The following is a 57,671-nucleotide window of genomic DNA, read 5'->3' on the forward strand; positions in this document are numbered from 1 at the left end:
CTCAGTTGCTATTGCCAATCTACAACTATCATCATCTGGAAATGATTTTATGAAGGCTAAAATATTCTCACCCCTAAAAATATTGTTCATATATTCGATTTTGATACTAATATACGTGTTTATTAAGTAAGTAACTCGATTTAATTATATAGCAATCTTTAGATAGTCGTTACGCTCTATAAACTCTCTACGTGGGGCAACTTCATCGCCCGTAAGCATAGAGAAAATATTTTTTTTCATCAGTTATCGTCAGCACATTTATGTTAAAATGAGTTAAAGCCAAAAGAAGATGTAGAAATTTAAAAATTATCGAATTACATTGCGAAAATGAAACTTAACAACTTTTATATCACGACCTTACTTGTTTTTATTTTTTGCTTTCAATCGGTTGCCCAAGAAAAAATAAATGGTGGCTTCGAAAAAACAGATAGCGTTGGCAATGCAATTGGTTGGGATTTTACCCTCAATAATCGAAATACTTATCTAATAGGCTTAGATAGTGTTACAAAAAGAACCGGCAAGTATTCTTTATGTATTGACGCTGGAAATAAACCTATTTATGCCAATGTAGTAAAATGTAATATTGCCGATAAATTAAACGGAGACATACTTTCTTTAGTCGGAACCATTAAAACAGAAAACGTAAAAGATGGATTTGCGGGATTATGGATTAGGGTTGACAACGGGAGAGACCAATTGGCACTTGAAACCATGGAAAACCAAAATTTGAACGGAACACATGATTGGAAAGAGTATGCGGTTCAAATCCCTTATGATAAAACAAATGCAACTAGCATAAAATTTGGCACGCTGCTTACGGGAAAAGGTAAAGCATGGTTCGATGATTTAAAACTTTACGTTGATGGAGTTCCTATAGATCAAGTAAAGCCAACGCCAATTGAATTGATAGCAGATACTTTGTTTGATCAATCCTCTAAAATTGACACCATATTAAATACTTCCAGAAACATAAATTATTTAGCTATTACCGGAAAGCTGTGGAGTTTCTTAAAATACTATCATCCTGCTGTAACTGCCGGAAATTTTAATTGGGATCAAAAATTGTTTGAATTAATTCCTAGCATATTAAAATTAGAGAATGACGAATCTTATAAAGTGCTGATTGAAAACTGGGTAAAGTCTTTGGGTAATGTTCAGTATTCTTCGAAACCTAATAAAGATAAAGGGGAGTTTTTCTTGGAGGCTGATTACGGAGACTTATTTACCACCGAATTATTTCCAAAAAACTTAAAGGAAAGACTTAAGTTCATCTCTAAAAACACCTCAAATAAAAGAAGTCACTATGTGAGCCTTACACCTAATGTTGGAAATCCGCATTTCGATAATGAAAAGTTATACGCGAAAAAATCTTATCCTGATGCGGGAATTCGTTTATTGGCGCTTTATCGATATTGGGCAATAATTAACTATTTTTCCCCCAATCGTAATTTGATTGATACAGATTGGAATAAGGTGTTGGAAGCATTTATTCCGGAAATTATTGGCGCAAAAGACAAGTACGAATATCATAAAACGCTTGCAAAGCTAATAAGCCTTACCAAAGATGGACATGCATTTTTAGTTAGCGATGTGCTTCAAGATTATGTTGGTAAATATATTCTTCCATTAAACGCAAGGTATATTGAGGATAAATTGGTGGTCAGTGGGTTTTACAAACACGATGTGAAATTAGAGAATCAATTTAAAAAAGGTGACATAATTGAACGTATTAACGGAGCATTAGTTACTGATCTGATTAAAAAATATTTGCCTCTAACATCGGCCTCTAACTTTTCATCTGCCATGCGAGATATGCCAGAAGTTTATTTTCTTAGATCACAAAAGGAAACGTACAAGTTGGACATCATTAGAAACAATATACCTTTGACCATTTTTGCAGAAGGATGCGAAAACAAAAGTTTGAGATACAGTAGATTTTTTGGTAAGCCAGAAGACAAGGCCTTTTATCTGTTGAATAAAGATATTGGATATGTACTCGGCAGCAAATTTAAGAGAACGAGTTTAGATAGCATTGTCAAGGAATTTACGTCGACAAAGGGAATTATTTTAGATATGAGGGGTTATCCCACAGAGGACATTGCTGGAACGATAGGGCGCTATCTCGTCCAGAATAAAGCAACTCCATTTGTAAAAACTACCCAAACATCGACCACAGTACCTGGGAGATTTATAGTTGACGAAGAAATAAAAACCCAGGAATCTCTCAAATATCATTATTTCGGTAAGGTTGTGGTTCTAGTTAATGAGCTTACTCAAAGTAATGCGGAGTTTGTTACAATGGCGCTCCAAACTTCGCCAAACGTAATGGTAATAGGCAGTACCACCGCTGGTGCAGATGGAAATATTTCGGATATTTTCCTTCCGGGAGGTTTTAAAACGGAAATTTCTGGTATTGGAATACTTTATCCAGACGGAACTAACGCCCAGCAAAAGGGCGTAAAGTTAGATGAGTTTGTTAAGCCGACTATTAACGGTATCAAGAATGGAATTGATGAGGTATTGGAAAGAGCAAAGGAAATTATTCTACAACGATGGCGCTAAGTTGTTATTTTACGTTCATAGGTAATTTTTGAAAATGGTTGGTGACTGAATGAAATAATTAGGGTAATCTGAAAATTTTAACCCATTATTATTCTTTATTTATCGGTGCGCTTGGCAGCATGAGCAGAAAGGGTATAGATTTCTGAAAATCTAGTTTTTGGTAAAACATCCCCTTTCTTGCAAGATTGTTATAATACTCATTTAATTTTGGTAATAGTATTTTTCTGACTGGATAAACCATGTGCTGCCTCCAAGTTTCTCGGCTAAAAACCATTTTTCAAACAGTCTTCCAATTCTACCGTTGCCATCGCTAAATGGCTACAAAAACCAAATGGAGATTACTTGTGTTTCACATAGCTGTGCAATTCCATTTGCTAACCCTCAATTTTAGAATAAGACATTACAGAAATAGAGGTGTAAAAAGTAAAACTTTGCGGTTCTAACACCATTTGTTTAACCTTTCCAAGCGATTTCTCCATATCAAAATCAAGAAACGATTTTCAGGTATCAAACCATTAATCTGTTATTAACTCTTTCATTTTTACTAATTAAAAACAAACCCAAAAAAGCCCCATTTTTCAATGAGGCTTTTAAGTACTATTTATTTGCTCCAATTACGCATCAATCTTTGCATAAATAGCATTACGTTCTATAAACTCTCTACGTGGTGCAACTTCATCGCCCATTAACATAGAAAAAGTATGATCGCACTCTGCGGCGTTTTCTATGGTTGCTTGCAATAAAGTACGCGTTGCAGGATTTAAGGTCGTATCCCAAAGTTGTTCTGCGTTCATTTCTCCCAAACCTTTATACCGCTGAATGTGCACACTTTCTTCTTTACCTGCGCCCTTTAATCTTTGTACCGCAGCATCACGTTCCTTGTCATTCCAGCAATATTCGAAATCCTTACCTTTTTTTACTTGGTACAATGGCGGAGACGCAATATACACGTATCCAGCTTCTATTAGCGCACGCATGTAGCGATAGAAAAATGTTAAAATAAGCGTGGTAATGTGCGAACCATCAATATCCGCATCCGTCATGATTACGATTTTATGATAGCGTAGTTTTGCAATGTTCAAGCCTTTGGCATCCTCGTCTGTACCTATGCTTACACCTAAAGCTGTGAACATATTCTTTATCTCGTCATTTTCATAAATTTTATGCTCCATGGCTTTTTCCACATTCAGGATTTTACCCTTCAAAGGTAAAATGGCTTGAATGTTTCTATCTCGTCCTTGTTTAGCTGTTCCACCAATAACAACTTTTCCGTAAACAAAATTTAGTTGTAATATGCTTTGTTGGTTAACTGACAATGTGTATCCGTCTGCCTCAATGCCAATAAAATTATTCTGCAGAGTCACATCTACTGAATAGTCTTTTATCTGCCCACCTTCGCCAATATTAAATCCAATGTTATAGTAAAAACCTGAGATGACATTTCCTTTTCCTGTTGCTCCAATCTTAACATTTGAAGAATTTTTAACCGAGATGCCCCTCCAGGAAAACCTCTTTTCAATTTGGTTATAGCCCAATGAGTTTTGAATGTAGAAGCCATAAATTTCAACATCCTTCACTTTGTCCAGTGCAAATCCATAAATCGTTTTTTGGAAACAAAATTGGGTCAATATTTTGATTTTTGCTGAACTTATCCCAAAATGTACACCCGGTTGAGTACTCGCATCAATAATTAAATTTGATGAAATATCAGGCAGCTGCGTAAGTAAATCAATTGTACGTCCATTTTCAGTTAAATCAGGTATATCAAAGTGAATAACGTCTTGTTCTACAATTCCATTAGCCGACGCGAAAATCAGCGCTTCTCTCAAGGTTCCGGGACCAGAATCTTTGTTGCTGGTTACCGTAAACAGCGCGGCATAGCTGGTAAGGAATACAAATTGTAGGGCGAGGGCGAAGATTAACTTATTGATAGTAGTTAGTTGAATAGAGCGTATTAATTAGAATTCAAATATAGAAAAATATTGTAAAAAATTGTCGCCTAGTAGCATGTAATTCCCTCTCCTCGGTTCTTGTCCTCACGAACCGAGGAGGGCGAATTGCTTTGCCTGAACAATAACAGGAATTAAGTTCACAACGATTTATCCAATCTGAATGACAGTAACCAAAAAGGCAACTAACTGTTAACAGTTAGTTGCCTTTCTAAATTGTGGAGCCGAAGGGAGTCGAACCCTTGTCCAGTTGTGAGATAAACTAAATCCTCTACATGCTTATTTTTCAATTTATTTTCGAGTAAGTACCGGGCTGAAAACCGACCTTGGTAAAAACCTTAGCTGCTTTTTCTCATTTTGCACCACAGCTTTGCAAAACCAGCACTGTTATTTCGATGCCCCAGTTTCTAACCTAACGATGCAGCAGTTAGAGGGACAAAAGCAATCTAATTCTAAATTAGGCTGCTAAGGCGTAGTTATTCTCGCCAATTATTGTTGTGAACGTTCTCTTTTAAGTGCTCTCCGTACAACGCACTGCATGCTAACGTAATTTTCGCCACCCTGTCAAATCCAAGAACGGCCCCAGTTAGGTAATGGGTACCAGGTGATAGGTATTAGGTTTTGGCATAACACCTCTAAACCATAACCGCTAACCGCTAACCATCAACTGCAAATATACAAATTCCCATCCAACTTACACCGTTTTTCCAGGATACTGATTCAATGCAATTTCCAAACAATCCATTGCCTCGTTTAACTCATTAATGTTTAGTACATAAGCCATACGCACTTCGTTTTTACCAGATCCGGCACTAGAGTAAAATCCTGTGGCCGGAGCCATCATCACTGTTTTTCCATCATGTGCAAAATCTTCTAACATCCATTTGCAAAATTTATCGGCATCATCTATCGGCAGTTTTGCCACCACATAAAAAGCACCACCCGGGTTGGGACAGTATACGCCTTCCATATCATTCAAACGCTTTACCAAGGTATCTCTCCTCAGCGTATATTCTTTGTTTACCTGCTCAAAATACGCATCTGGAGTATCAACGGCCGCTGCGCCCGCAATTTGCTCTACCATCCCTGGACTTAATCTGGCCTGCGCAAACTTTAATCCAGCAGCAATTACTTCTTTGTTTTTAGTGATAAGACAACCTAAACGTGCCCCGCAAGCGCTATACCTCTTAGAAACGGTATCCATGATGACGACATTTTGATCTAAACCCTCCAAATGCATTGGCGATATAAAAGTTCTGCCATCATAGCAAAATTCTCGGTAAGCTTCGTCTGAAAAAAGAAAGAGATCGTATTTCAAACAAAGTTGTTTCAACGCGTTCAACTCTTCCTCAGAGTATAAGTAGCCTGTCGGATTATTTGGGTTACAAATAATTATAGCTTTGGTTTTATCGGTAATCAACTTTTCGAATTCGGCAATAGGAGGCAAGGCAAAACTATTCTCTATGTAAGATAAAATTGGTTTTACCACCACATTGCTTATACACGCAAATCCATTGTAGTTGGCGTAAAAAGGTTCTGGAATGATAATTTCGTCTCCCTCGTTTACACAGCTTTGCATGGCGATGGTAATCGCTTCAGAGCCGCCAACAGTTACCAGAATGTCTTCTGGGGTAATGTTGTAGCCTAACTTGTTATAATATTCTGTGAGTTTTTTTCGATAAGTTAGCGTTCCTTCTGATGGTGTATAAGCCCAAACGTCGAAATCTATATTTTTAACGGCATCCAGCATTCCCTTAGGTGTGGCAATATCTGGCTGGCCAATGTTTAAATGATAAACTTGCACACCTTTATCTTTAGCCTTGTCGGCGTAAGGTGTTAATTTTCTGATGGGCGACGCAGGCATCTGCACTCCTTTTTCTGAAATTTTTGGCATACGGCAAAAATAAAAAAAAGTCCCGACGTAAATCGAGACTTTAAATACTGTTAGTTAAATTTATTACTTTGTATCTTCTTTGGTTAATTCTTTTACTGTTTCTCCCTTAATGTACAAAACCTTTACGGGCGTACTAGAATTTGAAGAAATGGTAATTGTTTTAGAGAAAGAAGAAGGAGCACCGGCAGCACTGTAAGTTACCGAAATAACACCTGTTTCTCCTTGTTTAATGGGCGTGCTAGTATATTTTGGCACTGTGCAACCACAACTCGCCTCTGCCTTGGTTATAATAAGCGGTTGTTCGCCAACATTCTCGTATTTAAAATCGTAGGTAACAGGCTTATTTGCCAAGATTTTCCCAAAATTATGCGTTTCTGAGTCGAATTTAAACTTAGGCGCTTTATTGTCTGTTTGTGCTTGTGCAGCGATAGAAAAACTTACAAAAAGCGTCAAGGCTACTATAATCTTTTTCATTTTTTTGTGTGTTATTGGTTTATAATATTGACTAAAACAAATTTAGTTTTAATATACTTGAAACAAAAACTATTCCAAGTTTATTTTCGTTTCTATACACTATTTTTACCTTGAGGGATAAAACCAAAACGTTAAAATTGATTATATTTGCCATAATCACAGCCAAATCTACATGCAAAAAGCAAACTCGAAAAATACGCTAGCGCCAACTCCAGAACTTAGCTTCCACGATTTTAGAAGCATCGTGTTAGCGGATTATAAGATTGCATTTGAGAGTAGGCAGGCTAGTATTTTGGGTAGGAGAGAGGTGCTTACGGGAAAAGCAAAATTTGGTATTTTCGGCGACGGGAAAGAGGTGCCACAGTTAGCTATGGCCAAGGCTTTTAAGGCGGGCGATTGGCGCTCTGGATATTATAGAGATCAAACATTTGCATTTGCAACCGGTATTTCTACCATAAAGCAGTTTTTTGCACAACTGTATGCAGATCAAACAGACAATGCAGATCCGTTTTCTGGAGGCAGACAAATGAACGCCCACTTTGCAACTAAATCTGTAAACAAAGATGGCTCTTGGAACGATTTAACTAAGATTAAAAATTGTTCTTCTGATATTTCTCCAACTGGTGGTCAAATGGCTCGACTTGTGGGTTTGGCTTATGCATCTAAACTTTATAGAAATAACAAAGATTTTTCAGGAGAAAATAAGTTTTCTGTTAACGGGAACGAGGTGGCTTTTGGCACCATCGGAAATGCAAGCACCTCTGAAGGTGTTTTTTTCGAAGCCATAAATGCTGCTGGAGTTTTACAGATTCCAATGGCTATTTCCATTTGGGATGATAATTACGGAATTTCTGTTCCTGCAAAATATCAAACCACAAAAGAAGATATTTCCGAAGTATTGAAAGGTTTTCAGCGAGATAAAGAAAATTCTGGATATGAAATATTTAAGGTAAAGGGTTGGGATTATCCGGCACTTTGCGAAGTATACGAAGAAGCCATAGCGATATGTAGAGACGAGCATGTGCCTGTAATGATACACGTTACAGAATTAACGCAGCCGCAAGGGCACTCTACATCTGGCTCGCACGAAAGGTATAAAACTAAAAAAAGACTGGCTTGGGAAAAAGAACACGACTGCATTTTAAAGATGCGAGAGTGGATGATCAGCTCGGCCATTACAACAGAAGAAGAATTAATCGCTTTAGAGGAAACCGCAAAAACCTTTGTCCGAAGCCAACAAAGAGAAGCTTGGAACGAGTTTTTAGCAGCCATAAAGCCCGAACAGGAAGAGGCTGAAGAATTAATTTCTGCCGTGGCTGAGCATACACCTGCTATTGGTTCTATTGCAAAACAGCTAGGCTCCTTAACAGATGCACAACGCAGGGAAATTTATCAGTTGGTTAGGAAAGCGATCCATTTGTCGGTAAATGATAATTCTCCTGCACGTGCGAATCTATTGGCTTGGTATCAAGAAAGATCAGCATACATTACCGAGCGATATTCCAACAAGCTGCATACCCGAGGAAAAGAAAGCCCCGAGAATTTAAAGGTTATTCCTGCCATTTACAACAATCAATCAAAAATGATCGATGGCCGCGAGGTGTTAAATGCCTGCTTCGACGCAAATTTTAGTCGTGATAAGCGATTGGTTGCCTTTGGCGAAGATTTGGGGCAAATAGGAGATGTAAATCAAGGTTTTGCGGGTTTGCAAGAGAAATTTGGCGAACTTAGAATTACAGACACGGGCATTAGAGAAATGACGATTGTTGGTCAAGGCATTGGGTTGGCACTACGTGGTTTGCGGCCGATAGCAGAAATTCAATATTTAGATTATGTAATTTTTACCTTAAATGTGTTGAGTGATGACCTTGCAACACTTTCATACAGAACAAATGGCGTGCAAAAGGCGCCTGTTATTATAAGAACCCGAGGACACCGACTAGAAGGTATTTGGCATTCAGGCTCACCGATGAGCATGTTATTAGGGTCATTAAGAGGCTTGCATCTTTGTGTACCGAGAAACATGACGCAGGCCTCGGGCATGTACAACACCTTGTTTAGAACAGATGAGCCAGCTTTGGTTATTGAATGCCTGAACGGTTACAGGTTGAAAGAAAAACTTCCTGCTAATGTTGGCGAGTTTACCGTGCCTTTAGGCTTGGCGGAAGTATTAGAAGAGGGAACCGACCTAACCATCGTATCCTACGGTGCTTGTTTACGTTTGGCGCAAGAGGCCGCAGAAGAGCTGGCCGGTTTTGATATTTCTGTCGAAATTGTTGATCTTCAAACCCTGCTTCCATTTGATAAAACACATGTGTGTGCCACTTCTTTGGCAAAAACGAACAAATTGTTAATTTTAGATGAAGATGTACCGGGTGGAGCTTCTGCCTATATTTTGCAGCATATTTTAGAAAAGCAAGAGGGCTACTATTCTTTAGATGTGCAACCGAGAACATTAACAGCAAAAGCACATCGGCCACCGTTTGGGTCAGACGGCGATTATTTCTCTAAACCTTCTGTAGAAGATATTTTTGAGACGGTGTACGATATGATGCATCGCTTTAAACCAAGCAAGTTTCCTAAGTTGTTTTAGGTTTTTGTAAAGACTGAGATTGAACTCAAGACTAAGGTTGAGGTTGAGACTAAGGCGAATAGCTATAATTGAGCTACTAATGGAAAAATTTCTTAGTGAGAGATTTCTACAGAAAGCGTGAAAATTAGTGCGAGATTGAATTCTTTGTAATTTATGTACTAACAATAAGCAAATGGGAGAGGTACGCCAAGAGATAAATAATGCAGTGATGGCGCTTCACTATTCCGAAGTAGAAATTAAAAAGCTGGATTCTAAAGAAGGTAAACGGGTTTTTGAAGAACTTCTAAATCATTTTGTGAAATCGGGCGACAGGCGCTGGTGGTGGGAAGATTTTGACCAAGATTCATTTGATTTTGTTGATTACGAAAAACCATTTAATCATTTAGTTGACATTATACCAACTTTGACTGAGAATGTTTGGCTAATGGTCGAGGACGACCAAGAAGACTATTATCCCATTTATGACTGTAAGGCGTCCATCATCGGAAATATTATAAGTGAGTGTTTTGGCTTTGAATACTATGTTATTGACAAAAGCAAAGAATGGTTGATTTGTGAGAATCATCATAAGAGATTAATTGGGATTGGAGAAAAATTGAAAGAGAGGAATGTTGAAAGAATAAAACGAAACACGAAAGCACAACATTAAAATAGTGGCACGAAACTGAACAAAGTTAAGTCCGCCGATAAATTAAATATAAACTTTGCTTTTATTACAGATACTTTAAAAAAAGCAGATGAATTTGCTTAGTTTTAGATTCGACTTATAAAAGCTATTCAGACATTCAAGTTGGAACTTACGAAGAGTTATTTGAGATAGTTGGTGTTACCAATCAAATCAAAATGAGCCTGAAGGACATAAATCAGTGGAACAAAAAAATATGGGACTTCGGATATCAATATGACTGCAAATTAGATGGCTGGTATGTTTTCCCTTAGCTCAAATAACAAATATCATTAATAGTTTTGACTAGTCTTCTACCTGCAACAACAGGTTTAAGAAATTGCGGGCGGAATGTTTCTATTTTCTTCACTTCTTTTCACTAAATTTAGTGCTGGCTGACTAGGATTTTGTACGTAATAATTCAAATTGTTAACCTAGTAGTTTCCTGTAACTCTATAACCAAGTACGGATCAAAAATTTTCTAACTATAAAAAAAACCAGATTAATGGAGAACCCAGCGGGCGAAAAAGCATTAACTCCGACATTAAAACCACGAAATGCTTTCATAGCTTTTTTTCTGTCGCTTATATTGCCTGGACTTGGACAAGTTTATAATGGACAACCAAAAAAAGCAATTTTATTTTTCGGGCTGTTAATGCTTATTCCGTTGTTATTCGGTTTGACAAATAACGTAACATTTTTTTACGGACTTGTAACACTGGTTTTAGTGGAAGTTTTTTTTAGAATCTTTGTTATAGTTGACGCGGTGAGAAATGCGAAATGCCAAAATCAATACAACCTGAAAACTTACAACACTTGGTTTTACCACTTTTTTATTGCTATTGTAATGGTTGCTGCTTTGTGGATGTTTAATACGCTTTCTATTTTAGGTGCTCAAACTTTTGAAATGTCATCCGAGTCAAATGATCCAACATTACAAGTTGGAGATAGGGTTGTAGCAGACACGAAAATCTATAAAAGTAAAGACATAGCTTATGGAGACCTTGTTGTGTTCAACGCACCAAAAGGAGAAAAGTGGATTTTCAGAGTTGCAGGATTACCGAACGATACATTAGAACTTAATGAAAACATTCTGACAATTAACGGAAAACAAAGCAAGGCAATATTTATTAGGGAAACTACAAGCAATGGTTTCCCTATATCTGAATTTATCGAGAAATTTCCTAATGGTCATCAGCACCATATTTTTAAATTTAAAAAGCCTTATGATTCAACTAAAACAACAATTAAGAACATCGTTGTTCCGGCAGGACGCTATTATTTGTTGGCAGACAATCGTGATAATGCGGCCGATAGCAGATATATTGGTAGTATAAAACGAAATGATATTTTAGGACAAATAATGTATAGCTATTGGGGTAAGACGACTGATAGAATAAATATTGATTTCCGTGGCAAGTAGTAACAACTTTAATTTATCTCTTTTGCCCCGTTTTTGTAACTTAGTAAATAAGTATCTTTCGCCTCAAATCGGTGCAACAATCCTATTAAACCTTAAGCAAAAAATACCCCAACCATTATGAAAATTCTTCTCCTTTCTATATTACTCTTGCCGACCTTCGCTTTTTCACAAAACGAAGTGCTTAAACCGCTTACAGAAAATACACCTACAAGTTTAAGGGGTCTTTCTGTGGTGAATGATAGCGTTGCTTGGGTGAGCGGAAGCAATGGTTTTGTAGGGAAAACTATAAACGGAGGTGCTTCTTGGACTTGGATTAAGGCAAAAGGCTACGAAAAAGTAGATTTTAGAGATATAGAAGCTTTTAGCAAAACGGATGCAGTTATTGTAAGTGCAGGTTCGCCAGCCTATATTTTAACCACCAATAACGGTGGCAAAACCTGGAGCGAAAATTATAAAAATACCGATACCGCCATTTTTTTAGATGGTATGGGATTTTGGACAAAAGCTAGGGGCATTGCTTTCGGCGACCCGATAGCGCATAAAATGCAATTGCTCACCACAGAGAATGGAGGTAAGACTTGGCAAAACAGTTCGAGTTATTTAACCAAAAATTTGGCAGATGGCGAAGCTGGTTTTGCTGCTAGCGGAACCAGCATTAAAACATTAGACGATGGAATTGCATTTGTGGCAACCGGCGGAACGGTTTCTAATATTTATCGAACAGATGACTATGGCAAAACCTGGAAGGTTTTTAAATGCCCAATTTTACAGGGTAAAAGTACCACCGGGCCGTTTTCTATTGATTTTTATGATAAAAATACGGGTGTGGCTGTTGGTGGAAATTACGTAAAAGATCAAGACAGCACAAAAGCGGCCATGCTTACTTACAATGGCGGTAAAACGTGGTCAGCACCTGCATCTTCTGTAAAAGGGTATCGGTCTGGCGTGGCCTACCTAAGCAAAGAGATTTTAATTGCCACGGGGACTTCTGGTACCGACATGTCTGTTGATGGTGGAAAGAACTGGAGAAATATTTCTGAGAAAAGTTTTAACGTAGTACAAAAAGCAAAAAATGGCGAATTAATTTTATTGGCTGGTGAAAAAGGAAAAATCTATCAGTTGGTTTTGGGGTCTAAAACGGAATAAATTGTTGTCGCTTTCTTTCTAAAGAATCATCAAATGTTTGCTTTAATTTTTGTTCCATTAATAAGCTGGTCGGCGGCTTGCCATTGGTCTAGATTGTGGATGGTTTCTGATGCAATTTCTTGCAAGGCTTCTTGTGTAAGAAAACCTTGATGCGGAGTAATAAGCACATTCGGCTGAGCGAGCAAGCGAGTCAAAAGCGCATCTTTCACTTTATCTTTATGATGATCTTCGAAAAACAATCCTTTCTCATATTCAAAAACGTCTGCTCCATAATAACCCAACGTATGGTTTTCAAGAGCATGTAACAAAGCATTTGTATCTATCAGCGCTCCACGAGCTGTATTTATGAGCATTGCCGTACTTTTCATCAAGCTCAAACTTTTGGTATTGATCATATGTTTTGTCTTTTCTGTTAAAGGGGCATGTAGCGAAATGATATCTGCTTCGCGATATAATTCTGTTAAACTTACCTTATTAATATCTTCAGGAAAATGCTTTTGGAAAGGATCGTATGCAATAAGTTTGCAACCAAAACCCTTTAATATAGTTGCCAATGCTAGCGCAATATTTCCTAGTCCAACCAGGCCAACAACTTTACCTTTAAGTGTAAAACCCAATAAGCCATCTAACCTAAAATCGAAGTTTTTTGCATGTGCGGCTGCGTGCAGTAAATTTCTATTTAAAGCTAAAATTAAGCCCACGGCATGCTCGGCAATACTTTCTGGGGAGTAGGCCGGAATATTTGCCACTTTAATTTTGGCCGCTTCAGCCGCAACTTTATCAATATGATCTGTGCCTACAGAACGCGTGGCGATATAACGAACAGAATAACGCTTTAATTTTTCGATAACAGATGCAGAGACATCGTCGTTTGTAAATACAACAACAGCATCTTTACCTTCTGCAAAACTTGCAGTATCTAGGCTCAATGGATTGGATATTAATGTAATGTCATGTTTTTTACCGTTGGCTTTTGCCAAGTATTCTTTTTCAAAAAGTTGTGTGCTGTAAACTATCGCTTTCATAAAAATTTTAACGCTATAAGTTTGTTGTCCAAATTAAATACCAAAAGTAGGTAGTGGGTTCGTTTATTCTAATACCTGCGGTCATTAAGAAAAGTGATTCATATCAGTTTCGCAAGCTGGAGTTATAGTGGCTATTTTTAGAAAAGGTTTGGCAGAAGTTCTTTTGTAAAGCCAGTCCCGTGCTTCGCTAAAGCCGCAAGCCCGCAAAAAAGCGGGCTGCGGGCTATCGCTACGCCCGGGTTTAGGTTACTTGGGTTTACTGCAATAAAAGAAAATTAAAACTTGCAGAGATTTTTAAAATGCTTGATAGACAGCATAATATTTCCGTTGCCTCGAAACGAACACCCATACTTTATGCAGAAAGCAAAATAAAGAAATCTTAATTTCTGCGTGCCTTGTTAATGTAGTGCTTCGCGAAAACAATTACAGAGCATACCAAAAAAGCTACTAGTAAATCGTAGAATAAATTTATGGGAATAAACGAAATGGTAAGTCCGCTACCAGATTCTCCTATCATTGAATTTTTTTGAGTAAACGAAAACGGATAGCCGAGTTCTGTAAATTGAAAGTGAGTCCAAAATAAGGGCAACAGCGATAACGCTGCGAAACAGGCGATAAATAACGTAAAGAACTTCATAATGAATAAGCTTCTGGTAAGCAATGTTTTTCGCAGTAAAGTTATCGTTTTTGCCGCCCGATTATAAATAATTTTTTAGAACAACTATTTTGGATTTTTATGTGGAATTCTTTTGGCGTCCCTAACGTTTTGAAATGTTTAAAACATGGTTTCTACGGAAGGGAGCAGTTATTTTATTCAAGGAATACCCCCGAAGCTCTACTTTTGGGGTCAGAGCGGAAAGTTTGAAAACAAAGTGTTTCCATAAGGCTAAAAATAGACTCTCCGCCACCAATGCGCCGGTAGATCTGCTTCGGCGTCATTTATTTAGATTTATTTGCAAAATCTAGAACTGCTGCTATTCATCAGCAATTTACCTCTTATGAAGCTTTCAATACATGTGTTAAACAGGTGCGGAGAATCCCTCATTGAGCAATTCGACTCCTAAAAATGTTTGGACGAATTATCCCTTTTTTGGGGTCTACTTAGACAATACCCTGCGGCGACAAGAGGAACGTAAAATTGGCCCTCAAGACTGGCGGACAAAAACTTCTGACCCACTAAAAATCCATGGTATTTGGGTCTGAATTTAAATATGCTGAACAGCTACAAAAAAGAACGCAGCCCTTATCTAGAAAGTATCGGTATGAATAAGACCTCCGATAATTCGATTTATAGATAGATAACCTTCAAAAACTCAAATTTGACCATTCATTTTCTTCTCCAGAAGTTGCTAGTTAGATTAATTATCAAATATTATAGACGATGCTTAATGGTTTTATTAGAAAAATGTCATCTTTTTTTTTAATTTTATCGCACGGTAAAACTATAATTAAATCTCAACTAGAGATTATATAAAAACTATGGCAAAAGAATCATTTAATTGGAAAGGTCTTTTCGTTAACGAAGAGCTTACAGATAAAAAAAACGAAGCTCCGGTGCCTGTTGTTAAAGATTTAGAGAATAAATTCCCAGACCAACAGCAAGAGTATTTTACAGAGCCATCTTTAGTAAATCCTTTCCTTACCGACGTTATCGCTGTTTATGAAAAAGGATTTGAATCGCTTAATGCACAGGGATTTGATTTTTTTGAACTATACAAATCTGTAATGGCGGTTGGTGTAACAAACCCCCAGAGCTACAAAATGGCTTTTACAATGGGCAAAACAATAAGCCCAAACATAACTAAAGAGGCCATATTAGAAAAAGCAAAGTATTACATTTCTGAAATAGAGAAAGTACATGCCAATTTTGATGCTAGTGGGAAATCAAAAAAATCAACTTTAGATGCTAACTTATCGGGCCAAAAGAAAGAGCTTTCTAAGTCGGTAGCAGATTTAGAAGTTAAAATGCAGCAGCTTCAAAAAGAATTAGCAGATAAAAAGGACCAGTTAGCTCAGGTTGACGAAGGAACAAGAGAGCAGTATTCTGAAATTCAATTAAAAATAGAAGCTAATAATACGGCGAAAACTAAAATTCTAGAATCTATAAACACAGTTGTAACTGGGGTAAATCAATATTTATAATGGACAAATACGATCAAGAAAAAAGTACGCTGCTATCGCTTCCAATTTTAAAACACTTTGATGAGTCTAAAGGAGAGATAGCCTTAAAAGCAGGAGCTTTAAAAAAAGGTGAAAAAGGATTGTATTGGGCATTAGCGCTCGGTCTTTTAGGAGCGGGTGGATACCTGCTTTGGACGTACATTATACCGCCGCTTTTTACCATGCTGGGCCAAGCCATTGCTATTTCTGCAACAGGTGTATTTTTGGTTTTTTTGGTAATGATGCTTCCGGTTATTATGAAAGCGCTGCGTTTTGCCACCAGAAATATTCATAAGGCATTAATTCAGAGCAATCCATTTAATGAACTGAATGAACAAAAAGAGAAGATGATTAAAAACCGGGAGGTTTTTAAAAACACTAAAGCAAAATTAAAAGGCCTAAAAAATGAAATGGAAATTGAGGCTAATAAGTCGGAGAAGGAAGCCAAGGTTTTCGAGGAAGATGTTTTAAGCCTTAGAAGACAAGCGGAAAAATTAAAATCGGCGATGGATGAAATGGTTCGGCAAGGTGGTGTTGCGGCGAAAGATACAGACGATTATGTAACCTTGCAAAGTCAATTGGCTAGGAAACTTAGCGATTCGCAAAGAATATCTACACAGTATGAGCAGAGTAAAAACTTTATTCAAAAATATGGCGTAAGAGCTAATATTTTAGGCAAGATGGATAGGAAACTTACACTAGCTGGAACTGCTATCGATATAAAAATCGATGATTTCGATGTGACCATAAAAATGCTTCAGAAAGAGTATGAATTTGCTAAAAATGCAAAAGAAGCTACAGAAAGTGCAAAAAGTGCCATGATGTTTACCAAGGATTGGGAGTTGGAATATGCGCTTGAAGTAGTAACCTCAACTATTGCGCTAGATATAGCAAAAACATCAGAAAATTTGATTGATATTGATGCATTAACCTCTAAGTACTCTGTAGACAATGATGAATTATATTCTAGATTAGATTCATTAGCAGATAAGATTAAAACTGGCGAAAGCGTAATACCAGATTCAACAAAATATAGCAATCCAAACTATAAACTCACAAAAGAAGAAAAATTAAATAATGGAGGATTTGGAGAAATTTTCTAAACACATATATTAAGTACAAAAATTTTTTAACGCAAACATATTAACATGGGAAAAATATTAAGAACACAAAAGTTAACGACTTTTTCAGAACTACTAATCGTTGTAGGTGTAATTGCAGCTATTCTAGCAGGAATATATTATATATCGCCCGGGATAAGAACATCTGTTTCTAAGCAGTTGGCAGGCATGGATGTAAGCAGCACTGATGTAAATAACGTTACCAATGCAGCAAAAGTTCCACTGCCTTCTAAAACGGTCTCTAGCGTTGTAAGTGATAAACCACTTGTAAGAATTGGCGGATATGCGTGGAACTCTCAATCGGGAATAATAGTGGCCAATGGTGGCCCGATGACTACTAAAGGCTCTTTAATGGAAAAAAACGGAGTGCATTTAGAAATTATTCGCCAAGATTGGTTATCGGAATTGCGCAACATGCAAATGAAGTTTATAGAAGAGTTTGATAAAGGGGAAGCTTTTCCGAGTTCTGATAAAAGCATATTTGCAGTAATGATAATGGGTGATGGTGCGCCGTTTTACATTAGCTCTGTGCAAAAATCTTTAGACGAGAAATACGGGAAAGACAAATACCATTTACAGGTAATGGGTGCAATAGGAATAAGTAACGGTGAAGATAAATTAATTGGCCCACCGAGCTGGAAATCTGATCCAAAATCTATGAAAGGCGCTGTAATTTCTGCGGTATTAGGAGATGGGGATTGGGTTACGACTGTTAACTATTGTTTTGCAAACGGTTTAAAAGTAAATCCAGACCCTACAACTTACGATGCTGATGCAGTAAATATCTATCCGTCAGAAAATGACGATTACATCAAATCTGCAGAAGAGCTTATTAAATCTCAGACAGCCGGTTTTACAGTTTCTTTAAAAGAAGTGATAAATGGGAAGTTGACAGGTAAGTCTGTAAGTAGAAAAATAGATGGTTGCGCAACTTGGACTCCCGGAGATAAGTTGGTATTCGATAAATTATCTGGTTTTACGGATATTGTTTCTACCAAAGAATTTAATAATCAAATGCCTACCGCAATTATTGGTGTTAAGGAATGGGCTGCTAAGAATCCAGAAATTGTATCTAATATTTTAAAATCTGCGTTACAGGCATCTAACCAAATGAAAAATTATGAAGACTGGAAGGTTAGAGCATCAGGAGCGGTAGCAGATACCTATAAAATAGAAACTCCAGATTATTGGTATAAAATGTTTAAGGGACAAACTGAAACCAAAGATGGTTTGACCTATCACGTAGGTGGTTCTAAAGTATTTAATTACGCAGATGCAATGCAGTATTTTGGTTTGTCTGATGGTGTAAATAGATACAAATCTGTTTACAATCAAGTTTCTGGCTACTTAAAAGACTTAAACCCTTTTGGCTTTAATGAAAATGTCGGTGCGGTAGTTCCGTATGATCAAGCTGTTAATCTGTTCTACTTGAAGAATATTAATGATATTGAGTCTTCATCTGCAGATAAGGCAGATTATTCTAATGAGGCAACACAAGTTATCGCATCTGCAGAGTGGAAAATCAATTTTAACACCGGTAGTGCAGAAATTTCTAACTCTTCTAGTAGAGAGGTAGAAAAAATCTATAATTTATTGGTTCAAGCAGAAAATACTAAACTAACTGTTGTGGGTCATACAGATAATGCCGGTAATGCAAATAGCAATCTGGCACTTTCTAAAAGTAGGGCACAAGCTGTGGTAGATTATTTAAAAAACAAAGGTATTCCGGCTAACCGTTTCCAATTGATTGATGGTAAGGGACAAAGCGAACCTGTTGCTACAAATGCCACAGCAGCGGGTCGAGCGTTAAACAGACGAGTGGTTATTTCTCTACTAAAATAAATCTAAAGGCTATCTGACCGATAGCCTTTTTTAATATTATGATAAAAATTTTAACTCCTTTTGAGAGGATTTCAGAAACCAATAAAACCATAATCCTACTTTCGTGGATTGTATTTATAGTTGCGATTTGGTTTATTGGCACATCTGGAACTAAACATTTGTTTCCGTCGCCAGCACAAGTACTAGATGGTTTTCAAGCACTTTATCGTGAGGGTTTGGTAGTTCATATACTCAACTCCCTAATTTTGTGCTTCATCTCCATTTCCTCGGCAATTATTATTTCTATGCTTTTAGCATATTCTTGGCCAATTCCGTTGCTTAAACCTTTATCGGTTACCATAACCAAATTTCGGTTTCTACCTTTTACTGGTCTATCATTTTATGTGGCGATGCTGATTAAGGATGCAAGAAATATGCAGATATGGATTTTGATTATCTTCTTAACTACTTTTCTAACCACCTCTCTTATCTCTGTAATTAGAGACATACCAGAGGAAGAATTTGACCATGCGAAAACCCTTAAATGTAGCAGATGGGAAGTGTTGTGGCAGGTTATCGTACTCGGTAGGATAGATTATGTTATTGATGTAATTAGGCAAAACCTTGCGATTGCTTGGATGATGCTGGTAACAGTAGAATCTATCGTGGTGGCATCTGGAGGATTGGGATTTTTAATAAAAAATTCTGATAAGTTTATGAATTATGGCCGTATTATCGCGCTACAAATAATTATTTTATTTATTGGGCTTGCATTAGATGCCGGAATAAATTTTTTAAGAAAGGCCCTGTTTAGATACTCAAAAATTTAAGGCATGAAACATCATTACAAAGAAACCCTTTTATACGTTGAGAATCTTAGCGTAGCTTATGATGACCATATCATTATTAAGGATATTACACTAACAGAAAAGGATGTGGTGCGCGAAGGTTTTGAAAACACAGGGCAAGTGGTTGCTTTTGTTGGCCGATCAGGTAGAGGGAAATCTACGTTCTTTAAGGCAATTACGGGTTTGGTAACTGCAAAAACCGGTAAAATTCTTATTAAAGATTTTGATTCACCTGATGCAAACGTTGCAAAGGTGGTTAAGGAAGGAAACATCGGGTTCGTAGATCAGAAATACACGTTGTTTAGGCACAAAACGGTTCGTGAAACTTTAAAATTTGCGCTCAGAAAAACAGAGCTTTCAGAAGTAGAGAAGCAAGCTAAAATAGCAGACTATATTACCAAATGGGGTTTAGACAATTGTGGTGATAAATATCCAAATGAACTTTCTGGTGGACAAAGACAAAGAACAGCCATTATAGAACAGCTCTTTTCGTCAGACCAGTTTATTGTAATGGATGAGCCATTCTCTGGATTAGATGTAGGGAATATTGAAGAGGTAAAGAAGTCTTTCGACTTATTGAGTAGCACATCAGAATTTAATACGGTTATTTTTTCAACTCATGATATAGAGTTGGCCATCGAACTCGCTCAAACCATTTATGTAATTGGATATCCAACAATAGATGGAGTTCTTCAAAACTATGGTACAATTGTGGCCAAGTATGATTTAAGAGATTTGGGTGTTGCTTGGCAAACCTATGGCGCGGAACAGATTAAGTTATCTAAAGAAATTATCCATCAAATGATGATTTCTTAAAATTAGAAAAGTTGAAAAAACAAGACCCGATTTCATTCATAGAAAACTCGTTCGTATCTATAAAAGATTACTTAACACCTGTAGAAACTACGGCTGATAAAATGGTCATTACTGCTGAGTTTATTCATGTTCTTGAGCAAGAAACCAAAAACATGTTGTCACTCTGCGCCATATTAAATCGAGATGATGATTTTGTTCGCAGTATAAATGCCGAGCTGAACACTAATAGCGCCAATAGTTTGCTTTTAAAAGCGGAACATTTTTTTATTTCTGATCTAATAACTGCTTATCAGAAAAACGAGAATAAAGAAACTGCATTATCGAGGTTTGTTTTAGCGTATTATTATGATGCACTTAGAAACAATCAATTTGCAGATGCAAAGGGCATTGTTGCTTTAAATAACTTAATTTCTAGCGAAGAGTTTTTCGCTCATTTAAATAAAATTAAAAAGGAAAATATTTACTCGTCGATAAACAATAGCAAAAGCCACTATTTTACTTTGTCTACTTTGGTGAACAAAGAGGATAAAAGACTTAGCATTGCTTCAAATCATATTCAAACATTTTTAAAGTTTGCCTTTAACTTAGATTTTTCAGACGCAATAGCATTGGATCGTTTTTTAGAGTTTGATCCAAAAAAAGTCGAGAATAAAAATCGTAGTGTGCTCCCAGATAACGATACCTTAGAAAAGGTAATGAAGGAACTTAACGAACTCATTGGCTTGGAGAACGTAAAAAAAGATATAGCCGAGCTTATAAACTTATTAGAAGTACAGAAGAAAAGAAGTAAGAAGGGGTTAAAGAATATCGAAATATCTTTACATACCGTTTTTTTAGGACCTCCAGGAACTGGAAAAACCACCGTTGCTAGGTTATTGAGCAGAATTTTTAAACATTTGGGATTTCTCTCCAAAGGCCAACTTTGCGAAACCGATAGGGAAGGCCTCATAGCCGGATATGTTGGTCAGACCGCCGCAAAAGTGGATAAAATAATAGCCCAAAGTATTGGCGGTGTGTTGTTTATTGATGAGGCTTATGCGCTTACACAAAATTCTTTTGGGAATGATTATGGCGCAGAAGCGGTAAGCATATTGCTTAAAAGAATGGAGGATCAAAGAGACGATTTGGCGGTTGTTGTTGCTGGCTATACTGAACCAATGAAAATTTTTATAGAATCCAATCCAGGATTAAATTCGAGGTTCAATCGCTATTTTTCTTTTAAGCATTTCAGCCCAGATGAATTATTTCAAATTTTCGAAAAGTTTTGTAAAGATTCTGATTTTATCATTTCCCAAACTGCGCAAGAAAAACTTGTAGACACTTTTGAAATGCTATATGCAAAAAGAGATGAAGGCTTTGGCAATGCGAGGGTTGTTAGAAACCTCTTTGAAAAATGTGTTCAAAACCAAGCAAATAGGATAATCAAATTAAAGAGAATTACTCCCGAGGTTTTAAAAGCACTCACCGAAGAAGATGTGCCAGAACCTAAAGAAACCGAAGAAAGAGTTTATTTTTCTAGAGAGGAAGAAAAATAAATTAGCAATCAGAACTTTCTAAATTGGGATGGATTTTGCAATCATCGCCATACTCATGCGCAAATTTGCCTTATTGAAAGAGTGGGCTTATGCAGATATGTTTTTTACGATGACAGGTGTCTCTATTTCCCGTATTGCTGTTAATGATGCTGCATTCCATATTATTGTGCCACTAATGATTGCAAGTTTAGCAATTGTTTCTTGGTATTTACGACCTGCAAATGGAAGACTAATTTCTTTAAATTAAAAAGCTAACAACATGAATCCGACAGTAAATTGGTTTTTCGAGAAATCGACAAAATGGCAAGATGCCTACCAAGAGTTAAGAGCTATTGTGCTTTCCTGCAATTTGGCAGAAGAATTAAAATGGGGTTGTCCTTGTTATACTTATAACAAAAATAATGCGGTTTTAATTCACGGCTTTAAAGATTATTGTGCTTTGTTATTTATGAAAGGTGCAATTATGAATGACCCAAAAAATATTTTGGTGCAACAAACAGAAAATGTACAATCGGCAAGACAGATTAGATTTACCAACCTTGATGAAATTATAGAACAAAGGGCGGTTATAAAATCCTACATAGAAAATGCCATCGAAGTGGAGAAGTCAGGAGCTAAAATTGAAATGAAAAAAACGACTGAATATAAAATTCCAGAAGAATTTCAGACAGCTTTAGATGAAATAAGTGGATTAACAACAGCGTTCAAAAAATTAACACCTGGTAGGCAAAGAGGCTATTTACTATATTTCTCATCAGCCAAGCAATCAAAAACAAGGAACGAAAGAATAGAAAAGTACCTGCAAAAAATACTTGAGGGCAAAGGGTTAGACGATTAGAGGTGACGTTCTTTACAGAAATATTTTTTGTTAAATTTGAGCTGGCGCTCTTTATTAAGATTAGCGGTAATGTCAGGCACTGTAATCTTATTTTTACACGAAAATATGATTGCGAGTTTAAAGATAAAGTCTAGCTAATAGCAGATTGATTTAACGCAGTATTTATTTACCCAAAACATTAACAGTACATGGAAAAAGATAATTTAACCCAAAATAACAAGGAAATAGTAAAACTGTTTTTAGAGACGGTGCGCTCTGGTAGAGTTCTCGAGAATGTTAGCTATTATCTATCAGACGTAGTAGTTGCGCATCAAATGAATTCGGAGAACCAAAGTGAAGTAAAAAGAACACCCCAAGATTATAAGGAGCATGTGCAAGAATTTTTGGAAATGTTTGGTAAGTTTTCCTTTGAAATTACAGCGCTTATTGCAGAAGAAGACAAAGTATACGCACGCTGGATCCAGAAGGGGAAACATCTTGCTGTAATTGAGGGTTTTAAACCAACCGGAGCAGAATTAACAGAGATAGCAAGTGCAGTTTATAGATTAGAAAACTCCAAAATTGTAGAGTATTGGATTCAAATCGACAGACTCGGTTTTGAGAAGCAATTACAAAGAAATAGTTAACTTTAAGAAAAGCATTGCTGACCAAGCACTACGATAAGCTGGAGCTTTGCAATTAACTATGTAGTGGTTCTAGTTAAAAGTACTAATCTCCATCTCCCTCATTTTTAGGGTAATCGAAAAGCGCGAGTTCTCCAGTGCCCATGCTAACCATCTTCCAATTATCGAAAGGGAAGGTAATCACCACGATGCCCGCAGTTGGCAGGTTGTAAATATCTGCGTTGGTTAATTGGTTGGCAAAATCTGTAAAACCTGGGTTATGACCGAACAGAATCACTTTCTGAAATTGATTGTCTAGTTTATTTACTACTAGCAACAAATTACTTGTTCCAGCTTCATAAATAGAAGGTTCGTAAGTAATATCGCCATATTTAAAAACTTTTGCGAAACGTTTTGCAGTAGATTTTGCCCTTTTAGCTGGGCTGCTTACCATTAAATCGAAGTTGAACCCTTGCTTTAAAAGTCGCGCTGCCATCTCTGAGGCATTTTTTTTACCTCTACTGTTTAGAGGTCTATCGAAATCTGCCAAATCTACATTTCCCCAATCAGATTTTCCATGTCGAACCATAAGGAGTTGCTTCATATCGCTTAAGAATTGATATAATTAACAACCAAATCAGACGGAATGTTTTCCATACACTTAAAATGCCCCAATGGACACTTTTCGAGCCCAAATTTAGAACAAGGTCTACAAGGTAAATCGACGCCAACCATATATGAATTTGAAATATGATAAGGTTGTACACCTAGCAATTCTGGCGTTGTGCCTCCCCAAATAGAAACTAAAGGTTTATTAAATGCGCCAGAAATATGTGTTAATCCTGTATCAAAACCTATTACTTTAAGAGATTTTGATAAGATAAAAATAGATTTATCTAGGTTAATTGTACCGCACAAATTTACAATTTTCTCGCCAATGGCATCTTTAATTAAATCCCCATTTACTTTTACGTCACTTCCGCCAATTAAAACAATCGGTTGCAGAATTCCTTTACAAATTTCGATTATTTTATGATTTGGTAGTCGTTTTGTATTGTGTGTTGCACCAATAATAAAGGCCACAAATCCCGATTGATGAGACAGAGGCAAGTATTGATCTAGTTGGTACGATTCTGCAAAAAAATAATCTACAGGTTTCCCATCATTTACAACCCCAATAGGTTTAACAGCCTCTAAGTATCTATCTACAAGGTGTTTGTTAGGGATTAGTTTAGTCCACTTAAATTTTAATGCCAACCACTTTTTTATTCTTTCTTTTTTATAGGTTAACGCCGGAATTTGGAGCGCAAACTTGATTATTGAAGTGCGTAGGTTGTTATGAAGATCTACAATAAGGTCAAAATCCTCGGCCTTTATAGCTTTTATAGTATCCCTAAGTTTTGGCTCTAATAGATGAAGTTTGGTTAAGTATGGATTATTTTGGTATATGTACTTAAATGCTGATTTGGTTAGAAAATGAATTTCAGCATCAGGAAATCTATTCTTTAAACAGCGTACAACTGGTGTTGTGTAAATGATATCGCCAATGGAGCTGAATCTGATAACAAGTATTTTTGATGGTTCTTTCAAAATAATAGGAATTGTTTACAGCTTTTTAATTTTTTCTATGATCTTGGTAGAAGAATAGCCAGGTAAAAAATCTAGTACTTTCACTTCGCCACCTCGTTTTATGGTTTCAGCAGCGCCAACAATATTTTCTATAGTATAATCACCCCCTTTAACAAGTACGTCTGGCTTAACAAGTTCAATGAGCTCAAATGGTGTTTCTTCATTAAATAATACAACTGCATCTATAAAAAACATTGCAGCCAAAAGCTGCAATCGACTAAATTCATTGTTAATAGGCCTTTCTTCTCCTTTTATTTTTTTAACAGAAGAATCGTTATTTAAACCCACAACTAGTACATCGCCTAAAGTTGCAGCTTCATGTAAATAAGCCACATGACCGGGGTGGATAAGGTCAAAACAGCCATTGGTAAAAACAATCTTTTTGCCTTCTTTTTTCCAGATTTTTACTTGGTCAAGTAAACTTTCTTTTGAGAAAACCTTCAGCGCTATGGATGCTTTTTTATCTGTCATGTTTTTAATATAACTCGTCTACCGCCTTACAAAAAATATGGCCAATAACGATGTGCATTTCTTGAATTCTGGCCGTAACATCATCTGGTACTACAATATTAATGTCGCACAGGTCGTTCATTTGTCCACCATCTTTTCCCGATAGGCCAATTGTTTTGCATCCTATAGCTTTAGCGCTTATTAACGCTTTTAAAATGTTAGTGCTATTTCCGCTGGTAGAAATTCCTATAAATAAGTCAGAGGGATGTGCCAATGCCTCTACTTGTCTTTCAAAAACCCTATCGTAACCGTAATCATTGCTAATTGCAGTTAATGCAGATGTATCTACGGTTAACGCAATAGCAGGTAAGGCTTTACGTTCTTTTACATATCTACCGGTTAGTTCTGCAGCTATATGTTGTGCATCAGCAGCACTTCCTCCATTACCAGCCAATAAAATTTTACCGCCAGCCATTAAGGTTTCGGTTATCATAACACAAGCATCTTCTATAACAGGAACAAGTGTTGCAATAACCTTATTTATTGTTTCTTTATGATGATTTAATTCTTCTAATACCATATTGGTTAATTTTCTTTTATGGCGGAAATAATTTCTTCTACTGTAGTTGTGGCGCTACCTATATGTTTAATCACAACAGAAGCTGCATAATTCGAAATTCTAGCAGCCTCTTCAACAGTCATGTTTATTGCTATACAATAAGCTAATGTTGCAATTACAGTATCTCCCGCCCCCGTAACATCAAAAACTTCTCTAGCTACTATTGGTATAATTTTATGATAGTTTTCGGCAACAATAGCAATTCCGCTTTCAGAAAGTGTAACTATTAAATAGTTTGCATTGGTATGTGCCAAGACCTTATTTGCGACATTAACTAACTCAGCATCATTATTTATTTTTTCTGTTTTAGCCGCTTCTGCCAATTCTTTTCGATTTGGTTTTATTATAAAAGCGCCACTATATTTTGTGTAGTCAAATCCTTTTGGATCTACAATTACTTTTTTCCCTAATTCCTTACAGTGTTCAATTATTTTTAAGCAAAGGGTGGGGATTAATAATCCTTTATTGTAATCTGAAAGCACTACAATGTCTACAAGTTTAATATATGGCAGTAAGTTAGAAAAAAAATTTTCTTCTGTTAACGCGCTTATTGGGTGCGTATCTTCTCGATCTATTCTAACTATTTGATGGTTGCCTGCAACTACACGCGTTTTAACAGTAGTTTGTCTGGTTTCATCTTTAATTATTAGCGAAGTGTCTATCTGGTTTTTAGTTAAAATGGTCTTTATTTCAGCTCCATAAATATCATTTCCAACTACTCCAGCTAAATAAACTTTTGCTTTAAGTGCAATAAGGTTGCATGCAACATTCGCCGCACCGCCAACAATTTTTGTTTCCTTGCTTGTATTTACAATTGGAACGGGTGCTTCTGGAGATAGTCTATTTGCGCTACCAAATATGTAATGATCAAGCATTAAATCACCGATCACTAATACTTGCGGTGTAGGTTCATTAGCACTCGCTTTAAATAACTTTTCTGCTAGCCTATTCATTTATTTAACAAATATACAGTTAATGGTTTTATAAGATTAATTATTGTTTTTCTTAGTTAGAAAGTAGCTCGAAATCTCATCCGACGAAAAAGTATTTAAGCACTTATCTGCACTAAGCCCACCTTTTCTTGCAGCGAGTATACCGTAATTCATGTCGTAAAAACCTTCGGTACGATGTGCATCTGGATTGATGGAAAGTAAAACGCCTTTCTCTAATGCGTAACGGTGCCACCTCCAATCTAAATCTAACCTTAAAGGATTGGCATTTATTTCTATCACCACTTTATTGGCTGCACAGGCATCTATTACTTTTTTAAAATCGATGGGATAACCTGGTCTGCTTAACAACAATCTACCAGTTGGGTGGCCCAAAATGGTGGTGTAAGGGTTTTCTATGGCCTTAATTAGCCGTGCTGTAGCTTTTTCTTCGTCCATGCGCCAGTTGCTGTGTACAGATGCCACTACAAAATCAAATGTTTTCAAAATTTCTTCGGGATAATCTAATGAACCGTCATTTAAAATATCGCTTTCAATTCCTTTAAAAATTTTAAATGGCAAAAGTTTTTTATTCAGTTCATCTATCTCTTTTTGTTGTGCAAGTACCAGCTCTATGCTTAAACCTTTTGCATAAACGGCTACTTTAGAGTGGTCGCAGATGCCGAAGTAATCCATTTTTAGGTTGTCTTTGCAAAACACAGCCATTTCTTCTAAGGTGTGAACGCCATCGCTCCAAGTAGAGTGATTGTGCAGGCTTCCCCTTAAATCTTTATATTCAATTAATTTTGGAAGTTTTTGAGTTTTTGCAAGTTCAATTTCGTCCAAATTTTCTCGTAATTCGGGTACAATAAAATCTAGCTTAGCAAGCTCATAAATTTCTTCTTCGCTGTTGAAATTTTGCTCGCCGGCCATTTTTAAAACTTGCTCAACATGTTCTGCATTGCCGGTATATTTAAAATAGTTTAAATAAAAAGCAGCTTTTTCTACAACGTATAACTTAATCTTTAATCCAGCTGGAGATGTAGCTGTAAAAAAATCATTATCGGGAACAAATGAAATTTGCTCGAAATTTGGCAGCAAATGCGCTAAGTTTTCTGAATGCTCGGCACCAATTATAATTTCTAATTCATCAACAATTTCGCAACAGCGCCGATATTCCCCAACAACGCCCAATTGTGCATTTTTATCAACGCCAACCAACCAATCTGATAGGCTTGCGCGCAAATCGACAACGATGTGGCTAACCTGTGCGTATAGAAATTTGCCATTTGCGGCGATTTTAAATTCAATGGCCTTTTTAATTTCCTCTTGGGTTTTTAATCCAAATCCCTTGGCTTCGATCAGTCTATTTTCGTTACAGGCATAATACAATTCGCCAAGGTTTTCTATGCCCAAAACATGCCAAATAATGGCTATTTTTTTTGGTCCAATGCCTTTTATCTGTAGCATTTCCATCACGCCTTCGGGTGTTAGCGCAAGCAAATTTTCTAGTTCTTGTAGGTGACCGGTGCTTAAGAGTTCTGTTATTTTCGCCGATAAACTTTTTCCAATGCCAGGTATGGCTTCTATTTCTTCTGACGTTTTATTTTCGAGTGCAAAGGGCAGTTTATCTATTTTGAAATAAGCATTTGCTATAGACTTTATTTTGAAGGGATTTTCGCCGTGTAACTCTAAAAGTTGAGCAAGTAGTTTTAGCGAGCGGGCAATTGTTTTGTTCTCCATGGCGATAAAATTAACAATAATAGTTTTACTGAGATAATATTTTGTATCACACAAAAGGAGAATACGTTTGTTATTCGTGTATGAACGTTTCAAAATATATATGCGTTATTGCTGCGATAGCGCTTGGTGCCTGCAACTCTGCTAAACACGAAAACACCAGTAAAGACTCTATTAAAGCCGTTGCCGATGGGCCTGGGAAAATTTTGGACGAAAAATATCTTGTGGTAGCGGGTAAGTCGATTGGGCAAATTTCTGTTGGCGACAGTTTACAAAAGGTTAACCGCATTTTGGGTAATGCCGATGCTGGCGACGCAGCCATGGGAAAGGCTTGGGCAATTTGGTACACTAAAGACCCAACAACCACTCAAACAAGCGAGTATTGTATTTTTTCTTCTTATAAAGATAGCACCATGAGCAGTAAGGATGTGAAGCAAATACGCGCAACCTCTATTTTATTTAAAACACAAGATGGTTTTGGTGTGGATAGAACTTTCGATGATACAAAGGCAAAATTTGGAGGCTTGAAAAAAGTTTCAAAATATTTAAACGAAAAACAAGATACCATTACCATTTATGATGATGCATCACTTGGTATTGGATTTGAATTTGTGAGGGGGAGGAGTACCGCTATATCTGTGCATCAGCCAAACAAACCAATCCAAAGTGATTATTTAAGTCCAAATCCAAAATGGAAGAAGATTGAATTGAAGCCAGTTATCATCCAAAACTAAATTTATCTCGCTATAGCCGCTTTGCTTAGCCATCTCGCTACTTCAGGCCTAGCAGCAGTTTGGAGGAAAAAATGCCTGAAGCTGCTCTCAGAAGCCGGACACTTTGCAGCTCCGAAAATGATTTGCAGCCGTGGGCGGGGTTAAGAGCGAGGGAAAGGGCCTCGAATCATCGACATTAAACAGCTTGGCGGATTTTTACCCAAAGAGATGCCAGCCTTGATTTTTTGTAAACTTTTTTATCAAGAAAAAAGTTTGAAGCCCGTGCGGCTAGCACAGTGTGAGACAGAGCGGAGGTCTTTTTTTGATAAGGCCGAATGAAACTGTAAATCACTTAACCTCTACCGCAAAAGGCATTCTAGCTTGTATGCCAGTCATGCCCAATACCTTTTTCATTTCCTTATACATGGAATAATTTTCTCCCAATTCTTGTTTGGTGTAATAGGTTTTAATCCGGTCTGTACCTTCTGAAATAAGAGATTTTAGTGGGTCTATCACTTCTGGATACTCTACCACTTTATAGTCTTTTGTTTTTGCTTTTTTAGCAGCGGCAACAATCGCGTCGTTAAAACTACCTATTCTATCTGCTAGGCCAATTTGCACGGCGTCTGTACCAATCCAAACATGGCCGCCACCAATGCTGTCTATATATCCTTTGCTTTTCTTGCGGCCATCGGCCACTCGCTTCACAAAGCCCGCGTAAACCCTATTTAGTTGGCTTTGGATAATGAAGTGTTCGCCGGCGGTCATTGGTCTGTTAACCGACATAATGTCGGCATATTCGCCAGTTTTTACGCCATCAAAGGTTACACCTAATTTGTTGGTCAACAAATTTTGGAAATTTGGAATAATCCCAAAAACGCCTATCGACCCGGTAATGGTATTTGGTTGAACGAAGATACTATCTGCAGCGCAGGCTATGTAATATCCGCCGGAAGCGGCAACGTCTCCAAAAGAGGCGACAACGGGTTTTTCTTTTTTAGCAAGCACAACTTCTCTCCAAATTACATCAGATGCCAAAACACTTCCGCCTCCAGAATTAACCCGTAATACTATTGCTTTAATATCGTCATCTAACCTTGCTTTACGGATGGCTCTAGAAATCCGTTCTGACCCAATTTGTTGGTCAGAACCTTCTCCGCCAACAATATCGCCATTGGCGTAAATGATTGCAACTTCGTTTTTTTCTGATCCTTTAGAAGTATTGTTCTTCGCGTAATCGTTGATAGTGATGCTTTTAACGTTTTCTTCTTTGGTTCTGCCAGATAATTTTTTCAACTCTTCTAACACTTGGTCTTTGTATTCTAAACCGTCAACCAATTTATAGTTTACGGCGTCTTGCGGTGCCCGAATTTTAAATTTGTCGGCTATATTATATAAAGAATCTTTTTGAACATGGCGCGAGGCAGAAATGTCGCCCAAGAAAGTGTTGTACAATCCGTTTAGATAAGCGGTAACTTGTTTGCGGTTATAGTCACTCATTTTATCCAAAATAAAAGGCTCTACGGCACTCTTATAATTTCCAACCCTAATTACTTGCGCTTCAATTCCTAGCTTTTCTAGCGTGCCTTTAAAAAAGGTAAGTTGGCTATTAAAACCTTTAAATTCTAAATCTCCCTCTGGGTTTAGATAAACTTTATCGGCCACAGAGGCAAGATAATAAGCACCTTGGCTGTAAACCTCGCTATAAGCCAATATTTTTTTACCAGATTTTTTAAAGTCGATTAAGGCATTTCTCACTTCTCTTAAGGTGGCCATTCCAGCATTTGGACTGCTCACATTCAAGTAAATGCATTTAATGTTTTCATCTGTCTTTGCTCTTTCAACCGCTTTGATAAAATCACCTAAACCGATGCCGCTTTTTCCTTCGCCACCAAGAATAGGCAACCCTTCGAAAGGATTTTTTGGCGTACGCTCTGTAATGGCTTGGTCTAAGTTTAAATATAGCACAGAATTTTTGCCAACCTCTACTTTTTTATCAGAGTCTATAGATGAAATAGCTACTGCGGCGATGGCAAAAACAACAACTCCAACCAGTATGAGCGAGATAAAAAATCCCAAAATGGAGGCGAACATAAACTTAAAAAATTCTTTCATCTATTGTTTTTTTTATCTTGCGAAGATATAAAAATACACGCAGTTAATATGGATTTAGAGTGCCATACTGTTTATTTGTTACTTGGCAGTAACCTAGGGAATAAGATAGCGCATTTGCAAGAAGCAATGGCGCTCTTGGCTGAAAGAGTGGGGGAGATTTCTGCTCTATCATCTATTTACCAAACTGCTGCTTGGGGTAAAGAAGACCAACCTGCATTTTTAAATATGGCGATAAAAATTAGGACAAGCTTATCGCCTTTAGAAGTGTTGGAAGATGCTTTAGCTATAGAAAAATTGATGGGTCGAGTAAGAAAAGAGCATTGGGGACAGCGGTTGATAGATATTGATCTTTTGCTTTTCGGAGATGAAATTATCGACGAAGGCATAAAACTTCAAGTACCCCATCCACAAATGCAGTTTAGAAATTTTGTGCTCGTTCCGCTAAGCGAAATTGCCGGCGGTGTAATTCATCCCGTGTTAAAATTATCAATTGATGATTTGCGGAAGCAATGCAAAGATCCGCTACCTGCTTACAAGTTATGAGCCTTTTAGAAATTAGCACATTAGGGAAAATTCGTTATCTTTGATAACATGACATCTGTAGAAATCAAAAAAAGAAATTAGCAAGGCTTTGGAGCAAGTTCCAGAAGAACTACTGGTAGATATTTTAGATTTGATAAAAAAGGTTCAGTCAGAAAGGTCTTTAAACGTTACTTTGTCTGCAAATTTCAAAAAAAATTCTGTTTGAATTTAGCGAATTGCTTCATAAACTGGCTCAATGATTTCCATTAGAGAAGTTGAGGTAATTCACAATATTTTGATTGATAAATTTGGAGGTAGCAGGACAATGTCATAAAGTTAAAGAAAAGCTTACGAAATGGTGTCATCCAGAGCTTCCCGAATGGTCGGGACAAGTAGTCGAAGGACAACTATTTTTTAGGTTTTTGATCTATTAAGAGGTCTTCGACAAGCTACCATTGACGATATTACATAAGTTATTTATTATCAGTTAATTAAATCATATCTCATTTTTATTACTCCTTCCTTCAATCTTGTAAAAAATGGCCGCCAACTCTTCCTTACGCTCTCCTAGCCGGAGGGGCGCCCTACTTTTTTCTTGAAAAAAAAGTAGCAAAAACTCAAGGCTGGCACATCTTTGGGTAAAAACTCGCCAAGCTGTTTTACACCGATGCTTCGAGGCCTTTCCCTAGGCTTATTCCCTCGCAAGGCTGCGAATCCTCTTCGTAGCTGAAAGATGTCCGGCTTCTGCAAGCAGCTTCAGGCGTTTTTTCCTCCAAACTGCTGCTAGGCCGATTCCACCGGGCTGGCCATTTAAGCTTAGCCAAAAACGTCATTTATATCGATTTATATGAAATATATTAAACCTCAGACTGACAGTAATTTAGCTTAACTTTATGGCATTGGGTAGTAGGAGCGTTCGGGATATTGGATTACTAGAATCAGCATTGGCGAGACCATTTGCAACTTTCGACGATAACGATCTATATCCAACTGCGGTAGAAAAAGCTTCTGCAATTTTAGAAAGAGTTAAGTTAGGTTATTCAAGACTCGCTCAAATGTGTATTCAGTCAAAAGTGTGCGATTTTTAGCTGAAAGCTGCACACCATACTCCGGTTTACTCTTTTGTGATGGTAAATAGTCACGATCTACAAAAAGGGTATTTGGGGCTAACCAAGTTTGAGATGGTATCAAATAAATTTCAGGCAATTCATCTTGAACAAATAAGACAAGAACTAAACACAAATTTGGCTTCAATTCGAATTTACTTTTTGGCATAAAAACATATTGTGACTTCAATACTGACTTTACCTGAATTTCATAATATTTACCGTTTTTTACAATTACGAAATCGATCCCCTTGTCATCCACTTCCGATGTGTAAACGTCAAAGCCATATTGAGTAAATTCCATCTTAGCAAAATATTCTGCATATCTTCCTAATTGAGAGCTTTTTAAATTATTCCAATTGTTTTTTTTCATAGGAGATTGTGTTTCGACCAAATCTTTTAATCTTGTCAACAAAGCTAAGATTGACCCATTTTTAAATAAGGTTATTAGCGATCCATCGACAGATTTATCTTGCCTAATTGCGTATGTTAGCAGTTTAATAATATAGAGGATGTCTTTCTCGTCTACATCGGGACAACCATTATTCAGAAATTCAGAACCTTCCTTCCATGAGGAACAATCGTCAAATTTTATAACTAAGTTTAAATCGTAGCAGTAATCTCTAAAATTAGTGACCACCGAAGATGCCGAGAAGCCACCATAAATTGTTATATTGTCAATCTTGCCCAAAAGCATATCTCCAAAATTTCTCTCCTTTTCAATTTCTTTAATTATAGAAAAAAGACGGTTAAATCTTTCCCGAGGCAGGGAATATATATAAGGCAGAATATTTTCGAGAGTTAATGGGAATGTCATTTCTAATTCTAAATGCGTAAGCTATGAAACTGCAGGCTTTCTTCTAAAATAAATACTCGAAAAAATTAGATAAAGTAGCAGTACAAATGGTATTGCTACAAATTGTAATGCAACAATTAGCGCAATAGAGCAGATTAAGAAAATGTATTTTAAACTGTTTGCAGACCATGCCAAGCTCTTAAATTTAAGGGAAAACAGCTTAAACTCACTAACAAGTAGGTAAGATGTTACCGCAATAATGCCAATAAGCAATAACGATGACTCTATAACAGATGGGTAATCAACGGCAATAAAAGGAAGCGAACATATAAAAAAGGTGTTCATCGGCGTGTTTAACCCAATGAAATCTTCTGTTTGTCGCTCGTCGTTGTTAAATTTCGCCAATCGCAAGGCTGAGAAAACGGTAATCAAAAAGCCCAAATAGGGGAGGAATGCAGAACTATAATCGCTTTGCTTTAACAACTGAAACATGATAACTCCGGGCAATACGCCAAAACTTACCACATCGGCCAAAGAATCTAAATCTTTGCCAATTAGGGAATTAGATTTTAATAACCTAGCCGTCATGCCATCAAAAAAATCGAATATCCCCGATAGGATAACAAAATAGGCCGCCGTTTGCAACGCTCCCAACTCTCCTTTAAATGCAAAAGCAATTCCTATACAGCCAGAAAAAAGGTTGGCACAGGTAATTGCATTTGGAATGTGTTTTTTCATAAGGTTGGAGGTTGGAGGTTAGAGGTTAGAGGTTTTGAAGTTCAGTTGATTATAAAATCTACCAGAAACCTTTAGCCTCAAACCTTTTACCTTTTTGCCTTAAATTAACTATTCATCGAAATCAAAAACTCCTCGTTGGTTTTTGTACCCTTAATTTGTCGTTGTACAAACTCCATAGCTTCTTGGCTATTCATATCTGCCAAGTGGTTGCGCAGTATCCAAACTCTTTGCAGCGTATCTCTGTCGTGCAATAAATCATCTCTACGTGTGCTAGAAGCGGTAATGTCTATGGCAGGGAAGATGCGTTTGTTTGATAATTTACGATCTAACTGCAGCTCCATATTTCCTGTTCCTTTAAACTCTTCGAAAATCACCTCATCCATTTTAGAGCCTGTATCTGTTAATGCAGTAGCTAAAATGGTAAGCGATCCACCGTTTTCTATGTTTCTGGCCGCACCAAAAAAGCGTTTTGGTTTGTGTAACGCGTTGGCATCTACACCACCAGATAGAATTTTACCACTGGCAGGCGCTGTTGTGTTGTACGCACGAGCCAAGCGGGTGATAGAATCAAGCAAGATAACCACATCGTGGCCGCTTTCTACCAAGCGTTTTGCTTTTTCTAATACAATGTTTGCAATTTTTACATGGCGTTCTGCAGGTTCGTCGAAGGTAGATGCAACTACTTCTGCACGTACACTGCGGGCCATATCTGTAACCTCTTCTGGGCGCTCATCAATTAAAAGGATAATTAAATAAACTTCTGGATGGTTCTTGGCGATTGCATTCGCAACTTCTTTTAACAAATTGGTTTTACCAGTTTTTGGCTGCGCAACAATCAATCCACGTTGTCCTTTACCAATCGGGGTAAATAAATCCATTATCCGAGTAGAAAAATTATTGGTGTCGGTAAATAGATTTAAGCGTTCTGTAGGAAAAAGAGGGGTAAGGTAATCGAAAGGAACACGGTCTCTAACCTCTGCCGGTAATTTTCCATTAATGGTTTCAACCCTAACCAACGGAAAATATTTTTCTCCTTCTTTTGGTGGTCTGATGCTACCGTTAACCGTATCTCCTGTTTTTAAACCAAACAATTTAATTTGCGATTGCGATACGTAAATATCATCTGGAGAAGTGAGGTAATTGTAATCGGCAGAGCGTAAAAAACCATAGCCATCAGGCATAATTTCTAACACACCTTCATTGGTGATCACGTTTTCGAAATCTAAATTAGAATAGCTGTTCTCATTTTTTTGATGATGGTCGCTGCTGTTGTGTTTTTGGCGATTTTCATCGCGAGGAGCTTTTTCTTTTGGATTTTTCTGAATCGGCTTGTTCCTAGGTTGAGGAACTTCTTTACTCTCTTCAATGAGCTCGGAAATAGGTTTTAAACCTTCAGTTTTTGCAGGAGTTTCTGGCTCAGCCGGTGCTGTGCGAGTGTTTGGTTCGTCGAACAATGTAACAGATTCTTTTTTAGGATTTACATTGTTGGGAACTGCGTCTTTTTTAACCCTTGCGCGTTTCTTAACGGTTCTGTCTCCGTCGGTTTCTGCTATTTCAGCGGTTTCAACGCTTCCTACACTATCAGTTATTTCTGGAGTTTCTGCTATTTCAGCGGCTTGAGCCATTTTTTTAGCTTTGGTTACTTTGGTGGTTTTCGGTTTCGCAGCGACCGCAGTGAATGCTTCAGCCTGGTTGTCGGAACCATCTCCGTCGGATAAGCCTTTTGCTAACTCTTGTTGATGCAACAAGGCTTCCACAAGATCTATTTTTCTCAAAGTATCGGCTCCTTCTAAGCCGTAGTTTTCTGCAAGCGTCCGTAAGTCTGCGGTAAGCTTATCATTTAGTTCTGTTTTGCTAAACATTATAAGTTGTGTATTTCAGGAAATTTTTGTGCTAATTATTTCAATAAAGTAAGCCTAGAACTCTTTTTGGTTCTGAATTTAACTTTAGATATTTTGGTGATTTCTGATAAATTTAAAGGAAAAAAAAATTTAAAATTCTTTTTGGCAAACAGCACTACGAGAGATTTAGCACGGTTTTAATATTGAATAACTGCATTAATTAATGCGTAAAAAAGAATAACAAAAATAGTTTTGATAAGTTTTTATGGGATATTCAGATACTCTACCGAGAATTATGCTGCAATTTTATGTATTTACATTGTAATCTGCAAGAGAAATTTAATTTAATTTAATTTTTATTTTAAATCCAAGTCTTAAATCAGTCCAATTTTCTGTTAAAATTTTTGATATTTGCAGCTAATACCTAGCAAATGACCAAACAACAGCTTTTCGCCCAAATCAAATTAAAACGCAGCTTTCTTTGCGTTGGCTTGGATCCTGATCTAGATAAAATACCAAAACACCTGCTTCGTTATAACAATCCAATTTTAGAATTTAACAAGCAGATTATAGCAGCCACAGCCGATGTTTGCATTGCCTATAAGCCAAATACGGCTTTTTATGAGTGTTGTGGCTTGCCCGGTTGGGAAGCCCTGATCGAAACATGTAAGCTTATTCCGGATGAAATTTTTACCATAGCAGATGCAAAGCGCGGCGATATTGGCAATACCTCGACAAAATATGCCCAGACTTTTTTTAATGGAGGTGCTTCGCCGATGGATTTCGACGCGGTAACTGTTGCGCCATATATGGGAAGTGATTCTGTTTTGCCTTTTTTAAACTTTAAAAACAAATGGGTAATACTCCTTGCGCTAACCTCTAACGAAGGACATAAAGACTTTCAATTACAACAAATTGGAGAAGAAAAACTTTTCGAGATGGTGCTTAAAAGTTCTCTTGCTTGGGGAAGTGATGAGCAATTGATGTACGTAGTTGGCGCTACCAGAGGAAAGCTTTTTGAAGAGGTAAGAAAGATTATTCCCAAGCATTTTTTACTTGTGCCAGGCGTTGGCGCGCAGGGAGGTAGTTTGCAAGACGTTTGTAAATACGGCCTAAACGACCAATGTGGGTTGTTGGTAAATTCATCTCGCGGAATAATTTACGCCAGTAAAGGCGAAGATTTTGCCGAGAAAGCAAGAGAAGCTGCACTTGAAATTCAACTGGAGATGGAGCAAATTTTAATAAAACGAGGGCTCGTTGGTTAACCAACACAAATGTTTGTCCTGCCAATAGCTTAATCTAAATTATAATGAAGGCGACTGTAAATGTTTTTGTTATCACTATGCCCTAAAGCACGTTTCGGCCTCAGAAGTTTCTATCCTAACTTATTTTAATACGGTTATCGCTATTTTTTTGGGATGGCTGGTATTGAATGAAAAGGTGAATTTAGACCTTGTTTTCGCCACCATTCTTATTGTTGCAGGAGTGATGATTACCAATTATAAAAAGAAGGCAATCACTTAACATTCTGTGAGAGAAAGTCATGGGTAGCTGAAAACTTTCACTTAAACTATGGATGAAGTTATGCGAAAAGCGTTGCCATCACGACCTTACACCTTCCGCCCTCAACCTTTTACCTTTCTTAATCTCGCATCTCATAAAAAAATACTACCTTCAAGGTATGGGTTTTCCAGAAGAATTTTTACATTACGTTTGGCGCTTTAAGTCTTTTGATTTTAGCAACTTGCGTTGTACCGACGAAACCCCGCTTTCTATTTTAAATGTTGGCTTATTGAACCAACATTCTGGGCCCGATTTTAGTCAGGGGAAAATTCAGATTGCAGATACCATTTGGGTAGGAAATATAGAAATTCACCTTAAATCTTCAGATTGGTTGAGGCATAACCATCAGATTGACCCAGCTTATGACAATGTTATTCTGCATGTAGTTTTTGAGCACGATGCAGAAATAGAACGAAAAGACGGAACATTGTTGCCCGTTTTGGAGCTGAAAGGCCGCATTGCGCCAAGTTTGATAGAGCGTTATGCCGATTTGTGTTTAAATCTAAACTCTTTTCCATGTTCAGCGCAAATAGGATCGATTGATAAATTCATTGTAGATGCCTTTTTATCGCGCACGGTAATAGAACGGTTCGAACAAAAAGCAGAACTGTTAAGCAAATCTCTTGCACAATTAAACGGCAATTGGGACGAAGCATTTTATCATTCTCTTGCGGGGAATTTTGGCTTTAAAGTAAATGCACTTCCGTTCGAACTCTTTGCTAAATCGCTGCCTCAACAAATTTATGCCAAGCACAAAGAAAATCCGCTGCAGATTGAAGCGTTGGTTTTTGGCACTGCCGGTTTCTTAAACGACATCTTTACAGAAGAATATCCACAAAAGCTGAAAAGAGAATTTGAATTTTTAAAAAAGAAATACAATTTGGCGCCCCTGCAGCCAGGCATTTGGAAGTTTATGCGCATGCGGCCACAAAATTTCCCAACCATTAGGCTTGCACAATTTGCAGCCCTTATTTTAAAGACGAACCACCTTTTTTCTAAGATATTAAACATTAAAGACCCAACAGCATTGCGCACGTTATTTGAGGGTCTGCCTGTAAATCCTTATTGGAAAACCCATTACCATTTTAAGAAAGAAGCTGTTGCCGTTAGCACACAAATTGGTCGTTCATCGATAGATAATGTTTTGTTAAATACCGTGGCACTTTTTTTGTTTGCTTACGGAAAGTATACTGATACAGGTGCTTATGTGCATAGGGCAATTAAATTATTAGAACAATTGCCGGCAGAAAATAATGCGATCACTACTTCGTTTATAAATGCAGGAGTGCAATTAGAGCACGCTTTTGCGTCGCAAGGCGCCATTCAATTAAAAAAAACATACTGCGAGGAAAAAAAATGCTTACTTTGTGGTATCGGGATTAAAATTTTAAAGCAAACATAGCATGTTTCAAAAGATAGTCACTTATTTCGAAAAACAAAGTTTTGGCGTCTCTACTTATCTGGCAAACAAGTTTGACATGAGTACGGCAAAGGTTCGGTTGTTTTTTATCTATTCTTCCTTTTTAGCTGTGGGATTTCCGATCTTGTTCTATTTTTTAGCTGCAGTTGTACTAGATATTCGGCACTATATGCGGCGCATGAGGCTCAGGGTTTTCGAGTAATTTCTTTCTGTTATATCTTTCTTTTCTAGTTAGTCTAAAACTAAAATTAGTTCGAGGTGTATTTCTATTGATTAAAAGAAATTAGCAAATGAAAACATCGCAAGAGGGAAGTACCAACAATTCTCAAGAAGAAAACATTAAAGATTTAAGTGGCAAGGTGGCTGTTGAAAAATTACGAGATTTAGCAGAGGAAGCCGAAACTTGTTTTTTCTGCACCAACATTAAAACAGGAATACCAATTTCTGTTCGTCCTATGGCCATTCAGCAAATAGATGATGAGGGCAACATTTGGTTTATGAGTATGAAGGATAGCAATAAAAATAAAGAAATTGAGGCAGATCCTTTTACAAACCTCATGTTTCAGGCATCTGCACATGCTGGCTTCGTAAATATTTATGGAATTGCAGAAATAAGCAGAGATCAGGCAAAAATTGATAAGATTTGGAATCCCTTGATCAAAACCTGGTTTCAGGGCGGAAAAGATGATCCAAATATTTCGCTTATTAAAGTAGTTCCCTCAGAAGGATATTACTGGGACAACAAACATGGTAACACAATTGCATTTTTAAAAATGGCTGCATCGGCAGTTATTGGTAAAACCATGGATGATAGCGTAGAAGGCAATTTAGGTTTGTAAAAAGTTGTTCGAGAAAAATTTAGCTATTTATCTTCTAGGTAATCGTAGCCTTCTACATCTTCTCTTCTATTGCTTTTAAATGAATCGTCGTCGAACGTGAGCTTTTTGTCAAAAAAGAAACTTTCGGCTTGTATTCTTTTTATAAGATTTCGTACAAGAGAAAGGTCGAAGGTTTCTTTGTTCAGTTTGATGCAATATTCTTTATCGGTTATTTCTAAATAGGAAGTTTCCATATCAACAAAATTTATTTTCAGTAAAAGTAAAAAAGGCTTGGCAATAATTATCGCCAAGCCTTTTAAGTTTTTGTTATGGTTATGTTAATTTAAATCCAAGCTCACTATCCCGAAGGAGGATTGACTATTAATTCTATTGATTCATCTTACCATTGTGTTCACTCAAATAAGTAAGTATTTCTTTCAACCCTTTTGCAGCAACCGATCGGGCAACTACCTTTCCACTAGGATCAATCAATAATGTTGTAGGAAATTCTTGTACTTTATATAATTCAGCCAAGCTTTTTTCCTTGCCATCTCTGCGGTCAAAAAGATGGTTCCATGTCATTTTGTTTTCCTTTATAATGGATATAAGTTTTGCTTTGTCTGATTCTTTATCAAAGGCAATACTAATAAAGTTCACCTTTGATTTATATTCTGCGTATGCTTTTTTTAACTCGGGGATTAATGCTATACACGGAGCGCACCATGATCCCCAAAAATCAATGAGGGTGTACTTACCCTTGAAATTGTCCAACTTAATTTCTTTACCGCTCAATAGATCAAATCCGTCAAAACTTGGGGCTATCGTATTTACCTCCGCACCAGACGAAGCCTTAACTCCCACAAATTTCATTTCTAGGTGATTAGCACCAAACTTCCCGATTTTATAACGGCGGGCTCCCAGATCAATGGTATCTGTCGAACTGTACCGATAGGAACTTCCGCTCACGGTTACCTGAACATTATACTTCGATCCCTTGTAGAGAGAGTCATATCCTAATACTGCAAGTGAATAGGTTTTGTTGCCGAGTTGGATTTCACCCTTTAACACTGGTAAGAGCTTAATTAAGCATACATCAAGTATCTTGGGATTATCCACGGAATATTCAGCGTCAACAAAAAAGGCCCTATATGGGTCGAGCTTCATCTCTACCGTAGTCCCTCGAAGCTGCTGCCCATCAAAATAATCTATCCTGATTGGTATGATTGGATATAGTTTTTCGTCTGAATTCAGATCAAACAAGTATTCCTTATCATCATCGAAATTTCGGTTATTGTTCGCATCTACAATGACATGCTTCTTTCCCTCCGCATCAATTCCAGTTAATATATAAATGTTGTTCCGAGGTATTTTTTTTTTGAGCACAAAACTCGTATCTGCCCTGTACCTCGCAACGAATGCTTTATAACCTGCCATCGTCGATTTCCCCTCGAGTACATGTTCATAGATTGCTTGCATGGCATTATAAGAGGTTATTCTAAGGGACCATTTATTAAATTTATGAAAGGGGATATCCTCGTAAATGGTGGTGTCAATAATCTTCTTGGTTGCTGAAAATTCTTCTAAATTTCCATTGACAGATAGACCGACATCAATTTGTTGGGCATTAACTGACGAATTGAAGCCAGTCAAAAGCAGCAAGGATAAGGTCTTAAAAAGATTTTTCATATAGTATTATGTTTTGGTTAAAAAAAGTGCTACTCAATACCTCCATCATTGTAGATTGGTTGTCCAGTTATTCAATATTTTGGCCACATTATTTTACAGACTCTATTTCTTTAATCATGAGTGGATTAACTGGCCGTGGAGCGTTAAAGCTTTTGATAGCTCCCTCTTTGTTCAATATCAAATATCTAGGAATGGAGTTGATCCTTAAATATTTGGCATATAGCGATGAGAAATCACCATCTACGCGGTAGGCGTCATCCATAATTCCATATTCCTGAGCTACAGACTTCATTGCGTCATAAGCCTTCTCTCTATCCAAAGCTAGGTAAATAAATTGGACGCCATTTTTCTCGAAATTTTCAACTTCGGTTTTACTCTCCCTCATTGCATCTTTGCATGGGCCGCACCAACTTGCCCAATTGTCTATAACAATTTTTTTTCCCTTGTATTTACTAAGGAGTTCGCCCAATGTCGTTTTAGTGCCATCAGCCGCTTGCAGCACATTGTTTAGAATCTCTTTTGGGAAAGGCTTGTTCAGTTTAGTGAAATTATCATACGCAACGCTAGCAAAAAAGTAATATTCAGGATCTTTTAAAGTTGTCCCAATGCTATTTATCCAATTCTTAACATGGTTTTCGTTTTCCTCATTTACGGCTAAACTATTCGTTACTTTGATGTAGAACATATTGCTCAGCAAGTATTCTCTGAGAACTCCTCTAAAATAGTTATTTATCAAAAAGGTCTTATCTTTAAAATAGTCACTTTCATTAGCTTGATACAATTTATATAAAGCATTAACTGCCTGAATCATACCATAGGTGTATCTCCTTGAACGCATTAAAAGCGAATGTGTGTTTTTGAAAGATTTTCTGAAATAGTGATTTAAAATATCTGTTTTACTGATACTTATCTTTTTTTTGATCAGTGCATTTAAACCACTATTGAGAAGAAAATATTGCTGGCTTTTCTCCTCTTCTATTAAAATCTCGTTTAGTAGGGGGTTTTTAAAGTTTTTGCAATAATTATATATCTTATTTGCCTCGGCAGTATAATTGTCCTCAATATTTTTAATTAATTGATCTTGGCTAATTGAGGTTCCAACAACAGCCAGCATGTTTTTTAAATTCTCTCTTTGATGAAGTTTTAAAATATAGTTGTAATTTTCTGCGTGTTTGCCGTAAAATTTTATTTGCTCATAGTCAACATTTTTAGTGCTCTTTATGTTAACGCTTAATCTATCTCCTGTAGTTAATAAGACCTGCCGGCTCCTGCCTTCTGGTACGTTTAAGATTGCTAAAATTTGTTTATCTAAGCTATCAATAACGACTCTATAGATGCTGTCATTTAAAATCTCAATCTTAGAAACTTTGATATTGGTTTGTACTTCTGATTGAAATAATTTTGGTGTTATAGTAAAGTTTAATTTGAATCTATTTTTCGTGTGGTCGGTAACTTTGATTACAATTGAGTTTTGGGCTAAAACAACTGATGGAAATAAGAGTAAAACCAGTAAATTTTTAAGGATGCTGTTCATTGTAGAAAACTTAGTTAAGTATTGTTTTAATTGATTTAAAAACAAAGATTGCTCATTATTGCCTTGGTTGTTTTATTGCTTATTAGCCAAGGAAGCTAAAGTTGTTTTTATCGAAGCCTTCGCCGGCAACGTTTTCAAATCAGCGTCAGCCCAATCTCATCTACAGAAGACTAAAAACTAAGTTAATGAAAATTTAGTGTTTCTCCTAAGGTTTTTTGCTCGAATGCGTCTTTTTTCTTTAGCGTAATAGTAAGCTAATCAGAAGGTTTTAGCTACAATTGGTTTTTTTTTTAATAGAAATAAAAAAAGGCTTGGCAATAATTATCGCCAAGCCTTTTAAGTTTTTGTTATGCTTATGTTAAGAGAACCAATTCATCACTTCTTCTTTCGATGGCATGGTAAGCTCTAGTTTTAATTTTTTGCGCATTCCGCCCAAGTCGTTAAATACTTTATTGGGATTTGCTGCTTTCAATTCTTCAATGGTGTTGATGTTCATTTTACGCAACACTTGCACCCATTCTGCAGCAACGCCAACTTTTATAAAATCTTCGTCGGTAGTTACTTTTATTTTTTTCTCTGGCCGCATTTGTGGGAAGAACAAAACTTCTTGTATGGTGCTTTGGTTGGTCATCAGCATCACCAATCTGTCAATTCCTACTCCAAGTCCAGATGTTGGGGGCATTCCATATTCTAAAGCTCTTAAAAAATCTTCATCCATCGCCATGGCTTCATCATCGCCTCTGTCTGCTAGTTTTAATTGTCCTACCAGCCTTTCTTTTTGGTCGATCGGATCGTTTAACTCTGAGTAAGCATTGGCAATTTCTTTTCCATTTACAAAAAGTTCGAAACGTTCTACCAATCCTTCTTCGGTACGATGCATTTTTGCCAAAGGCGTCATTTCTACAGGATAATCTGTAATGTAGGTGGGTTGTATGAGGTTTGCTTCTACCTTTTCACTAAAAATCTCATCAATCAATTTCCCACGACCCATTGTAGTATTTGTTTCGATAGCTAAGTCTTTGCAAGTTTTTAGCAATTCCTCTTCCGTCATTTTCGAAACATTAATGCCAGTGTATTTCTCGATAGATTGGTACATGGTCAACTTTTCATAAGGCCCTTCGAAATTGATTTCGTTTTTGCCCACTTTAACTACAGCCGAGCCATTTGTAGCAATCGCCACTTTCTCCAAGCATTCCTCAACCATGGCCATCATCCAGATATAGTCTTTGTAGGCCACATAAATTTCCATGGCCGTATATTCTGGATTATGTGTTCTGTCCATGCCTTCATTGCGGAACATTTTGCCAAACTCATAGACTCCATCAAAGCCTGCTACAATGAGTCTTTTTAGGTATAATTCGTTGGCTATGCGTAAAAATAACGGCATATCTAACGTATTGTGATGCGTAGCGAATGGTCGGGCGGCCGCGCCACCGTGTATAGGTTGCAATATTGGCGTTTCTACTTCCATCCAACCTTGGCTATCAAAATAGTTGCGCATGGTATTAATTACCTTGCTACGCTTGATGAAAATATCTTTAAAATCAGGATTTACAGTCAGATCTACATAGCGCATTCTATAGCGCATTTCTGGGTCTGTAAAGCCATCGTAAATGTTTCCATCTTCATCGCGTTTTACAACTGGCAAAGGTTTTAAGGCTTTTGCCAAGATAGTTAAGGATGTTACATGGACAGATATTTCGCCGGTTTGGGTGGTAAATACATAACCGGTTATTCCGATGAAGTCGCCAAGATCTAAAAGTTTTTTAAATACGGTGTTGTATAAGGTCTTATCTTCATCAGGACAAAGGTCATCACGTTTTATATAGAGTTGAATTCTGCCAGAAGAATCTTGAATTTCTGCAAAAGAGGCATTACCCATAATTCGGCGCGACATAATTCTGCCAGCCATTTTTACCGTTTTATAGGCAGTTTTATCTTTCTCGTAATTGGTATGTATATCTGCTGCAAAGGTATCTACATCAAAAAGTTCTGCAGGGTAGGGGTTAATGCCTAGTTCGCGAAGTTGCTTTAAAGAATCTCTACGTAAAATTTCTTGTTCTGATAATCCTGTACTCATGTTGAATGGTAGTTTTTTGCAAAACTAATCATTTTTGAATGTTAAATTAGAAAATTGGAAAAATAGAATCCGCTAAGGAATCGTTATGTTGAGCGCGCGCCTGTCCCGATTTGCACTTCGGGAAAACATCTCACAAATCGGTTTTTATCACGTGTTGGACATAGTATGTGAGATGCTTCCTTTGTCAGCAGGACGTGCGTGGTGGAGGGGTTGGGGCAATGTCATTAACTTAAAGAAATCGTTTGTCCGTCAGAGCCTGTCGAAGACCTTAAAAAAATCCAAAAACCAATAAAATGGTTGTCCTTCGACTACCTGTCCCGACCATTCGGGAAGCTCTGGATGACACCATTTTATTGGTTTATCCTTAAGTTAATGACATTAGGGGTAGCGCCGGGCTCTCGTACGGTCGTCATGTTGAGCGCCGCGAAACATCTCACAAGCAATGTTATGCATGTTGCCTTTTCCTAAAATGTGAGATGTCTCCTATCGTGACGGATCGTGTAAAAAAACTATTCCTCCTTTAAAAAATCTACATTCCGTTTTAAACCTGCAAACTTGGTGCGTTTAACTGGCGAATCTTTAAAAACCTTTTTAAAAACATCTTCGGTTATCTCTGTAAGGTCTTGCGCAGATAATTCTAACAAACCGTGCTGCGCATTAAATCTATCTTCGGTATGTGGTTTAGAAAATCTATTCCATGGGCAAACATCCTGACAAATATCACATCCAAATGCCCAGTTTTCCATTTGTCCTTTAAACTGTGTGGGGATTTGATTTTTAAGTTCTATCGTTAAATACGATATACATTTGCTGCTGTCTATGGTTTGAGGTGCGATAATCGCCTCGGTCGGGCAGGCGTCTATACATTTAGTGCAGGTGCCGCAGTAATCTGTAGCGAAAGGAACATCATAATCTAGTTCTAAATCTACAATCAGCTCTGCTAAAAAGAAAAAAGAGCCGCTTTGTTTGCTGATGATATTTGCATTTTTCCCCACCCAGCCTAAACCAGCCTTTTTTGCCCATGCCCGATCTAAAACTGGAGCCGAATCTACAAAAGCTCTACCACCGACTTCGCCAATGTTTTCTTGTATAGCTTGCAGCAATAGTTTTAGTTTTTCCTTAATGACATAATGATAATCTTCGCCGTAGGCATATTTAGAAATTTTTGCTGCGCTAGGATCTTGTTGTTGCTTTTCGGGAAAATAGTTTAGGGATAGCGATATTACAGATTTGGCTCCATCTACCAACAAACGCGGATCTAATCGCTTATCGAAATAGTTTTCCATATAGCTCATTTGCCCATGACGACCATTTGAAAGCCACTTTTCCAATCGCGGAGCTTCTTCCTCTAAAAAGCCAGCCTTTGCAATACCACATTGCATAAAGCCCAATTTTGTGGCTTCTTCCTTAATAAAATCGCTGTGTTTTTTTAAAAGGCTGTGCATTTGATGCAAAGATAGCGCTTAAATTGTAAAACATTTCTAAGCCATTTGTTGTTAACTATTTCAAAACAAACTTTTACAAACCTTGTTTAAAACAACATTTTAAACATATTTTTTCTAAAACTTAATCAAATGGAAAATATAAATCCTGAACACATAGAGGGGCAAGAACCTTCGAAACCAATTGAAACCAGCTACGAAGATCATAAAGCAGATCCCGGGCCTGGAAAACCAGCGATAACCGAGAAAGATAAAAACGGGGCTAGCAAAGCAATGATGTGGGTTATTCCAATACTTGTAATTGCGCTGCTGGTATATTGGTTTTTGATGAGAAAATAGAATATTTTTTTATAAAAAAACCAAAAAAACCACAAAGAGCACAAGGAAAAGGCACAGAGGACACAAAGAGAAAGATAAACAATTCTTCGTGTGCTTTGTGAAAAGCTCCGTGGTCTTTGTGGTTAAAAAAACTACTTTAATAATTTTACTTCATAAAGGTCTGTTCTTCTGTCCTTTAAAATCCTTACTGTGCCGTAGTGGTGTAATTCGTCCAACAAATGGAGGTCGACATCTACCACAAGCATCATTTCTGTGTTCGGTGTAGTTTCTGCTTTTACCGCATTTGTTGGAAAAGCAAAATCAGACGGTGTGAAAACCGCCGATTGTGCAAACTGGATGTCCATGTTGTTTACTTTGGGTAGGTTACCTACGCATCCTGCAATAGCCACATAGCATTCATTTTCTATCGCTCTAGCTTGGGCACAATGCCTTACCCTGGTGTAGCCATTTTGCGTGTCGGTTAAAAATGGAACAAATAGAATTTGCATGCCTTGCTCTGCGTAAATTCTACTCAGCTCTGGGAATTCTACATCATAACAAATCAATATGCCTACTTTGCCGCAATCGGTATCAAAAACCTTAACTTTATCGCCGCCCACCATGCCGTAATATTTTTGCTCGTTCGGGGTAATGTGGATCTTGCAAAATTCATCTATTTTTCCCGTTCTATGGCATAAATAGGTTGCATTATACAATTTTCCATCGCGCAACAGCGGCATGCTGCCAGAAATAATGTTTACATTATAACTTAATGCATATTCGTGCATCTTATCTACAATCTCTTGCGTTTTTTCGGCAAGCTTACGCATGGCCTCAATTTCTGGCAAATGATTATAGGGTTGTAGGAGTGGAGTATTAAACAACTCGGGAAAGAGGATAAAGTCTGACTGATATCCGCTTACCGCATCCACAAAAAACTCTACTTGTTCGTAAAAAGTTTCCATGTCTGGAAACAAACGCATTTGCCACTGCACCAAACCCAACCTAATGTTCATTGCAGAACGTGCAGATGCATCAATTCCTTGATAATAAATGTTGTTCCATTCTATAAGTGTGGCGAAGTCCTTTGATTCATGATCGCCCGGAAGGTAGTTTTTAAGCACCTTACGTACATGAAAATCGTTCGAAATTTGGAAAGTTAGCGTTGGGTCGTAAATTTCTTTCGCCTTAACCTTATCAATGTATTGCCTTGGGGTTAATGTTTCGGCATGTTCATGATAACCTGGAATTCTGCCCCCAGCAATAATACTTTTCAAATTTAAAGTTTCGCAAAGTTCTTTTCTGGCTTCATACAACCTTCTGCCAAGTCTTAATCCGCGAAAATCAGGGTGTACAAAAACCTCTATTCCATAAAGCGTATCGCCGGTCGCATCGTGGGTAGAAAAAGAAAAATCTCCCGTAATCAGTTTATAGGTGTGTCTATCTCCATACTCATCATAATCTACAATGATGGTAAGTGCACAAGCAACAACTTTATCATCAACTGCGATGCAAAGCTGCCCCTCTGGAAAGATCTTTAATAATTTTGCTATGTTATTCTTACTCCAAACTTGGCCACCAAGGGTATCATAAGCTTGTAGCATCGATTCTCTTAAATCGCCGTAGTCATCTAGTGTTAACTTTCTTATCTCTATATTCATATTTTTTTTACTGTTACTAAAATCCAGGTCTTTATAAAATTAAACGAGCTCTTTTTATTGTTAATCACATTCTGGGACGGTATATGTCCAAGTTTCTGAGTTGGTTCCAGGAATAACAAAACCGCTTCCCCTTGCATTCTCGAACCATAGTTTTCCACGTAGTTTCTCGACAGGAGCAACTTCATTCATGGTAAGGCTATCATAAAGGCGGCCGTTGATCATTACATATTTTATCTTTTCAGAATTTCTGATGTCGCTCAACGGGTTTGCGTCCATAACAACCAAGTCTGCAAGCTTGCCTGTTTCTAATGAGCCAATCTCTTTATCCATCCCCAAATAACTTGCACCATTTATAGTAGCAGACCTTATGGCTTCCAACGAACTCATTCCTCCTTGTACCAACATCCAAAGCTCCCAATGTGCGCCAAGTCCTTGCAGCTGACCATGGGCACCCAAATTTATTTTTGTTCCGCCATCGGCAATTTTCTTTACCGCCTTAGACACGTCTATGTGGTGATAATCTCCATACTCTGAGGTGGTTCTGCGTCTAGATCGAGCATCTACAATAGATCGGGGCGTAAAAGAAAGTAATCTTTCGTTTTCCCACACATTGGTTCTATCGTACCAATAATTTTCGCCCCATTGCCCGCCATACGCTACAATTAATGTTGGCGTGTAGGCAACCTTGGTATTGTTCCAAAAACTTACCACATCTTTGTAAATGGGTGTTACTGGTATAGCGTGCTCAATACCTGTATGTCCATCTGCAATCATATTCATGTTGGTGAAAAACGTAGATCCTCCCTCTGGCACTACTTCCATTTTTAACTGCCGTGCAGCTTCTAAAATTTGTTGCCGCTGTTCTCGTCGTGGTTGGTTGTAAGATTTTACCGAAAATGCGCCAACTGCTTTAAGCCTTTTGAGATTTGCCAAAGCATCATCTAAACTATTAATCACAACTTTAAAATCGCCATCGGCACCATATAAAATAGAACCCGTGGAATACACTCTAGGCCCTAATAAACGACCCGCTTTAAGCATTTCGCTCTGACTGAAAACCATTTCTGTGTTGCTAGATGGATCGTGCGAAGTGGTGACCCCAAAAGCAAGATTGGCCAAGTAGCTCCAATCAGTTTGTGGGGTTATGCCATCTGGACTGGTTTTTAAATGTGCATGTACATCAACTATGCCAGGCATAATGGTTTTTCCGCTTACATCAATAACCTTGGCATCTTCTGGAATGGTTACTGCATCCGCCTTTCCAATAGCTACAATTTTATTGGCATCGACAAGGATTGTTCCATTTTCTATCACTTCATCACCTTTCATTGTGATGATTCGAGCGCCTTTCAATGCTATTTTTCCTACTGGCACGTCGGCGGGTACCGTTAGGCTTATTTCTGTAGAAATCGCCTCTGATTTTTGGCCGCCTCCATCAAAATTGAAAGCACTTTTTGCATCTATGGTAAAATACCTGGATCCTAACGTCCAATGTAAGTTTTTGCTGTCTGAACTCCAGTGGATATAAGTTCCTCCATCAGTGGTTACCTTTGCCACTGGGATAGACTTATTGTCTGCCGAAGCATCTTGTGCAGTTCCAGTAATTACCATCGGGGTGATGTACACGTTAAACAGTTCATTAAAAGCAAGCCATTTATTGTCGGGACTAATCACAAACTGATTGGCATATTTTGAGGTGAACAATGTGCGCTCATTTGCGCCAGAAAGATCTATGCTTTTTAATGCCTTTTTGCCATCTTGATAACTTTGGAAAAATATCCGGCTATCGTCTTGGTTAAATTGAGGCCTAATGCCATTCTCGGTAATTAATGTTTTAGTACCGCCGTTTGCAGAAACCATGTAAATTCCTGTTCCCCTGCCAAAATTATATCCCAATACCTCGTTGCCACTTCCTTTCCTAAACACTACTTTATCGCCCTTGTTAGAAAATTTAGGGGAGTAGTAAAATCCTTTTTCGTCGCTTAGGGCAGTTACAGTACCAGTCTTTAACTCTATTTTCTTAACAGCTCCTCGTAACTCATCATTCCAAGTGGTAAAAACCACAAAATTTCCATCGGCACTAAAACTAGGTTCAAATTCCCAGTCTAAACCAGTTGTTAACCTTTCTGGCTTACCATCGGGCATCACTTGTTTATAGAGGTAGCCCATGGCATTAAATACTATCAATTTACCATCTGGCGAGGTAGTAAGCTGACGAAGCATTTTTGCCTGCACATCTTTGCTAAATACTTTTTGATCAAAATGTAACGACTGTTGCACGGTCTGGTTGCTGGTAACTTGAAAAGGAATTTCTTCGTTTTGCAAGGTGTTTACGTCTGCTTTTCTAATTTTTCCTTTTGCATAGAATACAATAGACTTGCTATCTGGCATCCAAGCAAAATTTGGGTATACACCAAAAATGGCCCAAGTTTCTTGTTGGTCGTGAGATAGTTCGTCGTAAACAGGCCATTCCTCGCCGGTTTTTACATTCTGCACAAATAGCACAGATTTTAGCCTTACGCGCTTTACAAAAGCAATTAAAGTTCCGTCTGGCGATACTTGCGGCCTTGCAGAACCACCTTGCTCATCTATAAAGTTTTTAAGTTCGCCGGTTTTCAAATCCAATTGGCGAATGGCATAAATGGTTTTATTGGGGTCTTTATTATATTCAAAACTTGGCCCCTGCGAAACATCCTTACTAAAATAAAGGTATTTCCCATCTGGCGATACGTTAGGTTCGCCCGCGTCTTGCTGGTCGTTTTTTCTTTTTGTTAACTGAATACCGTCGCCACCATTTAGGCTATACATCCACATCTCGCCGGCGCCCAAACTTCTGGTGCCGGTATAATGTTTACGCGCCACCAAGTACTCGCTGTTGGGCATCCAAGTGGCATTGTTTAGCAACCTAAAAGTTTCTTTGGTAATTTGTTTTTTTCCAGAACCATCTCGGTTCATAATCCAAATGTTGTCACCTCCTGCCTTATCGCTTGTGTAAGAAATAAACTTGCCATCGGGGCTAAAACGAGGTTGAACATCCCAAGCGATACCGCTGCTGATTGCTTTAGCAGGGCCGCCAGTAATTGGCATCACATAAATATCGCCGAGCAAATCAAATGCAATTTCCTTGCCATCAGGGCTTACATCCAAATCCATCCAAGTACCTTCATCCGTAGAAATACTGAAATTTTTGGTTGGGCCCATGTATTTTTCTACATCCCATTTTTTATCTTGTGCATTAACACACAATGAAAAGGAGACCAGAAACAAAAGAAAGTAGATTTTTTTCATTCTCGGATTTTAAAAATTAACGCGCAATTTAACAATATCAAAGCGTTTTTTTATAGTTTTGGTATCGTTGATTTATGACAACAGTAGATATTTTACAAAAGTATTGGGGGCACTCATCATTTAGGCCGCTGCAAGAGGAGATTATTTCTGCTGTAATGGCCGGAGATGATGCCCTTGCGCTGCTGCCTACAGGTGGCGGAAAATCAATTTGTTTCCAAGTTCCTGCAATGGCCATGAAGGGCATTTGTATTGTCGTTTCGCCGCTTATTGCCCTAATGAAGGATCAGGTAGAAAACTTAACTTCAAAAGGCATTAATGCCATCGCGATCTACGCAGGCATGGGCAAAAGAGAAATAGATATTTTGTTGGATAACTGTATTTACGGAGATATAAAATTTCTCTACCTCTCGCCAGAGCGGCTACTTTCTGAGCTGGTTCAAACGCGGATTTCTTATATGACGGTAAACCTGTTCGCCATAGACGAAGCACATTGCATCTCTCAATGGGGCTATGATTTTCGGCCACCCTATTTGATGCTGTCAAAATTGAGAGAAATCCATCCCGAAGTGCCCATTTTAGCCTTAACCGCAACCGCAACCAATAGGGTTCGCACGGATATTTGTGAAAAGTTAACGCTGAAAAATCCAAAGATTTTTGTAAAAAGTTTCGCTAGAGAGAATTTAAGCTATTCTGTGTTCGATCAGGAAGACAAGTATCAAAAGCTATTAGAGGTTTGCAAAAATGTGGCAGGTACTGGTTTGGTTTATGTGCGTAATAGGAGGGAAACAGCAGAAGTAGCTAATTTTTTAAATCGAAACCATATCAAGGCCGATTTTTACAATGCCGGTTTAGAACGAGATTTGAGGTTTAAGAAACAAGAAGATTGGAAAAGCAACAGGTGCAGAATTATGGTGGCAACCAATGCTTTTGGCATGGGCATAGACAAGGCAAATGTTAGGTTTGTGGTGCATTTAGATTTGCCCGAGAGTTTAGAAGCCTACTATCAAGAAGCAGGTAGAGCAGGCCGAGATGAACGAAAAGCTTATGCGGTTTTGTTGGCAAATCGTAGCGATATTTTAAATCTGAACGCCCGTTATCTAAACAATTTTCCGTCGGCTGATGAAGTGCGACAAACTTACCAGTATTTGGGAAATTATTTTCAATTGGCCGTTGGCGCTGGCGAAATGCTCAGTTTGTTATTCGATCTAGCAGATTTCTGTAAAAAGTTTAACCTCAGTGTTTTAAAAACAATTACTGCTTTAAAATTTTTAGAACACGATGGCTACATTACACTGTCTGAAAGTGTTTTTTTACCATCGAGGGTGATGTTTACCATTGCACACGAGGAAGTTTATCGTTTTCAAATTGAAAATAGGGGCTATGATACGTTGATAAAAACCATTTTAAGGTCTTATGGCGGTTCTTTTGATGGTTACATAAAGATTAAAGAAAGTGATTTGGCGCAACGTACAAAACTTTCTTTTAACGATGTGGTAAATATGTTAACCAACCTGCAGCAACAAGAAGTGCTGTCTTACCTGCCGCAAACAGATCAGCCGCAGTTACAATTTCTAATACCTAGGCGAGATGTGCAACATTTTGATCTCGATGTAAAATACCTCGGGCTGAGAAAAGAAATCATACATAAGCAAATTGAGGCAGTGGTTAATTACGCTAGCACCAACATTTGTAGAAACATGCAATTGCTTAGCTATTTTGATGATCAATCTGCAAAGAAATGCGGCGTTTGCGATGTTTGCCTTGCAGAAAAACGTGCAGCATTTGAGGCGGAAACAAGCGACACTATAATTTTTGAATTGATGCAGCTTTTACAAACCAACAGCCTAACCTTACCAGATCTTTTATTGAGCATTAAAGTAGGGACCGAAAAAGACAAACTTAAAATTTTACGTGAACTTATGGATGCTGGCAAAATTAAAAGCGACGGTAAAAAATATTACATTTAACGACTGAAATAAGTTTGCGACCAAGCTTCTTCGCCAATAATTTATAGTACCAAACTAAGCAGACCAACCAAAGCATTACATGATAGAAAAAAACAATAAGAAAACAATCCGCTCTTGGGCCTTTTTCGATTGGGCAAACTCTGCCTACAATTTGGTTATTACTTCTACCATTTTCCCCGCCTACTATACCATTATTACCACTACTAAAGAATTTGGCGATAAGGTTTCTTTTTTCGGTCATACTTTTACAAATACAGCGCTAAGTAATTATGCACTCAGTTTTGCATACTTGGTAATGGTAATAGCGCTGCCCGTGTTAAGTTCAATTGCAGATAATCGTGGGAACAAAAAATTCTTTATGAAATTTTTTACCTATATGGGCGGTATTGCATGTGCCGGATTGTTTTTCTTTAAACTAGAGACGCTAGAAACTGGAATTATTTGTTTTATGCTTGCAGCAATGGGTTACATTGGCGGCGTGCTTTTTAACAATTCTTATTTACCACAAATAGCTACAGAAGATCAACAAGATAGGGTTAGCGCGCAAGGGTTTTCGTACGGTTATGTTGGGTCTGTGCTTTTACAGCTCATTTGCTTTTTATTTGTGCTTAAGCCAGAGTGGTTTGGCATTTCCGATGCCTCTTTACCTGCACGCATATCGTTTTTGCTGGTGGGAATCTGGTGGATTGGTTTTGCTCAAATTCCATTCGCCAACCTTCCCTCAGAGAAAAAAACGTACGTAAGCGATAAAAATATCATCGAGGAAGGGTTTAGGGAATTGAAAAAAGTTTGGCTTAAATTGAAGCAGATGCCGAGGTTGAAATATTTTTTAACCTCGTTTTTTTTCTATTCTATGGGCGTGCAAACCATTATGTTGGCCGCGGCTGGTTTTGCAGAAAAAACGCTAAAATTAGGTACCGCAAAACTGATTGCCATTATTTTAATTATTCAGTTGGTTGCCATTCCAGGTTCTATGTTAATGTCTCGCTTATCTACTAAAATGGGGAATGTTAAAGTGTTGATTTTTGTAGTAATTATTTGGATTGGGGTTTGTGTTGGAGGATATTACATCCAAAACGAATATCAATTCTATGCACTTGCTGCGGTTGTTGGATTGGTGATGGGCGGAATTCAATCGCTCTCTCGATCAACTTACTCAAAGTTTTTGCCAAGTGATAGCAACGATACCACTTCCTTTTTTAGTTTTTATGATGTGACCGAGAAATTAGCAATCGTTATCGGCTTATTCAGTTTTGCGTATATAGAAGAAGTAACCGGAAATATTCGCTATTCTATCTTTGCTTTGGCAGGATTTTTTATCATAGGTATGATTTTTTTATTCATCTTACATAAAATTGAAAAGAAAGCAATAGCGAATGCCTAATTTAGCGGCTTTAAGAATTTGTTGATGAATGTAACTTTATTTATTCCTTGTTTTGTAGATCAATTGTATCCAGATACCGCATTTAACACTATAAAGTTGTTGGAGAAAGCTGGCTGCAGTGTTCAATACAATCCAAAACAAACTTGTTGTGGGCAACCGGCCTATAATGCAGGTTTTTGGGAAGATGCAAAAGAAGTTGGTGCAAAATTTTTAAATGATTTTAAAGAATCAGGGTATGTCGTTGCTCCATCTTCATCATGCGTTGGCATGGTAAAAAGTGGTTTTAACGATTTGTTTACCAACACGATGGACCATAATACCTGTAGAACTTTACAGGGAAATATTTTCGAACTTTCTGAATTTCTCATCCACATTGCTAAGCGAGATTATTTTGGCGCAGAACTGGAGGGAAAGGCCGTTTACCACGATGCCTGTAGCGCTTTAAGAGAATGTAAAATTAAAGACGAACCCCGCCAACTGCTGTCTAAAGTGCACGGACTTGAAATGTTAGAAATGGCAGATACCGATACTTGCTGTGGTTTCGGCGGTACTTTTGCTGTAAAATTCGATGCCATATCATCGGCTATGGCCGAGCAAAAAATAAATAATGCACTGGATCAAAAAGCAGATTACATCATTTCTGCAGATATATCTTGCTTAATGCATTTGCAAAGTTATATCGATAAAAATCATATTCAGATAAAAACCATGCACATTGCAGATGTACTTACAAATGGCTGGTTAGAAAGTACAGAATATTAGTTCCATCTGTTTTTCTTGAACTTTGTAATCGATAACCTAAAGCTTGCGAATAAAAAGAAAATTTGCTAGTTGGTAAAAACAAATTAAACCAATACCCCATTTTGTTATCTAAGAGGAAATATTAATAAAATGAAAAAAATCATTTTGGCATTTTTTGCCATCGCTTTGCTTAATGTAGATGCAAATGCCCAAAAGAAAAAAACTTCTGGAGCTATAGAATTTGAAACAACTATTGATCCTTCTGCGGTGATGACTGGCAACGGTATCCAGCTATCGCCAGAGATGATGGCAAGAATCCCATCTAAAAGTACGTCTCCATTCGAGTTGCTTTTTACCCCGACACAGGCAAGTTATATGGGCGTGCAAGAAACCGAAGACAGTAATGGGGGAGGCGGTGGCGGCGGTTTTGCCCGAATGATGAGCAGATTTGGTGGTGGCGCAGGTAGCAGAGAATATTATTATACTTTCCCTGATAAAAAACTAACCGAAGTTTTCGATTTAAGTGATACCACCTACTACATGCAAAGCAAGTTAAATTTATCGCCCATGCTTTTTGGAGGAAGAACGAGCGGTAGAAACCAAAAAGATACTGGAGCGGTCAAAACTCCTGTCGCACCAAAAATAGAGGTGATTAAAACCGATTCTACTAAAGAAATTATTGGTTTTAAGTGTAAGCAAGTGCTTGTGAAATTTACCAGAAAAATGGATATTTTGGGGAGAGAGCGAGAAATAGTAGAAGAAACCCAGATTTGGTACACAGATGATTTAGGCTTCGATTTTTCTCCAAACCCTTCTATGTGGACACAAGGCGCTGTACTTGCCATTATAGGTAAAGGCTCCACTACTATTGCGAAGAGTATAGATTACAGACATGTTGCATCTTCTGATGTTACCGCACCCAAAAGAGCTACCTTAATTACCCAGCAAGATTACGAAACTAAGCAGAAGGCAGTAATGGCGGGCTATAGAAACAGATTTGGTGGCGGGCAGGGCAGAAGGGGGAATTAACGGCTATTGGCTCGTATAGGTTTTGGTAGTTTAGTTGTACCCAGGTGTGTTCGTTACAACCAGTATGCTAG

At 37.6% G+C, this 57,671-nt stretch carries 46 protein-coding genes, 1 other RNA gene and 2 pseudogenes; 26 read left to right on the plus strand and 23 right to left on the minus strand.

Annotated elements, in window-relative coordinates:
- Positions 1 to 327 precede the first annotated feature (327 nt).
- Entirely contained in the window at positions 328 to 2,562 is a 2,235-nt protein-coding gene (locus tag ABIB40_RS09670) for a S41 family peptidase (protein ID WP_354358444.1), read from the plus strand.
- A 614-nt stretch (positions 2,563 to 3,176) separates the two neighbouring features.
- Here the strand turns inward: ABIB40_RS09670 and ABIB40_RS09675 are convergent.
- The 4 genes and pseudogenes from ABIB40_RS09675 to ABIB40_RS09690 all read right to left on the minus strand — a co-directional run.
- Positions 3,177 to 3,818: pseudogene (locus ABIB40_RS09675) on the minus strand (toprim domain-containing protein); the annotation flags it as partial.
- A 909-nt stretch (positions 3,819 to 4,727) separates the two neighbouring features.
- Positions 4,728 to 5,095, minus strand: a transfer-messenger RNA (tmRNA) gene (gene ssrA / locus ABIB40_RS09680).
- 110 nt (positions 5,096 to 5,205) lie between these two features.
- Positions 5,206 to 6,405 (minus strand): pyridoxal phosphate-dependent aminotransferase, encoded by a 1,200-nt coding sequence (locus ABIB40_RS09685; protein WP_354358446.1) that lies wholly within the window; start codon positions 6,403 to 6,405, stop codon positions 5,206 to 5,208.
- Positions 6,406 to 6,468: 63 nt separating this feature from the next.
- Positions 6,469 to 6,879: a DUF1573 domain-containing protein gene (locus ABIB40_RS09690; RefSeq protein ID WP_354358448.1), complete on the minus strand. Its 411-nt coding sequence runs from the start codon at positions 6,877 to 6,879 to the stop codon at positions 6,469 to 6,471.
- 172 nt (positions 6,880 to 7,051) lie between these two features.
- Here ABIB40_RS09690 and ABIB40_RS09695 point away from each other — a divergent pair, with 172 nt between their 5' ends.
- The 4 genes from ABIB40_RS09695 to ABIB40_RS09710 all read left to right on the plus strand — a co-directional run bounded on the left by ABIB40_RS09695 (position 7,052) and on the right by ABIB40_RS09710 (position 12,705).
- A complete protein-coding gene (locus ABIB40_RS09695; RefSeq protein ID WP_354358450.1) occupies positions 7,052 to 9,472 on the plus strand; it encodes an alpha-ketoacid dehydrogenase subunit alpha/beta in 2,421 nt (806 codons plus the stop codon).
- A gap of 172 nt (positions 9,473 to 9,644) precedes the next feature.
- The gene (locus ABIB40_RS09700) at positions 9,645 to 10,121 is read left to right on the plus strand and encodes a DUF6756 family protein (protein WP_354358452.1); all 477 of its coding nucleotides are present in this window, start codon (positions 9,645 to 9,647) and stop codon (positions 10,119 to 10,121) included.
- A 520-nt stretch (positions 10,122 to 10,641) separates the two neighbouring features.
- Positions 10,642 to 11,559, plus strand: coding sequence for a signal peptidase I (gene lepB / locus ABIB40_RS09705; protein ID WP_354358454.1), 918 nt, complete (start codon positions 10,642 to 10,644; stop codon positions 11,557 to 11,559).
- A 117-nt stretch (positions 11,560 to 11,676) separates the two neighbouring features.
- Positions 11,677 to 12,705, plus strand: coding sequence for a WD40/YVTN/BNR-like repeat-containing protein (locus tag ABIB40_RS09710; protein ID WP_354358456.1), 1,029 nt, complete (start codon positions 11,677 to 11,679; stop codon positions 12,703 to 12,705).
- Between the two features lie 29 nt (positions 12,706 to 12,734).
- On the opposite strand, the gene ABIB40_RS09715 is transcribed toward ABIB40_RS09710, so the two are convergent.
- Positions 12,735 to 13,730, minus strand: coding sequence for a 2-hydroxyacid dehydrogenase (locus ABIB40_RS09715; protein ID WP_354358457.1), 996 nt, complete (start codon positions 13,728 to 13,730; stop codon positions 12,735 to 12,737).
- Between the two features lie 379 nt (positions 13,731 to 14,109).
- The gene (locus ABIB40_RS09720; RefSeq protein WP_354358459.1) at positions 14,110 to 14,367 is read right to left on the minus strand and encodes a hypothetical protein; all 258 of its coding nucleotides are present in this window, start codon (positions 14,365 to 14,367) and stop codon (positions 14,110 to 14,112) included.
- An 842-nt stretch (positions 14,368 to 15,209) separates the two neighbouring features.
- Between ABIB40_RS09720 and ABIB40_RS09725 the strand changes: the two genes are divergently transcribed.
- From ABIB40_RS09725 to ABIB40_RS09765, 9 genes are all read left to right on the plus strand, one after another.
- Complete coding sequence (locus tag ABIB40_RS09725) at positions 15,210 to 15,872, plus strand: hypothetical protein (RefSeq protein ID WP_354358461.1); 663 nt, start codon at positions 15,210 to 15,212, stop codon at positions 15,870 to 15,872.
- Positions 15,872 to 16,993 carry a hypothetical protein gene (locus ABIB40_RS09730; RefSeq protein WP_354358463.1) on the plus strand — a complete coding sequence of 374 codons (1,122 nt, stop codon included), beginning with the start codon at positions 15,872 to 15,874 and terminating at the stop codon, positions 16,991 to 16,993. The genes ABIB40_RS09725 and ABIB40_RS09730 overlap by 1 nt, the downstream gene beginning before the upstream one ends.
- A gap of 45 nt (positions 16,994 to 17,038) precedes the next feature.
- Positions 17,039 to 18,853 (plus strand): OmpA family protein, encoded by a 1,815-nt coding sequence (locus ABIB40_RS09735; protein ID WP_354358465.1) that lies wholly within the window; start codon positions 17,039 to 17,041, stop codon positions 18,851 to 18,853.
- A gap of 38 nt (positions 18,854 to 18,891) precedes the next feature.
- A complete protein-coding gene (locus ABIB40_RS09740) occupies positions 18,892 to 19,662 on the plus strand; it encodes an ABC transporter permease (protein ID WP_354358467.1) in 771 nt (256 codons plus the stop codon).
- A gap of 3 nt (positions 19,663 to 19,665) precedes the next feature.
- A complete protein-coding gene (locus tag ABIB40_RS09745; protein ID WP_354358469.1) occupies positions 19,666 to 20,496 on the plus strand; it encodes an ATP-binding cassette domain-containing protein in 831 nt (276 codons plus the stop codon).
- Between the two features lie 11 nt (positions 20,497 to 20,507).
- A complete protein-coding gene (locus ABIB40_RS09750) occupies positions 20,508 to 22,031 on the plus strand; it encodes an AAA family ATPase (protein WP_354358471.1) in 1,524 nt (507 codons plus the stop codon).
- Between the two features lie 28 nt (positions 22,032 to 22,059).
- Positions 22,060 to 22,278 (plus strand): hypothetical protein, encoded by a 219-nt coding sequence (locus ABIB40_RS09755; RefSeq protein WP_354358473.1) that lies wholly within the window; start codon positions 22,060 to 22,062, stop codon positions 22,276 to 22,278.
- A 12-nt stretch (positions 22,279 to 22,290) separates the two neighbouring features.
- Positions 22,291 to 22,869 (plus strand): YdeI/OmpD-associated family protein, encoded by a 579-nt coding sequence (locus ABIB40_RS09760; protein WP_354358474.1) that lies wholly within the window; start codon positions 22,291 to 22,293, stop codon positions 22,867 to 22,869.
- Between the two features lie 188 nt (positions 22,870 to 23,057).
- Positions 23,058 to 23,495 (plus strand): ester cyclase, encoded by a 438-nt coding sequence (locus tag ABIB40_RS09765; protein WP_354358476.1) that lies wholly within the window; start codon positions 23,058 to 23,060, stop codon positions 23,493 to 23,495.
- Positions 23,496 to 23,577: 82 nt separating this feature from the next.
- Here ABIB40_RS09765 and ABIB40_RS09770 read toward each other — a convergent pair whose 3' ends face one another.
- From ABIB40_RS09770 to ABIB40_RS09795, 6 genes are read right to left on the minus strand one after another with little or no spacing between them, the layout of a single operon-like run.
- Complete coding sequence (locus ABIB40_RS09770; RefSeq protein WP_354358478.1) at positions 23,578 to 24,075, minus strand: SixA phosphatase family protein; 498 nt, start codon at positions 24,073 to 24,075, stop codon at positions 23,578 to 23,580.
- 5 nt (positions 24,076 to 24,080) lie between these two features.
- Positions 24,081 to 25,061, minus strand: coding sequence for a glycosyltransferase family 9 protein (locus ABIB40_RS09775; RefSeq protein WP_354358480.1), 981 nt, complete (start codon positions 25,059 to 25,061; stop codon positions 24,081 to 24,083).
- Positions 25,062 to 25,076: 15 nt separating this feature from the next.
- Complete coding sequence (gene rfaE2, locus ABIB40_RS09780; RefSeq protein WP_354358482.1) at positions 25,077 to 25,571, minus strand: D-glycero-beta-D-manno-heptose 1-phosphate adenylyltransferase; 495 nt, start codon at positions 25,569 to 25,571, stop codon at positions 25,077 to 25,079.
- Between the two features lie 4 nt (positions 25,572 to 25,575).
- A complete protein-coding gene (gmhA, locus tag ABIB40_RS09785; protein ID WP_354358483.1) occupies positions 25,576 to 26,130 on the minus strand; it encodes a D-sedoheptulose 7-phosphate isomerase in 555 nt (184 codons plus the stop codon).
- 5 nt (positions 26,131 to 26,135) lie between these two features.
- Positions 26,136 to 27,122: a D-glycero-beta-D-manno-heptose-7-phosphate kinase gene (gene rfaE1 / locus ABIB40_RS09790; RefSeq protein ID WP_354358484.1), complete on the minus strand. Its 987-nt coding sequence runs from the start codon at positions 27,120 to 27,122 to the stop codon at positions 26,136 to 26,138.
- Positions 27,123 to 27,158: 36 nt separating this feature from the next.
- The gene (locus tag ABIB40_RS09795) at positions 27,159 to 28,841 is read right to left on the minus strand and encodes a helix-hairpin-helix domain-containing protein (RefSeq protein ID WP_354358486.1); all 1,683 of its coding nucleotides are present in this window, start codon (positions 28,839 to 28,841) and stop codon (positions 27,159 to 27,161) included.
- Positions 28,842 to 28,921: 80 nt separating this feature from the next.
- Here ABIB40_RS09795 and ABIB40_RS09800 point away from each other — a divergent pair, with 80 nt between their 5' ends.
- Positions 28,922 to 29,572, plus strand: coding sequence for a hypothetical protein (locus tag ABIB40_RS09800; RefSeq protein WP_354358488.1), 651 nt, complete (start codon positions 28,922 to 28,924; stop codon positions 29,570 to 29,572).
- A gap of 327 nt (positions 29,573 to 29,899) precedes the next feature.
- Here the strand turns inward: ABIB40_RS09800 and sppA are convergent, their stop codons facing one another.
- Positions 29,900 to 31,666 (minus strand): signal peptide peptidase SppA, encoded by a 1,767-nt coding sequence (gene sppA / locus ABIB40_RS09805; protein WP_354358490.1) that lies wholly within the window; start codon positions 31,664 to 31,666, stop codon positions 29,900 to 29,902.
- A gap of 48 nt (positions 31,667 to 31,714) precedes the next feature.
- Between sppA and folK the strand changes: the two genes are divergently transcribed.
- Positions 31,715 to 32,209: a 2-amino-4-hydroxy-6-hydroxymethyldihydropteridine diphosphokinase gene (folK, locus tag ABIB40_RS09810; protein ID WP_354358492.1), complete on the plus strand. Its 495-nt coding sequence runs from the start codon at positions 31,715 to 31,717 to the stop codon at positions 32,207 to 32,209.
- A gap of 1,005 nt (positions 32,210 to 33,214) precedes the next feature.
- Here folK and ABIB40_RS09815 read toward each other — a convergent pair.
- From ABIB40_RS09815 to rho, 3 genes are all read right to left on the minus strand, one after another.
- Positions 33,215 to 34,111: a DUF6508 domain-containing protein gene (locus tag ABIB40_RS09815; RefSeq protein ID WP_354358494.1), complete on the minus strand. Its 897-nt coding sequence runs from the start codon at positions 34,109 to 34,111 to the stop codon at positions 33,215 to 33,217.
- A gap of 21 nt (positions 34,112 to 34,132) precedes the next feature.
- Complete coding sequence (locus ABIB40_RS09820) at positions 34,133 to 34,828, minus strand: CDP-alcohol phosphatidyltransferase family protein (protein ID WP_354358496.1); 696 nt, start codon at positions 34,826 to 34,828, stop codon at positions 34,133 to 34,135.
- 104 nt (positions 34,829 to 34,932) lie between these two features.
- Positions 34,933 to 36,690, minus strand: a complete 1,758-nt coding sequence (rho, locus tag ABIB40_RS09825) for a transcription termination factor Rho (RefSeq protein ID WP_354358498.1) — start codon at positions 36,688 to 36,690, stop codon at positions 34,933 to 34,935.
- Between the two features lie 410 nt (positions 36,691 to 37,100).
- Here rho and pyrF point away from each other — a divergent pair, with 410 nt between their 5' ends.
- The 5 genes and pseudogenes from pyrF (at position 37,101) to ABIB40_RS09845 (ending at position 40,491) form a co-directional block, all read left to right on the plus strand.
- Positions 37,101 to 37,934 (plus strand): orotidine-5'-phosphate decarboxylase, encoded by an 834-nt coding sequence (gene pyrF / locus ABIB40_RS09830; RefSeq protein WP_354358500.1) that lies wholly within the window; start codon positions 37,101 to 37,103, stop codon positions 37,932 to 37,934.
- 76 nt (positions 37,935 to 38,010) lie between these two features.
- Positions 38,011 to 38,193, plus strand: a pseudogene (locus ABIB40_RS09835) (EamA family transporter); the annotation flags it as partial.
- A gap of 52 nt (positions 38,194 to 38,245) precedes the next feature.
- Entirely contained in the window at positions 38,246 to 39,634 is a 1,389-nt protein-coding gene (locus ABIB40_RS09840; RefSeq protein WP_354358502.1) for a DUF2851 family protein, read from the plus strand.
- A 1-nt stretch (position 39,635) separates the two neighbouring features.
- Complete coding sequence (locus tag ABIB40_RS20720; protein WP_502931057.1) at positions 39,636 to 39,854, plus strand: PspC domain-containing protein; 219 nt, start codon at positions 39,636 to 39,638, stop codon at positions 39,852 to 39,854.
- An 88-nt stretch (positions 39,855 to 39,942) separates the two neighbouring features.
- The gene (locus ABIB40_RS09845) at positions 39,943 to 40,491 is read left to right on the plus strand and encodes a pyridoxamine 5'-phosphate oxidase family protein (RefSeq protein WP_354358504.1); all 549 of its coding nucleotides are present in this window, start codon (positions 39,943 to 39,945) and stop codon (positions 40,489 to 40,491) included.
- Between the two features lie 23 nt (positions 40,492 to 40,514).
- On the opposite strand, the gene ABIB40_RS09850 is transcribed toward ABIB40_RS09845, so the two are convergent.
- The 5 genes from ABIB40_RS09850 to queG form a co-directional block, all read right to left on the minus strand.
- Positions 40,515 to 40,724: a hypothetical protein gene (locus ABIB40_RS09850; protein WP_354358506.1), complete on the minus strand. Its 210-nt coding sequence runs from the start codon at positions 40,722 to 40,724 to the stop codon at positions 40,515 to 40,517.
- A gap of 133 nt (positions 40,725 to 40,857) precedes the next feature.
- The gene (locus tag ABIB40_RS09855; RefSeq protein WP_354358508.1) at positions 40,858 to 42,120 is read right to left on the minus strand and encodes a TlpA family protein disulfide reductase; all 1,263 of its coding nucleotides are present in this window, start codon (positions 42,118 to 42,120) and stop codon (positions 40,858 to 40,860) included.
- A 124-nt stretch (positions 42,121 to 42,244) separates the two neighbouring features.
- The gene (locus tag ABIB40_RS09860; protein ID WP_354358510.1) at positions 42,245 to 43,690 is read right to left on the minus strand and encodes a TlpA family protein disulfide reductase; all 1,446 of its coding nucleotides are present in this window, start codon (positions 43,688 to 43,690) and stop codon (positions 42,245 to 42,247) included.
- A 358-nt stretch (positions 43,691 to 44,048) separates the two neighbouring features.
- On the minus strand, positions 44,049 to 45,770 hold the full coding sequence (gene lysS / locus ABIB40_RS09865) for a lysine--tRNA ligase (protein WP_354358511.1): 1,722 nt from the start codon (positions 45,768 to 45,770) through the stop codon (positions 44,049 to 44,051).
- 509 nt (positions 45,771 to 46,279) lie between these two features.
- A complete protein-coding gene (gene queG / locus ABIB40_RS09870; protein ID WP_354358513.1) occupies positions 46,280 to 47,215 on the minus strand; it encodes a tRNA epoxyqueuosine(34) reductase QueG in 936 nt (311 codons plus the stop codon).
- Positions 47,216 to 47,344: 129 nt separating this feature from the next.
- Between queG and ABIB40_RS09875 the strand changes: the two genes are divergently transcribed.
- Complete coding sequence (locus ABIB40_RS09875) at positions 47,345 to 47,551, plus strand: hypothetical protein (RefSeq protein WP_354358515.1); 207 nt, start codon at positions 47,345 to 47,347, stop codon at positions 47,549 to 47,551.
- Between the two features lie 131 nt (positions 47,552 to 47,682).
- Here ABIB40_RS09875 and ABIB40_RS09880 read toward each other — a convergent pair whose 3' ends face one another.
- Together ABIB40_RS09880 and ABIB40_RS09885 are read right to left on the minus strand one after the other, a co-directional pair.
- Positions 47,683 to 49,191, minus strand: coding sequence for a GNAT family N-acetyltransferase (locus tag ABIB40_RS09880; protein WP_354358517.1), 1,509 nt, complete (start codon positions 49,189 to 49,191; stop codon positions 47,683 to 47,685).
- Between the two features lie 60 nt (positions 49,192 to 49,251).
- Complete coding sequence (locus ABIB40_RS09885) at positions 49,252 to 52,479, minus strand: amidohydrolase family protein (protein WP_354358519.1); 3,228 nt, start codon at positions 52,477 to 52,479, stop codon at positions 49,252 to 49,254.
- A gap of 74 nt (positions 52,480 to 52,553) precedes the next feature.
- On the opposite strand from ABIB40_RS09885, the gene ABIB40_RS09890 reads away from it, so the two are divergent.
- The 4 genes from ABIB40_RS09890 to ABIB40_RS09905 all read left to right on the plus strand — a co-directional run bounded on the left by ABIB40_RS09890 (position 52,554) and on the right by ABIB40_RS09905 (position 57,600).
- Entirely contained in the window at positions 52,554 to 54,446 is a 1,893-nt protein-coding gene (locus ABIB40_RS09890; RefSeq protein WP_354358521.1) for a RecQ family ATP-dependent DNA helicase, read from the plus strand.
- 79 nt (positions 54,447 to 54,525) lie between these two features.
- A complete protein-coding gene (locus ABIB40_RS09895; RefSeq protein ID WP_354358523.1) occupies positions 54,526 to 55,830 on the plus strand; it encodes an MFS transporter in 1,305 nt (434 codons plus the stop codon).
- A 24-nt stretch (positions 55,831 to 55,854) separates the two neighbouring features.
- Complete coding sequence (locus ABIB40_RS09900; protein ID WP_354358525.1) at positions 55,855 to 56,592, plus strand: (Fe-S)-binding protein; 738 nt, start codon at positions 55,855 to 55,857, stop codon at positions 56,590 to 56,592.
- 129 nt (positions 56,593 to 56,721) lie between these two features.
- The gene (locus ABIB40_RS09905; protein ID WP_354358527.1) at positions 56,722 to 57,600 is read left to right on the plus strand and encodes a hypothetical protein; all 879 of its coding nucleotides are present in this window, start codon (positions 56,722 to 56,724) and stop codon (positions 57,598 to 57,600) included.
- Positions 57,601 to 57,671 lie beyond the last annotated feature (71 nt).

The organism is Pedobacter sp. UYP30 (genome assembly GCF_040547165.1).
GTDB lineage: Bacteria > Bacteroidota > Bacteroidia > Sphingobacteriales > Sphingobacteriaceae > Pedobacter.

What these genes read in the sequence shown, in the direction of transcription:
- ABIB40_RS09670 (WP_354358444.1), top strand. Translation starts at nt 328, where the DNA reads ATGAAACTTAACAACTTTTATATCACGACCTTACTTGTTTTTATTTTT.
- ABIB40_RS09685 (WP_354358446.1), bottom strand. Translation starts at nt 6,405, where the DNA reads ATGCCAAAAATTTCAGAAAAAGGAGTGCAGATGCCTGCGTCGCCCATC.
- ABIB40_RS09690 (WP_354358448.1), bottom strand. Translation starts at nt 6,879, where the DNA reads ATGAAAAAGATTATAGTAGCCTTGACGCTTTTTGTAAGTTTTTCTATC.
- ABIB40_RS09695 (WP_354358450.1), top strand. Translation starts at nt 7,052, where the DNA reads ATGCAAAAAGCAAACTCGAAAAATACGCTAGCGCCAACTCCAGAACTT.
- ABIB40_RS09700 (WP_354358452.1), top strand. Translation starts at nt 9,645, where the DNA reads ATGGGAGAGGTACGCCAAGAGATAAATAATGCAGTGATGGCGCTTCAC.
- lepB (WP_354358454.1), top strand. Translation starts at nt 10,642, where the DNA reads ATGGAGAACCCAGCGGGCGAAAAAGCATTAACTCCGACATTAAAACCA.
- ABIB40_RS09710 (WP_354358456.1), top strand. Translation starts at nt 11,677, where the DNA reads ATGAAAATTCTTCTCCTTTCTATATTACTCTTGCCGACCTTCGCTTTT.
- ABIB40_RS09715 (WP_354358457.1), bottom strand. Translation starts at nt 13,730, where the DNA reads ATGAAAGCGATAGTTTACAGCACACAACTTTTTGAAAAAGAATACTTG.
- ABIB40_RS09720 (WP_354358459.1), bottom strand. Translation starts at nt 14,367, where the DNA reads ATGAAGTTCTTTACGTTATTTATCGCCTGTTTCGCAGCGTTATCGCTG.
- ABIB40_RS09725 (WP_354358461.1), top strand. Translation starts at nt 15,210, where the DNA reads ATGGCAAAAGAATCATTTAATTGGAAAGGTCTTTTCGTTAACGAAGAG.
- ABIB40_RS09730 (WP_354358463.1), top strand. Translation starts at nt 15,872, where the DNA reads ATGGACAAATACGATCAAGAAAAAAGTACGCTGCTATCGCTTCCAATT.
- ABIB40_RS09735 (WP_354358465.1), top strand. Translation starts at nt 17,039, where the DNA reads ATGGGAAAAATATTAAGAACACAAAAGTTAACGACTTTTTCAGAACTA.
- ABIB40_RS09740 (WP_354358467.1), top strand. Translation starts at nt 18,892, where the DNA reads ATGATAAAAATTTTAACTCCTTTTGAGAGGATTTCAGAAACCAATAAA.
- ABIB40_RS09745 (WP_354358469.1), top strand. Translation starts at nt 19,666, where the DNA reads ATGAAACATCATTACAAAGAAACCCTTTTATACGTTGAGAATCTTAGC.
- ABIB40_RS09755 (WP_354358473.1), top strand. Translation starts at nt 22,060, where the DNA reads ATGGATTTTGCAATCATCGCCATACTCATGCGCAAATTTGCCTTATTG.
- ABIB40_RS09760 (WP_354358474.1), top strand. Translation starts at nt 22,291, where the DNA reads ATGAATCCGACAGTAAATTGGTTTTTCGAGAAATCGACAAAATGGCAA.
- ABIB40_RS09765 (WP_354358476.1), top strand. Translation starts at nt 23,058, where the DNA reads ATGGAAAAAGATAATTTAACCCAAAATAACAAGGAAATAGTAAAACTG.
- ABIB40_RS09770 (WP_354358478.1), bottom strand. Translation starts at nt 24,075, where the DNA reads ATGAAGCAACTCCTTATGGTTCGACATGGAAAATCTGATTGGGGAAAT.
- rfaE2 (WP_354358482.1), bottom strand. Translation starts at nt 25,571, where the DNA reads ATGACAGATAAAAAAGCATCCATAGCGCTGAAGGTTTTCTCAAAAGAA.
- gmhA (WP_354358483.1), bottom strand. Translation starts at nt 26,130, where the DNA reads ATGGTATTAGAAGAATTAAATCATCATAAAGAAACAATAAATAAGGTT.
- rfaE1 (WP_354358484.1), bottom strand. Translation starts at nt 27,122, where the DNA reads ATGAATAGGCTAGCAGAAAAGTTATTTAAAGCGAGTGCTAATGAACCT.
- ABIB40_RS09795 (WP_354358486.1), bottom strand. Translation starts at nt 28,841, where the DNA reads ATGGAGAACAAAACAATTGCCCGCTCGCTAAAACTACTTGCTCAACTT.
- ABIB40_RS09800 (WP_354358488.1), top strand. Translation starts at nt 28,922, where the DNA reads ATGAACGTTTCAAAATATATATGCGTTATTGCTGCGATAGCGCTTGGT.
- sppA (WP_354358490.1), bottom strand. Translation starts at nt 31,666, where the DNA reads ATGAAAGAATTTTTTAAGTTTATGTTCGCCTCCATTTTGGGATTTTTT.
- folK (WP_354358492.1), top strand. Translation starts at nt 31,715, where the DNA reads ATGGATTTAGAGTGCCATACTGTTTATTTGTTACTTGGCAGTAACCTA.
- ABIB40_RS09815 (WP_354358494.1), bottom strand. Translation starts at nt 34,111, where the DNA reads ATGACATTCCCATTAACTCTCGAAAATATTCTGCCTTATATATATTCC.
- ABIB40_RS09820 (WP_354358496.1), bottom strand. Translation starts at nt 34,828, where the DNA reads ATGAAAAAACACATTCCAAATGCAATTACCTGTGCCAACCTTTTTTCT.
- rho (WP_354358498.1), bottom strand. Translation starts at nt 36,690, where the DNA reads ATGTTTAGCAAAACAGAACTAAATGATAAGCTTACCGCAGACTTACGG.
- pyrF (WP_354358500.1), top strand. Translation starts at nt 37,101, where the DNA reads ATGACCAAACAACAGCTTTTCGCCCAAATCAAATTAAAACGCAGCTTT.
- ABIB40_RS09840 (WP_354358502.1), top strand. Translation starts at nt 38,246, where the DNA reads ATGAAGTTATGCGAAAAGCGTTGCCATCACGACCTTACACCTTCCGCC.
- ABIB40_RS20720 (WP_502931057.1), top strand. Translation starts at nt 39,636, where the DNA reads ATGTTTCAAAAGATAGTCACTTATTTCGAAAAACAAAGTTTTGGCGTC.
- ABIB40_RS09845 (WP_354358504.1), top strand. Translation starts at nt 39,943, where the DNA reads ATGAAAACATCGCAAGAGGGAAGTACCAACAATTCTCAAGAAGAAAAC.
- ABIB40_RS09850 (WP_354358506.1), bottom strand. Translation starts at nt 40,724, where the DNA reads ATGGAAACTTCCTATTTAGAAATAACCGATAAAGAATATTGCATCAAA.
- ABIB40_RS09860 (WP_354358510.1), bottom strand. Translation starts at nt 43,690, where the DNA reads ATGAACAGCATCCTTAAAAATTTACTGGTTTTACTCTTATTTCCATCA.
- lysS (WP_354358511.1), bottom strand. Translation starts at nt 45,770, where the DNA reads ATGAGTACAGGATTATCAGAACAAGAAATTTTACGTAGAGATTCTTTA.
- queG (WP_354358513.1), bottom strand. Translation starts at nt 47,215, where the DNA reads ATGCACAGCCTTTTAAAAAAACACAGCGATTTTATTAAGGAAGAAGCC.
- ABIB40_RS09875 (WP_354358515.1), top strand. Translation starts at nt 47,345, where the DNA reads ATGGAAAATATAAATCCTGAACACATAGAGGGGCAAGAACCTTCGAAA.
- ABIB40_RS09880 (WP_354358517.1), bottom strand. Translation starts at nt 49,191, where the DNA reads ATGAATATAGAGATAAGAAAGTTAACACTAGATGACTACGGCGATTTA.
- ABIB40_RS09885 (WP_354358519.1), bottom strand. Translation starts at nt 52,479, where the DNA reads ATGAAAAAAATCTACTTTCTTTTGTTTCTGGTCTCCTTTTCATTGTGT.
- ABIB40_RS09890 (WP_354358521.1), top strand. Translation starts at nt 52,554, where the DNA reads ATGACAACAGTAGATATTTTACAAAAGTATTGGGGGCACTCATCATTT.
- ABIB40_RS09895 (WP_354358523.1), top strand. Translation starts at nt 54,526, where the DNA reads ATGATAGAAAAAAACAATAAGAAAACAATCCGCTCTTGGGCCTTTTTC.
- ABIB40_RS09900 (WP_354358525.1), top strand. Translation starts at nt 55,855, where the DNA reads ATGAATGTAACTTTATTTATTCCTTGTTTTGTAGATCAATTGTATCCA.
- ABIB40_RS09905 (WP_354358527.1), top strand. Translation starts at nt 56,722, where the DNA reads ATGAAAAAAATCATTTTGGCATTTTTTGCCATCGCTTTGCTTAATGTA.